Source organism: Cupriavidus lacunae (assembly GCF_003353055.1).
Classification (GTDB): domain Bacteria; phylum Pseudomonadota; class Gammaproteobacteria; order Burkholderiales; family Burkholderiaceae; genus Cupriavidus; species Cupriavidus lacunae.
Genome location: NZ_QKWJ01000020.1, coordinates 1 through 54,524 on the forward strand (window position 1 = coordinate 1; position 54,524 = coordinate 54,524).

The 54,524-nt window shown below is 65.6% G+C and carries 63 protein-coding genes (1 of these 63 running past the window's edge); 56 read left to right on the forward strand and 7 right to left on the reverse strand.

Annotation, left to right across the window (positions count from 1 at the left end):
• The 35 genes from DN412_RS17230 to dsbD form a co-directional block, all read left to right on the forward strand.
• The coding region (locus tag DN412_RS17230) for an EF-Tu C-terminal domain-related protein (RefSeq protein WP_076607016.1) at positions 1–122 on the forward strand (122 nt) is incomplete at its 5' end.
• Between the two features lie 77 nt (positions 123–199).
• On the forward strand, positions 200–508 hold the full coding sequence (gene rpsJ, locus DN412_RS17235; RefSeq protein WP_006160488.1) for a 30S ribosomal protein S10: 309 nt from the start codon (positions 200–202) through the stop codon (positions 506–508).
• A gap of 515 nt (positions 509–1,023) precedes the next feature.
• Positions 1,024–2,253, forward strand: a complete 1,230-nt coding sequence (locus DN412_RS17240; protein ID WP_115212743.1) for a dienelactone hydrolase family protein — start codon at positions 1,024–1,026, stop codon at positions 2,251–2,253.
• Positions 2,254–2,358: 105 nt separating this feature from the next.
• Positions 2,359–3,075: an SDR family oxidoreductase gene (locus tag DN412_RS17245; RefSeq protein ID WP_425267425.1), complete on the forward strand. Its 717-nt coding sequence runs from the start codon at positions 2,359–2,361 to the stop codon at positions 3,073–3,075.
• Positions 3,027–3,449 (forward strand): flavin reductase family protein, encoded by a 423-nt coding sequence (locus tag DN412_RS17250; RefSeq protein WP_244222679.1) that lies wholly within the window; start codon positions 3,027–3,029, stop codon positions 3,447–3,449. Before DN412_RS17245 ends, DN412_RS17250 begins: the two co-directional genes overlap by 49 nt.
• Before the next feature lie 297 nt (positions 3,450–3,746).
• Complete coding sequence (gene rplC, locus DN412_RS17255; protein WP_078198156.1) at positions 3,747–4,397, forward strand: 50S ribosomal protein L3; 651 nt, start codon at positions 3,747–3,749, stop codon at positions 4,395–4,397.
• 12 nt (positions 4,398–4,409) lie between these two features.
• Positions 4,410–5,030, forward strand: coding sequence for a 50S ribosomal protein L4 (gene rplD, locus DN412_RS17260; protein WP_010812396.1), 621 nt, complete (start codon positions 4,410–4,412; stop codon positions 5,028–5,030).
• Positions 5,027–5,341: a 50S ribosomal protein L23 gene (gene rplW / locus DN412_RS17265; RefSeq protein ID WP_006576245.1), complete on the forward strand. Its 315-nt coding sequence runs from the start codon at positions 5,027–5,029 to the stop codon at positions 5,339–5,341. Before rplD ends, rplW begins: the two co-directional genes overlap by 4 nt.
• Positions 5,342–5,343: 2 nt before the next feature.
• Positions 5,344–6,174: a 50S ribosomal protein L2 gene (rplB, locus tag DN412_RS17270; protein WP_035817808.1), complete on the forward strand. Its 831-nt coding sequence runs from the start codon at positions 5,344–5,346 to the stop codon at positions 6,172–6,174.
• Positions 6,175–6,196: 22 nt separating this feature from the next.
• Complete coding sequence (gene rpsS, locus DN412_RS17275) at positions 6,197–6,472, forward strand: 30S ribosomal protein S19 (RefSeq protein ID WP_078198154.1); 276 nt, start codon at positions 6,197–6,199, stop codon at positions 6,470–6,472.
• Between the two features lie 9 nt (positions 6,473–6,481).
• The gene (rplV, locus tag DN412_RS17280; RefSeq protein WP_010812393.1) at positions 6,482–6,811 is read left to right on the forward strand and encodes a 50S ribosomal protein L22; all 330 of its coding nucleotides are present in this window, start codon (positions 6,482–6,484) and stop codon (positions 6,809–6,811) included.
• A gap of 9 nt (positions 6,812–6,820) precedes the next feature.
• Positions 6,821–7,624 carry a 30S ribosomal protein S3 gene (gene rpsC / locus DN412_RS17285; protein WP_078198153.1) on the forward strand — a complete coding sequence of 268 codons (804 nt, stop codon included), beginning with the start codon at positions 6,821–6,823 and terminating at the stop codon, positions 7,622–7,624.
• 2 nt (positions 7,625–7,626) lie between these two features.
• Positions 7,627–8,043, forward strand: coding sequence for a 50S ribosomal protein L16 (rplP, locus tag DN412_RS17290; protein ID WP_010812391.1), 417 nt, complete (start codon positions 7,627–7,629; stop codon positions 8,041–8,043).
• An 11-nt stretch (positions 8,044–8,054) separates the two neighbouring features.
• Positions 8,055–8,249 (forward strand): 50S ribosomal protein L29, encoded by a 195-nt coding sequence (gene rpmC / locus DN412_RS17295; protein WP_010812390.1) that lies wholly within the window; start codon positions 8,055–8,057, stop codon positions 8,247–8,249.
• The gene (rpsQ, locus tag DN412_RS17300; protein ID WP_010812389.1) at positions 8,246–8,524 is read left to right on the forward strand and encodes a 30S ribosomal protein S17; all 279 of its coding nucleotides are present in this window, start codon (positions 8,246–8,248) and stop codon (positions 8,522–8,524) included. The genes rpmC and rpsQ overlap by 4 nt, the downstream gene beginning before the upstream one ends.
• Positions 8,525–8,803: 279 nt before the next feature.
• Positions 8,804–9,172, forward strand: a complete 369-nt coding sequence (gene rplN, locus DN412_RS17305) for a 50S ribosomal protein L14 (protein WP_010812388.1) — start codon at positions 8,804–8,806, stop codon at positions 9,170–9,172.
• Between the two features lie 9 nt (positions 9,173–9,181).
• Positions 9,182–9,490, forward strand: a complete 309-nt coding sequence (rplX, locus tag DN412_RS17310; RefSeq protein WP_010812387.1) for a 50S ribosomal protein L24 — start codon at positions 9,182–9,184, stop codon at positions 9,488–9,490.
• Positions 9,491–9,515: 25 nt separating this feature from the next.
• Entirely contained in the window at positions 9,516–10,058 is a 543-nt protein-coding gene (gene rplE / locus DN412_RS17315) for a 50S ribosomal protein L5 (RefSeq protein WP_010812386.1), read from the forward strand.
• A gap of 9 nt (positions 10,059–10,067) precedes the next feature.
• Entirely contained in the window at positions 10,068–10,373 is a 306-nt protein-coding gene (gene rpsN, locus DN412_RS17320) for a 30S ribosomal protein S14 (RefSeq protein ID WP_010812385.1), read from the forward strand.
• A 27-nt stretch (positions 10,374–10,400) separates the two neighbouring features.
• Positions 10,401–10,796, forward strand: a complete 396-nt coding sequence (gene rpsH / locus DN412_RS17325; RefSeq protein WP_010812384.1) for a 30S ribosomal protein S8 — start codon at positions 10,401–10,403, stop codon at positions 10,794–10,796.
• Positions 10,797–10,805: 9 nt separating this feature from the next.
• Positions 10,806–11,339: a 50S ribosomal protein L6 gene (rplF, locus tag DN412_RS17330; RefSeq protein ID WP_115212745.1), complete on the forward strand. Its 534-nt coding sequence runs from the start codon at positions 10,806–10,808 to the stop codon at positions 11,337–11,339.
• An 11-nt stretch (positions 11,340–11,350) separates the two neighbouring features.
• The gene (gene rplR, locus DN412_RS17335; RefSeq protein WP_115212821.1) at positions 11,351–11,707 is read left to right on the forward strand and encodes a 50S ribosomal protein L18; all 357 of its coding nucleotides are present in this window, start codon (positions 11,351–11,353) and stop codon (positions 11,705–11,707) included.
• A 21-nt stretch (positions 11,708–11,728) separates the two neighbouring features.
• Positions 11,729–12,247 (forward strand): 30S ribosomal protein S5, encoded by a 519-nt coding sequence (gene rpsE, locus DN412_RS17340; protein WP_006160449.1) that lies wholly within the window; start codon positions 11,729–11,731, stop codon positions 12,245–12,247.
• A 10-nt stretch (positions 12,248–12,257) separates the two neighbouring features.
• Positions 12,258–12,440 (forward strand): 50S ribosomal protein L30, encoded by a 183-nt coding sequence (gene rpmD / locus DN412_RS17345; RefSeq protein ID WP_010812381.1) that lies wholly within the window; start codon positions 12,258–12,260, stop codon positions 12,438–12,440.
• A gap of 22 nt (positions 12,441–12,462) precedes the next feature.
• The gene (gene rplO, locus DN412_RS17350; protein WP_078198151.1) at positions 12,463–12,897 is read left to right on the forward strand and encodes a 50S ribosomal protein L15; all 435 of its coding nucleotides are present in this window, start codon (positions 12,463–12,465) and stop codon (positions 12,895–12,897) included.
• 44 nt (positions 12,898–12,941) lie between these two features.
• The gene (gene secY, locus DN412_RS17355) at positions 12,942–14,285 is read left to right on the forward strand and encodes a preprotein translocase subunit SecY (RefSeq protein WP_115212746.1); all 1,344 of its coding nucleotides are present in this window, start codon (positions 12,942–12,944) and stop codon (positions 14,283–14,285) included.
• A 23-nt stretch (positions 14,286–14,308) separates the two neighbouring features.
• Positions 14,309–14,527, forward strand: coding sequence for a translation initiation factor IF-1 (infA, locus tag DN412_RS17360; RefSeq protein WP_010812378.1), 219 nt, complete (start codon positions 14,309–14,311; stop codon positions 14,525–14,527).
• 30 nt (positions 14,528–14,557) lie between these two features.
• Positions 14,558–14,674, forward strand: a complete 117-nt coding sequence (rpmJ, locus tag DN412_RS17365) for a 50S ribosomal protein L36 (protein ID WP_008642959.1) — start codon at positions 14,558–14,560, stop codon at positions 14,672–14,674.
• A 19-nt stretch (positions 14,675–14,693) separates the two neighbouring features.
• A complete protein-coding gene (gene rpsM / locus DN412_RS17370; protein ID WP_010812377.1) occupies positions 14,694–15,059 on the forward strand; it encodes a 30S ribosomal protein S13 in 366 nt (121 codons plus the stop codon).
• A gap of 24 nt (positions 15,060–15,083) precedes the next feature.
• The gene (rpsK, locus tag DN412_RS17375; RefSeq protein WP_010812376.1) at positions 15,084–15,482 is read left to right on the forward strand and encodes a 30S ribosomal protein S11; all 399 of its coding nucleotides are present in this window, start codon (positions 15,084–15,086) and stop codon (positions 15,480–15,482) included.
• A gap of 313 nt (positions 15,483–15,795) precedes the next feature.
• Positions 15,796–16,419, forward strand: coding sequence for a 30S ribosomal protein S4 (gene rpsD / locus DN412_RS17380; RefSeq protein ID WP_115212747.1), 624 nt, complete (start codon positions 15,796–15,798; stop codon positions 16,417–16,419).
• Between the two features lie 166 nt (positions 16,420–16,585).
• Positions 16,586–17,566 carry a DNA-directed RNA polymerase subunit alpha gene (locus DN412_RS17385; protein WP_010812374.1) on the forward strand — a complete coding sequence of 327 codons (981 nt, stop codon included), beginning with the start codon at positions 16,586–16,588 and terminating at the stop codon, positions 17,564–17,566.
• Between the two features lie 135 nt (positions 17,567–17,701).
• Positions 17,702–18,097: a 50S ribosomal protein L17 gene (gene rplQ, locus DN412_RS17390; protein WP_010812373.1), complete on the forward strand. Its 396-nt coding sequence runs from the start codon at positions 17,702–17,704 to the stop codon at positions 18,095–18,097.
• 123 nt (positions 18,098–18,220) lie between these two features.
• The gene (gene cutA, locus DN412_RS17395; RefSeq protein WP_115212748.1) at positions 18,221–18,577 is read left to right on the forward strand and encodes a divalent-cation tolerance protein CutA; all 357 of its coding nucleotides are present in this window, start codon (positions 18,221–18,223) and stop codon (positions 18,575–18,577) included.
• A gap of 71 nt (positions 18,578–18,648) precedes the next feature.
• Positions 18,649–20,556 (forward strand): protein-disulfide reductase DsbD, encoded by a 1,908-nt coding sequence (gene dsbD / locus DN412_RS17400; RefSeq protein ID WP_115212749.1) that lies wholly within the window; start codon positions 18,649–18,651, stop codon positions 20,554–20,556.
• 18 nt (positions 20,557–20,574) lie between these two features.
• On the opposite strand, the gene DN412_RS17405 is transcribed toward dsbD, so the two are convergent.
• The 3 genes from DN412_RS17405 to yihA form a co-directional block, all read right to left on the reverse strand.
• Complete coding sequence (locus tag DN412_RS17405) at positions 20,575–21,789, reverse strand: magnesium transporter CorA family protein (protein WP_115212750.1); 1,215 nt, start codon at positions 21,787–21,789, stop codon at positions 20,575–20,577.
• Between the two features lie 22 nt (positions 21,790–21,811).
• Entirely contained in the window at positions 21,812–22,804 is a 993-nt protein-coding gene (gene hemB, locus DN412_RS17410) for a porphobilinogen synthase (protein WP_115212751.1), read from the reverse strand.
• A gap of 252 nt (positions 22,805–23,056) precedes the next feature.
• A complete protein-coding gene (yihA, locus tag DN412_RS17415; RefSeq protein ID WP_115212752.1) occupies positions 23,057–23,758 on the reverse strand; it encodes a ribosome biogenesis GTP-binding protein YihA/YsxC in 702 nt (233 codons plus the stop codon).
• A gap of 503 nt (positions 23,759–24,261) precedes the next feature.
• On the opposite strand from yihA, the gene DN412_RS17420 reads away from it, so the two are divergent.
• From DN412_RS17420 to msrQ, 8 genes are all read left to right on the forward strand, one after another.
• A complete protein-coding gene (locus tag DN412_RS17420; RefSeq protein WP_078198143.1) occupies positions 24,262–24,921 on the forward strand; it encodes a c-type cytochrome in 660 nt (219 codons plus the stop codon).
• 193 nt (positions 24,922–25,114) lie between these two features.
• Positions 25,115–27,319, forward strand: a complete 2,205-nt coding sequence (locus DN412_RS17425; RefSeq protein WP_115212753.1) for a cytochrome c biogenesis protein ResB — start codon at positions 25,115–25,117, stop codon at positions 27,317–27,319.
• Between the two features lie 49 nt (positions 27,320–27,368).
• Positions 27,369–28,538 (forward strand): c-type cytochrome biogenesis protein CcsB, encoded by a 1,170-nt coding sequence (gene ccsB, locus DN412_RS17430; protein WP_208647615.1) that lies wholly within the window; start codon positions 27,369–27,371, stop codon positions 28,536–28,538.
• Positions 28,539–28,685: 147 nt separating this feature from the next.
• Complete coding sequence (locus DN412_RS17435) at positions 28,686–29,117, forward strand: COG4315 family predicted lipoprotein (RefSeq protein ID WP_115212822.1); 432 nt, start codon at positions 28,686–28,688, stop codon at positions 29,115–29,117.
• Between the two features lie 29 nt (positions 29,118–29,146).
• On the forward strand, positions 29,147–29,683 hold the full coding sequence (locus DN412_RS17440) for an RNA polymerase sigma factor (RefSeq protein WP_115212755.1): 537 nt from the start codon (positions 29,147–29,149) through the stop codon (positions 29,681–29,683).
• Positions 29,680–30,519 (forward strand): anti-sigma factor family protein, encoded by an 840-nt coding sequence (locus DN412_RS17445; RefSeq protein WP_115212756.1) that lies wholly within the window; start codon positions 29,680–29,682, stop codon positions 30,517–30,519. Before DN412_RS17440 ends, DN412_RS17445 begins: the two co-directional genes overlap by 4 nt.
• Before the next feature lie 193 nt (positions 30,520–30,712).
• Positions 30,713–31,714 (forward strand): protein-methionine-sulfoxide reductase catalytic subunit MsrP, encoded by a 1,002-nt coding sequence (gene msrP / locus DN412_RS17450; protein ID WP_115212757.1) that lies wholly within the window; start codon positions 30,713–30,715, stop codon positions 31,712–31,714.
• Positions 31,714–32,421: a protein-methionine-sulfoxide reductase heme-binding subunit MsrQ gene (msrQ, locus tag DN412_RS17455; RefSeq protein WP_115212758.1), complete on the forward strand. Its 708-nt coding sequence runs from the start codon at positions 31,714–31,716 to the stop codon at positions 32,419–32,421. Before msrP ends, msrQ begins: the two co-directional genes overlap by 1 nt.
• A 19-nt stretch (positions 32,422–32,440) precedes the next feature.
• Here the strand turns inward: msrQ and lysA are convergent, their stop codons facing one another.
• Positions 32,441–33,700, reverse strand: coding sequence for a diaminopimelate decarboxylase (gene lysA / locus DN412_RS17460; protein ID WP_115212759.1), 1,260 nt, complete (start codon positions 33,698–33,700; stop codon positions 32,441–32,443).
• A 2-nt stretch (positions 33,701–33,702) separates the two neighbouring features.
• Positions 33,703–33,942: a hypothetical protein gene (locus tag DN412_RS17465; RefSeq protein WP_115212760.1), complete on the reverse strand. Its 240-nt coding sequence runs from the start codon at positions 33,940–33,942 to the stop codon at positions 33,703–33,705.
• A gap of 145 nt (positions 33,943–34,087) precedes the next feature.
• On the opposite strand from DN412_RS17465, the gene cyaY reads away from it, so the two are divergent.
• On the forward strand, positions 34,088–34,423 hold the full coding sequence (gene cyaY / locus DN412_RS17470; RefSeq protein ID WP_115212761.1) for an iron donor protein CyaY: 336 nt from the start codon (positions 34,088–34,090) through the stop codon (positions 34,421–34,423).
• Positions 34,424–34,517: 94 nt separating this feature from the next.
• Here the strand turns inward: cyaY and DN412_RS17475 are convergent, their stop codons facing one another.
• Positions 34,518–36,893, reverse strand: a complete 2,376-nt coding sequence (locus DN412_RS17475; protein ID WP_115212762.1) for a penicillin-binding protein 1A — start codon at positions 36,891–36,893, stop codon at positions 34,518–34,520.
• A 399-nt stretch (positions 36,894–37,292) separates the two neighbouring features.
• Between DN412_RS17475 and pilM the strand changes: the two genes are divergently transcribed.
• From pilM to DN412_RS17530, 11 genes are all read left to right on the forward strand, one after another.
• Positions 37,293–38,363, forward strand: coding sequence for a type IV pilus assembly protein PilM (gene pilM / locus DN412_RS17480; protein ID WP_078198132.1), 1,071 nt, complete (start codon positions 37,293–37,295; stop codon positions 38,361–38,363).
• Positions 38,364–38,380: 17 nt separating this feature from the next.
• Positions 38,381–39,046 (forward strand): PilN domain-containing protein, encoded by a 666-nt coding sequence (locus DN412_RS17485; protein WP_115212763.1) that lies wholly within the window; start codon positions 38,381–38,383, stop codon positions 39,044–39,046.
• Between the two features lie 2 nt (positions 39,047–39,048).
• Positions 39,049–39,720, forward strand: a complete 672-nt coding sequence (locus DN412_RS17490) for a type IV pilus inner membrane component PilO (RefSeq protein ID WP_115212764.1) — start codon at positions 39,049–39,051, stop codon at positions 39,718–39,720.
• Positions 39,717–40,268, forward strand: a complete 552-nt coding sequence (locus tag DN412_RS17495; RefSeq protein ID WP_115212765.1) for a pilus assembly protein PilP — start codon at positions 39,717–39,719, stop codon at positions 40,266–40,268. Before DN412_RS17490 ends, DN412_RS17495 begins: the two co-directional genes overlap by 4 nt.
• On the forward strand, positions 40,265–42,406 hold the full coding sequence (locus DN412_RS17500; protein WP_115212766.1) for a type IV pilus secretin PilQ: 2,142 nt from the start codon (positions 40,265–40,267) through the stop codon (positions 42,404–42,406). The genes DN412_RS17495 and DN412_RS17500 overlap by 4 nt, the downstream gene beginning before the upstream one ends.
• A 363-nt stretch (positions 42,407–42,769) precedes the next feature.
• Positions 42,770–43,330 carry a shikimate kinase gene (locus tag DN412_RS17505; protein ID WP_078198127.1) on the forward strand — a complete coding sequence of 187 codons (561 nt, stop codon included), beginning with the start codon at positions 42,770–42,772 and terminating at the stop codon, positions 43,328–43,330.
• On the forward strand, positions 43,327–44,433 hold the full coding sequence (aroB, locus tag DN412_RS17510) for a 3-dehydroquinate synthase (RefSeq protein WP_115212767.1): 1,107 nt from the start codon (positions 43,327–43,329) through the stop codon (positions 44,431–44,433). Before DN412_RS17505 ends, aroB begins: the two co-directional genes overlap by 4 nt.
• A 48-nt stretch (positions 44,434–44,481) precedes the next feature.
• Entirely contained in the window at positions 44,482–45,618 is a 1,137-nt protein-coding gene (locus DN412_RS17515; protein ID WP_115212768.1) for a deoxyguanosinetriphosphate triphosphohydrolase, read from the forward strand.
• 85 nt (positions 45,619–45,703) lie between these two features.
• Entirely contained in the window at positions 45,704–46,423 is a 720-nt protein-coding gene (locus DN412_RS17520) for a transposase (RefSeq protein WP_115212769.1), read from the forward strand.
• Positions 46,424–46,798: 375 nt separating this feature from the next.
• Positions 46,799–51,508 carry a glutamate synthase-related protein gene (locus DN412_RS17525; protein WP_423748790.1) on the forward strand — a complete coding sequence of 1,570 codons (4,710 nt, stop codon included), beginning with the start codon at positions 46,799–46,801 and terminating at the stop codon, positions 51,506–51,508.
• Between the two features lie 128 nt (positions 51,509–51,636).
• Positions 51,637–53,100, forward strand: coding sequence for a glutamate synthase subunit beta (locus DN412_RS17530; protein WP_115212770.1), 1,464 nt, complete (start codon positions 51,637–51,639; stop codon positions 53,098–53,100).
• An 84-nt stretch (positions 53,101–53,184) separates the two neighbouring features.
• Here DN412_RS17530 and DN412_RS17535 read toward each other — a convergent pair whose 3' ends face one another.
• The gene (locus tag DN412_RS17535; protein WP_115212824.1) at positions 53,185–53,724 is read right to left on the reverse strand and encodes a GNAT family N-acetyltransferase; all 540 of its coding nucleotides are present in this window, start codon (positions 53,722–53,724) and stop codon (positions 53,185–53,187) included.
• Between the two features lie 222 nt (positions 53,725–53,946).
• Between DN412_RS17535 and DN412_RS17540 the strand changes: the two genes are divergently transcribed.
• Positions 53,947–54,524, forward strand: partial view of a Bug family tripartite tricarboxylate transporter substrate binding protein gene (locus DN412_RS17540; protein WP_115212771.1) — the 5' portion only. 511 nt of this gene lie beyond the right edge of the window; only the first 578 of its 1,089 coding nucleotides appear in the window; it begins with the start codon at positions 53,947–53,949; its stop codon lies off the right edge, out of view.

Here is a 54,524-nt window from a genome sequence, read left to right on the forward strand (position 1 = left end):
ACAACGTGTCGATCACCGTCAAGCTGATCGCCCCGATCGCCATGGAAGAAGGCCTGCGCTTCGCTATCCGCGAAGGTGGCCGTACCGTCGGCGCCGGCGTCGTGGCAAAGATCCTCGACTAAGCACTTCCTGGGACATGCCCGCGAGCATGTCCCCATTCAACGGGCACGTTGCCCAATCGCTCTTTTAAGGAAATATCATGCAGAACCAGAAGATCCGTATCCGCCTGAAGGCTTTCGACTACCGCCTGATCGACCAGTCGGCCGCCGAAATCGTGGATACCGCCAAGCGTACCGGCGCGATCGTCAAGGGCCCGGTGCCCCTGCCGACCCGCATCCAGCGCTTCGACATCCTGCGTTCGCCGCACGTCAACAAGACCAGCCGCGATCAGTTCGAGATCCGCACGCACCAGCGCCTGATGGACATCGTCGACCCGACCGACAAGACGGTTGACGCGCTGATGAAGCTCGACCTGCCGGCAGGCGTGGACGTCGAGATCAAGGTGTAAATATGCTTTGGGCCGCGTATGCGGCCTGCTGCAGCAAAACGGCGAACCTCATGGTTCGCCGTTTTTGTTTTCTGGCGGCGACTCGCGGGCCGCTGGTTTGCTCCCCTCTCCCGCCTGCGGGAGAGGGGAGCGTTCACCACCGGCGGCGCCTTGCATTCATCTCGGTGGTGCGCATGGCGCAACCACCTATCCTTGGCCGCGCCGCCGCAGCGTCTGCTTCGGGGGCAGCTGCAGCATTGTCTCGCTCCTCGGGCGTGGCCGCGGCGCTGGCCGGCGTCCGCGGCACTGGTGCCGGGGCGCCATGCACGCAGCATGGTCCATGGGGCAACTATAGCGGATCGGCCCCCCGGCCCAGGCGCCGGATTGACCGAAGCCACACTTTCCTGCCCTAATCGGATAGCCGCTGCACCCAGCGGCTAGTTTGCTGCGGTGCGCAGCCACCATGATAGAGGCCAGCACCGCAGCCCCCCGACACCAGGCAGTCAGCAAACTGAGAACGACAAGGAGCGCAGGCCATGGGCCAGACCATCCAGATCCAGACCCCAGAAGGGAGTTTCAGCGGCTATCTCGCCACCCCGGCGGCAGGCAAGGGCCCGGGCATCGTGCTGTGCCAGGAGATCTTCGGCGTCAACGCGACCATGCGGCAGGTGGCCGATTACTACGCCGAGGAAGGCTATACGGTGCTGGTGCCCGACCTGTTCTGGCGCATCGCGCCCGGGATCGAGCTGACCGACCGTGGCGAGGACTTCCAGCGGGCGCTGGGCCTGTACCAGCAGTTCGATGAAGCCAGGGGCGTGCAGGATGTGGGCGCCGCGCTGGAGGCGCTGCGGGTGCGGCCGGAATGCGTCGGCCAGACCGGCGTGCTGGGCTTCTGCCTGGGCGGCAAGCTGGCCTACCTGGCGGCCTGCCGGCTGCCCGACGTGGCCTGCGCGGTGGCGTACTACGGCGTGGGCATCGAGCACGCGCTGGGCGAGGCCGCCAACGTGCGCGGCCGCCTGGTGCTGCATATCGCGGAGAAGGACGGGTTCTGCCCGCCGCAGGCCCAGGCCGCGATCCGCGAGGCGCTGGCCGGCCGGGACAATATCGAGGTGTACGTCTACGCCGGCGTCGACCATGCCTTTGCGCGCTTGGGGGGTGAGCACTTCGACAAGCCCTCGGCGCTGATGGCGCACCAGCGCTCGATCGCCGCGCTGCGCGGCGAGATGGGCCCGCACTATGACTTCTCGGCGCTGTGGGACAAGCATTGCGAATATGAATTTGCCACCCGCGATGTCGACGCGACCATGGCCACGATGGTGCCGCAGCCCTATGTGAACCATATCCCGACCATGACAGGCGGCGTCGGCCACGCGCAACTGCGGCGCTTCTACCAGCACCACTTCGTGCACAGCAATCCGCCCGACACGACGCTGATCCCGCTTTCGCGCACCGTGGGCGCCACGCAGATCGTCGACGAGATGCTGTTCTGCTTCACCCATACCTGCGAGATCGACTGGATGCTGCCCGGCGTGCCGCCCACCGGCCAGCGCGTGGAGATCCCGCTGATCGCCATCGTCAAGTTCCGCGGCGACAAGCTGTACCACGAGCATATCTACTGGGACCAGGCCAGCGTGCTGGTGCAGATCGGCAAGCTGGACCCGGCGGGTTTGCCGGTGGCGGGCGTGGAGACCGCGCGCAAGCTGCTGGACGAGACCCTGCCGTCGAACACGCTGATGGCGCGCTGGCAGGAGAGCGAAGGCAAGTAGGCCGCGCCGCGGCATTGATCCGGAACGGGCCCGCAGAGGCCCGCCCGCAAGCATTGCCGGCTATGCCCGGCACAGGAGACCAGCATGAAAGGACTGTAGGGCAAGGTGGTCATCGTCACCGGAGGCGCGACGCTGATCGGCGCCGGCGTGGCGCGGGCCTTTGTCGAGGCCGGCGCGCGCGTGGCGATCTTCGATATCGATGCCGCCAACGGCGAGCGCGTGGCCGCGCAACTGGGGGCGAACGCGCTCTTCATCGCCACCGACATCACCCGCGACGAGCAGGTTCGCGACGCCGTGGCGCAGGTGGAGCAGCGCTTTGGCGGTGTGGACTGCCTGGTCAACCTAGCCTGCACCTATCTCGATGATGGCTTCCGCTCGAACCGTGCCGACTGGCTGGCGGCGCTCGACGTCAACGTGGTGTCGGGCGTGATGCTGGCGCAGGCGGTGCATCCGCATATGCGGGCGCGCGGCGGCGGGGCCATCGTCAACTTCACCAGCATCTCGGCCAATGTGGCGCAGACCGGGCGCTGGCTCTACCCGGTGTCGAAAGCCGCCATCGCGCAGCTGACGCGCAGCATGGCGATGGACCTGGCGCCGGACCGCATTCGCGTGAATGCAGTGTCGCCGGGCTGGACCTGGTGCCGGCTGATGGATGAAGTCAGGGGCGGCAACCGCGCCCGCACCGACGCCGTGGCCGCGCCGACGCCACCCTCGCCACCTCCGTCCATGATCCGCGCGAGCTGCGCCGGGTTTGCGGCCGCTATGCCACCGGCGTGGCGGTCATCGGCACCTGCGGGGACCAGGGCCGCCCGGTCGGCCTGACGGTGAACTCCTTCGCCTCGCTGTCGCTGGCGCCGCCGCTGATCCTGTGGAGCCTGGCGCTGCATTCGCCGAATGCCGGGTTGTTCGCGCCCGGCGCGCATTTCGGCGTCAGCATCCTGCGCGCGGGGTATGGCGAACTGGCGCGCCGCTTCGCCACGCCGGCGGCCGACAAGTTCGCCGGTGTCGCTCACCGGCGTTGCGAGCGCGGCGTGCCCTACATGGACGCGGCGCTGGCGACGCTGGCCTTCAGCGTGGAACGTGCTGATCCGGTTGGCGATCACCTGCTGATTGTTGGCGCGGTCGAGGGGTTCGAGGCGGGGGAGGGCGAACCGCTGGTATTCTTTGGCGGCGATTTCGTGCGCATCGCCGCCTGAGCAAGCGTCATTTGTGTGTTGTACGCCGCTTCGTTTCGCTGCCGTCGTCTCCGCGCCACACCCCAAGCCACGCAAGCGCCACTACCGCGGCCTCCCTGCCTACAACATTGCAGGGAAATCCGCAATTCATATTGCCCTTCCCAAGCTGCTGCGATATAGTGTAAGGCTACCCGTTTCCTCGGGTAGTGGGCTGGCCATTTTGGCCGTGCGCAGTCTTCTTTAGCGCAGGTCCACAGCAAACACAGTTTTCGTGTATCAATCAGCCCCGGCCAATCGCAGCTGGGAATGGAGCAAACCATGAGCCTTGGCCTTGTAGGTCGCAAGGTTGGCATGACCCGTATTTTCACGGACGACGGTGATTCGATTCCCGTTACCGTGGTCGAGGTCGGCGACAACCGCGTGACGCAAATCAAGACGGACGAGACCGACGGTTACACCGCCGTTCAAGTCACCTTCGGCGCACGACGCGCAAGCCGCGTTACCAAGCCGCTGGCGGGTCACCTCGCCAAAGCCGGCGTGGAAGCCGGCGAAATCATCCGCGAATTCCGTATCGATGCAGCCAAGGCTGCCGAACTGCAAGCTGGCGGTTCGCTGTCGGTCGACCTGTTCGAAGTCGGTCAGAAGATCGACGTGCAGGGCGTGAGCATCGGTAAGGGCTACGCCGGTACCATCAAGCGCTATCACTTCGCCTCCGGCCGTGCCAGCCACGGTAACTCGCGCTCGCACAACGTGCCGGGCTCGATCGGTATGGCGCAGGATCCGGGCCGTGTGTTCCCGGGCAAGCGCATGACCGGTCACCTGGGCGATGTCACCCGCACCGTGCAGAACCTGGAGATCGCCAAGATCGACGCAGAGCGCAAGCTGCTGCTGGTCAAGGGCGCCATCCCCGGCTCCAAGGGCGGCAAGGTCATCGTCACCCCGGCCGTCAAGGCCAAAGCCAAAGCTTAAGGAGCGCATGTAATGGAACTCAAGCTCCTCCAGGACAATGGCCAGATCGGCGCAGGCGTTGACGCTTCGCCTGAAGTCTTCGGCCGTGACTACAACGAAGCCCTCGTTCACCAGATCGTCGTCGCTTACCAGGCCAACGCTCGCAGCGGTAACCGTAAGCAGAAGGATCGTGAAGAGGTCAAGCACACGACCAAGAAGCCGTGGCGCCAGAAGGGTACGGGTCGCGCCCGTGCCGGTATGTCCTCGTCGCCGCTGTGGCGCGGGGGTGGCCGTATCTTCCCGAATTCGCCGGAAGAGAACTTCACCCAGAAGGTCAACAAGAAGATGTTCCGTGCCGGCATGCGCTCGATTTACTCGCAGCTCGCACGTGAAGGCCGTATCAACGTGGTGGACGGTTTCACTGTCGACGCGCCCAAGACCAAGCTCTTGGCCGACAAGTTCAAGGCCATGGGCCTGGACTCGGTGCTGATCATCACCGACAGCCTCGACGAAAACCTCTACCTGGCTTCGCGCAACCTGCCGCACGTGGCAGTCGTGGAGCCGCGCCAGGCTGATCCGCTGTCGCTCGTGCACTACAAGAAGGTGCTGGTGACCAAGGCAGCCGTCGCGCAGATCGAGGAGTTGCTGAAATGACGCAAGTAGCCAAGAACGATCATCGTTTGATGCAGGTGCTGCTCGCGCCGGTGGTTTCCGAAAAGGCAACCCTGGTCGCCGACAAGAACGAACAAGTCGTGTTCGAAGTGGCCCGCGATGCCAACAAGGCAGAAGTGAAGGCCGCCGTCGAGCTGCTGTTCAAGGTCGAGGTGCAGTCCGTTCAGATCCTGAACCAGAAGGGCAAGCAGAAGCGTTTTGGCCGTTTCATGGGGCGTCGCAACCACGTGAAGAAGGCCTACGTTTCGCTGAAGCCGGGTCAGGAAATCAATTTTGAAGCGGAGGCCAAGTAATCATGGCACTCGTCAAGACCAAGCCGACTTCCCCGGGTCGTCGCTCGATGGTGAAGGTGGTCAACAAGGACCTTCACAAGGGCGCCCCGCACGCTCCGCTGCTGGAAAAGCAATTCCAGAAGTCGGGCCGTAACAACAATGGTCATATCACCACCCGCCACAAGGGCGGTGGTCATAAGCACCACTACCGCGTGGTCGACTTCAAGCGCAACGACAAGGACGGCATCCCCGCCAAGGTCGAGCGCCTGGAATACGATCCGAACCGCAGCGCAAACATCGCGCTGGTGCTGTTCGCCGACGGCGAGCGCCGCTACATCATCGCCACCAAGGGGATGGTTGCCGGCCAGCCGCTGATGAACGGCTCGGAAGCGCCGATCAAGGCCGGTAACAACCTGCCGATCCGCAACATTCCGGTCGGTACCACGATCAACAACGTGGAAATGCTGCCGGGCAAGGGTTCGCAGATCGCACGTGCCGCTGGCGGTTCCGCCGTGCTGCTGGCTCGTGAAGGCCTGTACGCCCAGGTTCGCCTGCGCTCCGGTGAAGTGCGCCGCGTGCACATCGAGTGCCGCGCCACCATCGGTGAAGTGGGCAACGAAGAGCACAGCCTGCGCGTCATCGGCAAGGCCGGTGCGACCCGCTGGCGCGGTATCCGCCCGACGGTCCGTGGTGTCGTGATGAACCCGGTCGACCACCCGCACGGTGGTGGTGAAGGCAAGACCGCTGCTGGTCGCGATCCGGTTTCGCCGTGGGGTACCCCGGCCAAGGGTTACCGTACCCGCAGCAACAAGCGCACGGACAGCATGATCGTCCAGAAGCGCCACAAGCGTTAATCGGTAGGTAGGAGCTAAAGATATGACTCGTTCCGCTAAAAAGGGTCCGTTCTGCGACGCCCACCTGCTGAAGAAGGTGGAAGTTGCAACGAGCGGCAAGGACAAGAAGCCCATCAAGACATGGTCGCGCCGCTCGACCATTCTGCCGGAGTTCATTGGCCTGACGATCGCCGTCCACAACGGCCGTCAACACGTGCCGGTGTACGTTACGGAAAACATGGTTGGCCACAAGCTCGGCGAATTTGCGATGACCCGCACGTTCAAGGGCCACGCGGCTGACAAGAAAGCGAAGAGGTAAGGTGCCATCATGGAAGTGAAAGCGATTCATCGCGGTGCCCGCATCTCCGCCCAGAAGACGCGCCTGGTCGCTGACCAGATCCGTGGTCTGCCGATCGAGCGCGCGCTCAACGTCCTGACGTTCAGCCCGAAAAAGGCTGCCGGGATCGTGAAGAAGGTGGTCGAATCGGCCATCGCCAACGCTGAGCACAACGAAGGTGCCGACATCGACGAACTCAAGGTCAAATCGATCTTCGTCGACAAGGCAACCTCGCTCAAGCGCTTCACGGCACGGGCAAAGGGCCGCGGCAACCGCATCGAGAAACAAACCTGTCACATCACTGTGACGCTCGGCAACTAAGGAGTCACGATGGGACAGAAGATTCATCCGACTGGCTTCCGCCTGGCTGTCAGCCGTAACTGGGCTTCGCGCTGGTACGCCAGCAACACGAAGTTCGCCGGCATGCTGAAGGAAGACATCGAAGTTCGCGACTTCCTGAAGAAGAAGCTCAAGAACGCATCGGTTGGCCGCGTCGTGATCGAGCGCCCCGCCCGCAATGCACGCATCACCATTTACAGCTCGCGTCCGGGCGTGGTGATCGGCAAGAAGGGTGAGGACATCGAACTGCTCAAGGCTGAACTGCAGCGTCGCATGGGCGTGCCCGTGCACGTGAACATCGAGGAAATCCGCAAGCCGGAAACCGATGCTCAGCTGATCGCCGATTCGATCACCCAGCAGCTCGAACGCCGCATCATGTTCCGCCGCGCCATGAAGCGCGCCATGCAGAACGCGATGCGCCTGGGCGCCCAGGGTATCAAGATCATGAGCGCCGGTCGTCTGAACGGTATCGAAATCGCACGTACCGAGTGGTACCGCGAAGGCCGTGTGCCCCTGCACACCCTGCGCGCCGACATCGACTACGGCTTCTCCGAAGCAGAAACCACCTACGGCATCATCGGTGTCAAGGTGTGGGTCTACAAGGGTGATCACCTCGGCCGCAACGACGCGCCGGTGGTGGAAGAGCCGCAGGACGACCGTCGTCGTCGCCCGGGTCGTCCGGAAGGCCGCCGCCGTGAAGGCGAAGGCCGTCCGGGTGGCAACCGTCGCGGTGGCGCCGGTGCAGGTGCCGGTCGCCGCGCTGCGCCTGGCGCAGATGCGAAGAGTGGAGAATAACGATGCTGCAACCTAAGCGCAGAAAATACCGCAAGGAGCAGAAAGGCCGCAACACGGGTAAGGCTACCCGTGGTAACGCCGTGTCTTTCGGCGAATTCGGCCTGAAGGCCATGGGCCGTGGCCGCCTGACGGCTCGTCAGATCGAGTCGGCACGTCGTGCGATGACCCGCCACATCAAGCGTGGCGGCCGCATCTGGATCCGGATTTTCCCGGACAAGCCGATCTCGAAGAAGCCTGCCGAAGTCCGTATGGGTAACGGCAAGGGCAATCCGGAGTACTACGTGGCTGAAATCCAGCCGGGCAAGATGCTGTACGAAATGGATGGCGTGAGCGAAGACCTGGCACGTGAGGCGTTCCGCCTCGCGGCCGCCAAGCTGCCGATCGCCACCAATTTCGTGGTGCGCCAGGTCGGGACGTAAGGAGAGCAGGGATGAAAGCATCCGAACTTCGCGGCAAGGACGCCGCCGGGCTGAACCAGGAGCTCTCCGAGCTGCTGAAGGCCCAATTTAGCCTGCGCATGCAAAAGGCGACCCAACAGCTGCAGAACACCAGCCAGCTGAAGAAGGTTCGCAAGGACATCGCGCGTGTGCAAACCGTGCTGACTCAAAAGGCAAACGCGAAATGACTGAAGCTGCACAAACGGAAAAGTCGCTTCGCCGCACCCTGGTCGGCCGTGTCGTGAGCGACAAGATGGACAAGACCGTTACGGTCTTGGTGGAAAACCGCGTCAAGCATCCTCTGTACGGCAAGTACGTGCTGCGTTCGAAGAAGTACCACGCACACGACGAAGCCAACCAGTACAAGGAAGGCGACAAGGTCGAGATCCAGGAAGGCCGTCCGCTGTCGCGGACCAAGTCCTGGGTGGTTTCCCGGCTGGTAGAGGCTGCACGCGTCATCTAAGAACAACACGTTCTTAGCTTGACTTGCAAGTCCAGGATTATGTAGCTATAATCCTGGACTTCCGCTTTGTTGCGTTCGCCTTTGCAGTACCACCCGGGCGGGCCTGTGAAGCGAGCCAGGGTCAAGTGGTCTCAGTAAATTGTTGAGATCGCCTGGTCCCTACCGACTTCAAAGTTGATCAACCCATACGGAGCTGGCGCAATGCCGGAACCGACGGGACCAAGACTGACCGATGGGCGCTTTTTGCACCTGACGGATTAAGTTGGGAAGACAAACACCATGATTCAGACAGAAAGCCGGCTCGAAGTGGCCGATAACACTGGTGCGCGCGAAGTGCTGTGCATCAAGGTGCTGGGTGGCTCCAAGCGCCGCTACGCAAGCGTTGGCGACATCATCAAGGTGACCGTCAAGGACGCAGCGCCGCGCGGTCGCGTGAAGAAGGGCGACATCTACAACGCCGTCGTCGTGCGTACCGCCAAGGGCGTGCGCCGCGCTGACGGTTCGCTGATCAAGTTCGACGGCAACGCCGCCGTCCTGCTGAACAACAAGCTCGAGCCGATCGGCACCCGTATCTTCGGGCCGGTGACTCGTGAACTCCGTACCGAGCGCTTCATGAAGATCGTGTCGCTCGCTCCGGAAGTGCTGTAAGGAGCCGCCATGAACAAGATTCGCAAAGGCGACGAAGTCATTGTGCTGACCGGCAAGGACAAGGGCAAGCGCGGTACCGTGCAAGCCGTCCTGGGCGACAAGGTTGCGGTGCAAGGCGTGAACATCGCCAAGAAGCATGCCCGCCCGAACCCGATGCTGGGCACTACCGGTGGTGTGGTCGACAAGGTCATGCCGCTGCATATTTCCAACGTTGCGCTCGTGGATGCCAATGGCAAGCCGTCGCGCGTCGGCATCAAGGTGGAAGACGGCAAGCGCGTGCGCGTGCTGAAGACCACCGGTGCCGTCGTGGCAGCTTGATTCTGGGCACGTATAGGAGTTGAGCATGGCAGCACGTCTGCAAGAGTTTTACAAAGAACAGGTTGTGCCGAAGCTGATCGAACAGTTCGGCTACAAGTCGGTCATGGAAGTGCCGCGCATCACCAAGATCACCCTGAACATGGGTCTTGGCGAAGCCATCAATGACAAGAAGATCATTGAAAACGCCGTGGGCGACCTGACCAAGATCGCCGGTCAGAAGCCGGTCGTGACGAAGGCCAAGAAGGCTATCGCCGGCTTCAAGATCCGTCAGGGCTACCCCATCGGTGCGATGGTGACCCTGCGCGGCGAGCGCATGTTCGAATTCCTCGATCGTTTCGTTACCGTGGCCCTGCCGCGCGTGCGTGACTTCCGTGGTGTGTCGGGCCGGTCGTTCGACGGTCGTGGCAACTACAACATCGGTGTGAAAGAGCAGATCATTTTCCCCGAAATCGAGTACGACAAGATCGACGCACTGCGTGGTCTGAACATCAGCATCACGACGACGGCAAAGAACGACGAGGAAGCCAAGGCTCTTCTCGGTGCGTTCAAGTTCCCGTTCCGCAATTAAGGGGTAACCGTGGCTAAACTGGCTCTGATTGAACGTGAGAAGAAGCGCGCCAAGCTGGTGGCGAAGTATGCCGCCAAGCGCGCCAACCTCAAGGCCATTATCGACGACCAAGAGAAGTCGGAAGAAGAGCGTTACAGCGCGCGTCTCGAGCTGCAACAGCTCCCGCGCAACGCGAACCCGACTCGCCAGCGTAACCGCTGCGCGATCACCGGTCGTCCCCGCGGTACCTTCCGCAAGTTTGGCCTGGCGCGTAACAAGATCCGCGAAATCGCCTTCAAGGGCGAAATCCCGGGTCTGACGAAAGCCAGCTGGTAATTACGCACAGGCTACAGGAGAAACAGTATGAGCATGAGCGATCCTATCGCCGATATGCTGACGCGCATCCGCAACGCCCAGGGCGTGCAGAAAGCGTCGGTTGTCATGCCGTCGTCGAAGCTGAAAGTGGCAATCGCCAAGGTCCTGAAGGACGAAGGCTACATCGACGACTACGCCGTCCAGGAAGATGGCGGCAAGGCACAACTGAGCATCGGTCTCAAGTACTACGCCGGCCGTCCGGTCATCGAGCGCATTGAGCGCGTCTCGAAGCCCGGCCTGCGCGTGTACAAGGGCCGCAGCGACATCCCCCAAGTGATGAACGGCCTCGGTGTGGCGATCATCTCGACCCCGCAGGGTCTGATGACCGACCGCAAGGCACGCGCCACCGGCGTGGGCGGCGAAGTTCTTTGCTACGTCGCTTAAGGAGTAACCATGTCCCGTGTAGGTAAGGCTCCCATCGCGCTGCCCAAAGGCGCGGAAGTGAACGTGGCGGCTGGCGTGCTCTCCGTGAAGGGCCCGCTCGGTACGCTGACGCAGCCGATTCACAGCCTGGTCAAGGTCAATGTCGAAAACGACACGCTGACCTTCAGCCCGGCTGACGAATCGCGTGAAGCAAACGCTCTGCAGGGCACCATGCGTGCTCTGGTGGCCAACATGGTCAAGGGCGTGACCACCGGTTTCGAGCGCAAGCTGAACCTCGTCGGCGTGGGCTATCGTGCCCAGCTGCAAGGCGCTGCGCTGAAGCTCCAGCTTGGTTTCTCGCACGACGTGATCCATGAGATGCCGGAAGGCGTGAAGGCGGAAACGCCGACGCAGACCGAGATCATCATCAAGGGTGCGGACAAGCAGAAAGTCGGTCAGGTTGCCGCGGAAGTCCGCGCGTACCGCCCGCCTGAGCCCTATAAGGGCAAGGGTGTGCGTTACTCGGACGAGCGCGTCATCCTGAAGGAAACCAAGAAGAAGTAAGGGGTGCAATGATGAACAAGAAAGACGCTCGTTTGCGCCGTGCACGTCAGACCCGCGCCAAGATCGCGGAGATGAAAGTCAGCCGTCTGACCGTGTTCCGTACGAATTCGCATATTTACGCCCAGGTCTTCTCGGAGTGCGGCACCAAGGTGCTGGCTTCGGCTTCGACCGCAGAGGCAGAAGTCCGCAAGGAACTGACCGGCAATGGTGCTACCACCGCTGCCGCGACCGCGGTCGGCAAGCGCATCGCCGAAAAGGCGAAGGCTGCCGGCGTGGAAACCGTCGCGTTCGATCGCGCCGGCTTCCGCTTCCACGGTCGCGTGAAGGCACTGGCTGACGCTGCCCGCGAAGCCGGCCTCAAGTTCTAAGCGCACAAAGAGAGATACGTCATGGCAAAGATGCAAGCAAAAGTCCAGCAGGACGAACGCGACGACGGCCTCCGCGAGAAGATGATCTCGGTCAACCGCGTCACCAAGGTGGTGAAGGGCGGCCGGATTCTCGGTTTCGCTGCGCTGACCGTGGTTGGTGACGGCGATGGCCGCATCGGCATGGGCAAGGGCAAGGCCAAGGAAGTGCCCGTCGCCGTTCAGAAGGCAATGGACGAAGCCCGTCGCAAGATGGTCAAGGTCTCGCTGAAGAACGGCACGCTGCAACACGAAGTCGTTGGCAAGCACGGCGCCGCCAAGGTGCTGATGATGCCCGCCAAGGAAGGTACCGGCGTGATCGCCGGCGGCCCGATGCGCGCGATCTTCGAAGTGATGGGCGTCACCAACGTGGTGACCAAGTCGCACGGCTCCACCAACCCGTACAACATGGTTCGCGCCACGCTGGACGGCCTTCAGAAGATGAGCACGCCGGGCGAAATCGCCGCCAAGCGTGGCAAGTCGGTCGAAGACATCCTGGGTTAAGGTGAACGCAATGTCGCAGAAAACCGTAAAAGTGCAACTCGTGCGCAGCCTGATCGGCACGCGCGAGGATCATCGCGCCACTGTTCGTGGCCTGGGCCTGCGCCGCATCAACTCGGTGTCGGAGCTGCAGGACACGCCCGCCGTGCGCGGCATGATCAACAAGGTCTCGTACCTGGTCAAGGTTCTGGCCTGATACCGGGAACTCGGAGAGCAAGATGCAACTGAACAACCTGAAACCGGCCGCCGGTTCGAAGCACGCCAAGCGTCGCGTCGGCCGCGGTATCGGCTCCGGCCTGGGCAAGACTGCCGGTCGCGGTCACAAGGGTCAGAAGTCGCGTTCGGGCGGCTTCCACAAGGTGGGCTTCGAAGGCGGTCAAATGCCGCTGTATCGTCGCCTGCCCAAGCGCGGCTTCACGTCGCTGACCAAGGCGTTCAACGCCGAAGTCACGCTGCGTGATATCGAGCGCCTGGAAGCGGCCGAAGTCGACCTGCTGGTCCTGAAGCAGGCTGGCCTGGTCGGCGACCTGGTCAAGAGCGCCAAGGTCATCAAGGCCGGCGAGCTGACCCGCAAGGTGACGATCAAGGGTCTGGGCGCCACCGCTGGCGCCAAGGCCGCGATCGAAGCCGCTGGCGGCCAGATCGCAGCCTGATACGGCATTTATCGCAGCATAGGCAGTCATAGTCGGAGCATCGTTTGGCCACGGCGAAACCCAATGCAAGCGCGCAAGCCAGGAACACGGCGAAGTACGGCGACCTCAAGCGCCGGCTGATGTTCCTGGTGCTGGCCCTGATCGTGTACCGCATCGGCGCTCATATTCCGGTGCCCGGTATCGATCCGGAGCAGCTTGCGAAGCTTTTCCAGAGTCAGTCGGGTGGCATCCTCGGGATGTTCAACCTGTTCTCGGGCGGGGCGCTGTCGCGCTTTACCGTCTTCGCGCTCGGCATCATGCCGTACATCTCGGCGTCGATCATCATGCAACTGCTGACGATCGTGCTGCCGCAGCTGGAGTCGCTGAAGAAGGAAGGGCAGGCAGGGCAACGCAAGATCACGCAGTACACGCGCTACGGCACCGTGGTCCTGGCCACCTTCCAGGCGCTGTCGATTGCGGTGGCGCTCGAGTCGCAGCCTGGGCTGGTGCTGGATCCGGGCCTGATGTTCCGGGCCACGGCGGTGATTACGCTGGTGACCGGCACGATGTTCCTGATGTGGCTGGGTGAGCAGATCACCGAGCGTGGTCTGGGCAACGGCATCTCGATCATCATCTTTGGCGGTATCGCGGCGGGCCTGCCCAACGCGATCGGCGGACTGTTCGAACTGGTCCGCACGGGTTCCATGAGCATCATCGCGGCGATCTTCATCGTGGCGATCGTTGCCGGTGTGACCTTCGCCGTGGTGTTTGTCGAGCGGGGCCAGCGCAAGATCCTGGTGAACTATGCGAAGCGTCAGGTCGGCAACAAGGTGTACGGCGGCCAGTCGTCGCACCTGCCGCTGAAGCTGAACATGGCAGGGGTGATTCCGCCGATCTTCGCATCGTCGATCATCCTGTTCCCGGCGACGATCGCGGGCTGGTTCACGTCCCAGTCGACGGGCGCGGTTGGCAGGTTCGTCAAGGACCTGGCTGCCACGCTGTCGCCGGGCCAGCCGGTCTACATCCTGCTGTACGCTGCTGCGATTGTATTTTTCTGCTTCTTCTATACGGCCCTGGTGTACAACAGCCGTGAAGTGGCAGACAACCTGAAGAAAAGCGGTGCCTTCATTCCGGGCATTCGTCCGGGCGAGCAGACGACGCGCTATATCGACAAGATTCTGGTGCGCCTGACGCTGGCTGGTGCGATCTACATCACACTGGTCTGCCTGTTGCCGGAATTCCTGGTGCTGCGGTGGAACGTTCCGTTCTACTTTGGCGGAACCTCGCTGCTGATCATCGTGGTCGTCACGATGGACTTCATGGCTCAGGTTCAGTCTTACGTGATGTCGCAGCAATATGAGTCGCTGCTGAAGAAGGCGAATTTCAAGGGCAATCTGACCTTGCGCTGACTTCGGATCGGTACAGGCTAGGTATGGCAAAAGACGACGTCATCCAGATGCAGGGGGAGGTCCTGGAAAACCTGCCCAATGCGACGTTCCGGGTCAAGCTGGAAAATGGCCATGTAGTACTGGGCCATATCTCCGGCAAGATGCGAATGAACTACATCCGGATTCTTCCGGGTGACAAGGTGACGGTCGAGCTGACCCCATATGATCTGTCGCGCGCACGAATCGTCTTCCGGACGAAGTGAGCGAACAGGAATTGAAGGAAGAGGAAAATTATGAAAGTGCTGGCTTCTGTTAAGCGCATTTGCCGCAACTGCAAAATCATCAAGCGCAACGGTGTCGTGCGCGTGATCTGCTCGTCGGATCCCCGCCACAAGCAACGCCAAGGCTAATCGGAAAGAGGATTGACGAATGGCACGTATCGCAGGGGTTAACATCCCGAACCACAAGCACACCGAAATCGGTCTGACCGCCATTTACGGTGTTGGCCGCTCGCGCGCTCGCAAGATTTGCGAGGCCACCGGTGTACCGTTTGACAAGAAGGTCAAGGATCTGACCGACGCCGACCTGGAAAAGCTTCGTGACGAAGTGGGCAAGGTCACGGTCGAGGGTGACCTGCGTCGTGAAACCACGATGAACATCAAGCGTCTGATGGACCTTGGTTGCTATCGTGGCATGCGTCACCGCAAGGGCCTGCCGATGCGCGGCCAGCGTACGCGCACCAATGCCCGTACCCGCAAGGGTCCGCGCAAGGCCGGCGTGGCTCTGAAGAAGTAAAGCCGAAGGCAGAGGAAGAAACTAATGGCAAAAGGTCCGAATAACGCCGCTCGCGCGCGTAAAAAGGTCAAGAAGAACGTTGCCGACGGCATTGCGCACGTCCACGCCTCGTTCAACAACACCATCATCACGATCACCGACCGCCAGGGCAACGCCCTGTCGTGGGCGACCGCCGGTGGCCAGGGCTTCAAGGGTTCGCGCAAGTCGACCCCGTTCGCTGCCCAGGTTGCTGCCGAGAACGCCGGCCGCGTGGCGCAAGACCAGGGTATCAAGAACCTGGAAGTGCGCATCAAGGGCCCCGGCCCGGGTCGTGAATCGGCTGTCCGCGCGCTGAACGCGCTGGGCATCAAGATCGCGATCATCGAAGACGTCACGCCGATTCCGCACAACGGCTGCCGTCCGCCGAAGCGCCGCCGCATCTGAGCGTTGGTGTGTCCGGACCCGGCGGGTTTACCTGCCGGTTTCGGGTATGGTAGTATGTCGCGTTGACCTGCTGCATTTTAATGCGGCAGGTTTTCGTTTTGCGTCGAGGGAATGTCTCTTAGGGCACATTCCCATGCCGGCGCACTGGTAAATGCTTGCAGCGTCGTACTCGGCCATACGTGGCAAGGGGGCGCGCTTTATAAGCCCACCGTCCGTCACGGTCTCCCGGGTGCAAAGTCGCACCGCGGAAGTACTGCGTTGACGGACTCGCGGCGCGTCCTGAAGGCGCCGTGATCGATCAAAGGAAGACAACGTGGCACGTTATACCGGCCCGAAGGCCAAACTTTCCCGCCGTGAAGGCACCGACCTGTTCCTGAAGAGCGCCCGCCGCTCGCTGGCTGACAAGTGCAAGCTGGACAGCAAGCCCGGCCAGCACGGCCGCACCTCGGGTGCCCGCACCTCCGACTACGGCAACCAGCTGCGCGAGAAGCAGAAGGTCAAGCGCATCTACGGCGTGCTCGAGCGCCAGTTCCGCCGCTACTTCGCCGAAGCCGACCGCCGCAAGGGCAACACCGGCGAAAACCTGCTGCAACTGCTGGAATCGCGCCTGGACAACGTCGTGTACCGGATGGGCTTTGGCTCGACCCGCGCTGAAGCGCGCCAGCTGGTGTCGCACAAGGCGATCCTGGTGAACGGCCAGACCCTGAACGTGCCGTCGGCCCAGATCAAGGCTGGCGACATCGTCACCATCCGCGAGCAGTCGAAGAAGCAAGTCCGTATCGCCGAATCGCTGTCGCTGGCCGAGCAGTCGGGCTTCCCGACCTGGGTGGCCGTGGACTCGAAGAAGTTCGAAGGCACCTTCAAGCAAGTGCCGGATCGCACCGATATCTCGGGTGACATCAACGAAAGCCTGATCGTCGAACTGTACTCGCGTTAATCACGCGAACGGAACGGCCAGAGCTTGCGTTCGCCGCAAAGCTTTTCTTTCAGCCCGACGCGCTGTATGCGCGGTCGGGCTTCGCCCATCTCACGATGGGATTTTCAGGTTCCAAACGTCAGCCTTATCGGTGTAACGAGCCGAGGGTATTGAAAAGGACAACCTAATGCAAACAGCACTCCTCAAGCCAAAAATCATCGCCGTCGAGCCTCTGGGCGACCATCACGCCAAAGTCGTGATGGAGCCGTTCGAGCGCGGCTACGGCCATACGCTCGGTAACGCCCTGCGTCGCGTGCTGCTGTCGTCGATGGTCGGTTATGCACCGACCGAAGTCACGATCGCTGGGGTGGTCCACGAGTATTCCACCATCGACGGCGTGCAGGAAGACGTCGTCAACCTGCTGCTCAACCTGAAGGGCGTCGTGTTCAAGCTGCACAACCGCGACGAAGTCACGGTGTCGCTGCGCAAGGATGGCGAAGGCGTGGTCACGGCTGCCGATATCGAGCTGCCGCACGACGTCGAGATCATCAACCCGAACCACGTGATCGCCCACCTGTCTGCCGGCGGCAAGCTGGACATGCAGATCAAGGTCGAGCAAGGCCGCGGCTATGTGCCGGGCAACGTGCGCAAGTTCGGCGACGAGTCGGGCAAGGTCATCGGCCGCATCGTGCTGGACGCTTCGTTCTCGCCGGTGCGCCGCGTGTCGTACGCGGTTGAGTCCGCTCGCGTGGAACAGCGTACCGACCTGGACAAGCTGGTGATGAACATCGAAACCGACGGCGTGATCTCGCCCGAGGAAGCGATTCGCCAGTCGGCCCGCATCCTGGTCGACCAGCTGTCCGTGTTCGCCGCCCTGGAAGGCACCGAGTCCGCAGCGGAAGCTGCATCGAGCCGCACGCCGCAGATCGACCCGATCCTGCTGCGCCCGGTCGACGACCTGGAGCTGACGGTGCGTTCGGCCAACTGCCTGAAGGCCGAAAACATCTACTACATCGGCGACCTGATCCAGCGTACCGAGAACGAACTGCTCAAGACCCCGAACCTGGGTCGCAAGTCGCTCAACGAGATCAAGGAAGTCCTCGCCTCGCGTGGCCTGACCCTCGGCATGAAGCTCGAGAACTGGCCGCCCGCAGGTCTGGAGAAGTAATTGTGGCGCGGGACATCCGTCCCGCGCCGCGGTAACCGCCCTGGCTTCGGCCGGGGCATGTATGACTACCGGCCCGCGTCCAGCCGCATCGGACGATAGAAGAGCTGGTCAAACACTTAACTGAAAGGAATCATCATGCGTCACCGTCATGGTCTGCGGAAACTGAACCGCACCTCGTCGCACCGTCTCGCGATGCTGCGCAACATGTCCAACTCGCTGTTCCAGCACGAGCTGATCAAGACCACCGTGCCCAAGGCCAAGGAACTGCGCAAGGTTGTCGAGCCGCTGATTACGCTGGCCAAGAAGGACACCGTTGCCAACCGCCGCCTGGCTTTCGCCCGCCTGCGCGACCGCGACATGGTCACCAAGCTGTTCACCGAACTGGGCCCGCGCTACGCCACCCGTCCGGGCGGCTACACCCGCATCCTGAAGTTCGGTTTCCGTCAGGGCGACAATGCGCCGATGGCGCTGGTCGAACTGGTGGATCGTCCGGAAATCACCGAAGCCCCGGCCGAAGAAGCCGCGGAATAAGGTAGTTTCCCGCCCGCCGCCGCGGCGACGGGTCCGGGCACACCGCTTACAATCGAGCCAGGCATCTGCCTGGCTCTTTTGTTTTTGCGGCCACGGTCGCTGCCTGGCGCAAGGAGAGTGTCGATGCAAAGTCATACAGACCCGGACGAGGTGATCGTCGTCATCACCAATACGCCCGATGCCGAGACCGCGGCGCACCTGTCGCAGGCGGTGCTGCAGGCGCGCGCCGCCGCTTGCGTGAACCGTTTGGCGCCGGTCGAATCCGAGTACTGGTGGCAGGGCAATCTCGAACGGGCGCAGGAGTGGCCGCTGCTGATCAAGACCACGCGCGCACGCTACGCTGCGCTGGAGGCCGTGATCCGGCAACATCACCCCTACGACGTGCCGGAGCTGATCGCCTGGCCCGTGACAGCGGGCTACGCGCCCTACCTGGCGTGGGTCCGCGGCGAGACCGGAAGCCCCTCGGTGCCGGAAAAATAGGGCAGCGGCGCCTGCAGCGCAGCAGCAGGTACGGCGGCACCCCCAATTCAAGACAGACAGGAATCAGCTTCATGAACATCGGTTTGGCACTTCTGGAGCGCGCGCGCGGGCAGGTTTGGGCGCGGCATATTGCCGCAGCGCTGCTGGCGGCACTGGCCTGGCTGTGCCTGGCGGGCGGCGCGCATGCCGCCACCGAGGACGACTTCCTGCCGCCGGAGCAGGCCTACCGCTTTGCCGCCAGCCAGCTCGACGACAAGACCATCGAGGTGCGCTTCGAGGTCGCCCCCGGTTACTACATGTACCGCGAGCGCTTCCACTTTGCCGCACAGCCCGCTGACGTGAAGCTGGGCATGCCGGTCTATCCGCACGGCAAGGTCAAGTTCGACGAGACCTTCGGCAAGGAGATGGAGACCTACCGCGACAGCGTGGTCATCCGTGTGCCGGTCGAGGCGGCGCCGGCCGACGGCAAGTGGTCGCTGACGGTCACTTCGCAAGGCTGCGCCGACAAGGGCCTGTGCTATCCGCCGATGGAGAGCGTGTACAAGGTCGGCGGCGGCGGCCTGGCCGACCTGTTTGGCAAGCGCGCTCGCTCGGATGCGCCCGCGGCGGCGCCGGCGCCGGTGCCGGCCACGCCTGCCCCGGCGGCGGTGCTGCGCGCCGACGACAGCGACCGCATCGCCGGCGCGCTGGCCAGCCGCAACCTGGGCCTGATCGCCGCGCTGTTCTTCGGCCTGGGCCTGCTGCTGACCTTCACGCCCTGCGTGCTGCCGATGGTGCCGATCCTGTCGTCGATCGTGGTGGGCGAGCACGTCACCCGCGGCCGCGCGCTGGTGGTGTCGCTGGCCTATGTGGCGGGCATGGCGGTGGTGTACACCGCGGTCGGGGTGGCCGCGGGGCTGCTGGGCGAGGGCCTGTCGGCCGCGTTGCAGACGCCGTGGGTGCTGGGCGCGTTCGCGGCGCTGATGGTGGCGCTGGCGCTGTCGATGTTCGGGCTGTACGAGCTGCAGCTGCCGCAGCGCTGGCAGACCCGCCTGACCGAGTCGTCCAACCGCCGCCAGGGCGGCCAGGTGGCGGGCGCGGCGGCGATGGGCGCGATCTCGGCGCTGATCGTCGGGCCTTGCGTCACGGCGCCGCTGGCCGGTGCGCTGGCCTATATCGCGCAGTCCCGCGATGCCGTGACCGGCGGCGCGGCGCTGTTCGCGATGGCGCTCGGCATGGGCGTGCCGCTGGTGCTGGTGGGCGTGGGCGCGGGCAACCTGCTGCCGCGCGCCGGGCGCTGGATGGAGGTCACCAAGCGCTTCTTCGGCTTCCTGCTGCTGGGCGTGGCGCTGTGGATGCTGGCGCCGGTGCTGCCGGCCTGGGCCACGATGCTGGCGCTGGCGGCGCTGCTGCTGGTAGCGGCGGTGTTCCTGGGCGCCTTCGACGGGCTGGGCCCCGATCCGCGCAACCTGGCGCGTGTCGGCAAGGGCATGGGCGTGCTGTTTGCGATCGCCGCGGCGATCGTGCTGATCGGCGTGGCCTCGGGCGGGCGTGATCCGCTGCAGCCGCTGTCGCACCTGAGCGTGGCACGCACCGGTGGCGAAGCGGCGGGTGGGGCGCAGGCGTTGCGCTTCGAGCGCGTGCGCAGCGTGGCGGAGCTCGATGCCCGCGTGGCGCAGGCCGAGGCCGCGGGCAAGCCCGTGCTGCTGGATTTCTATGCCGACTGGTGCGTCAGCTGCAAGGAGATGGAGCACATGACCTTCGTCGATCCGCGCGTGCGCGCGCGGCTGTCGGAGATCGTGCTGCTGCAGGCGGACGTGACCGCCAACAATGCCGACGACAAGGTGCTGCTCAAGCGCTTCGGCCTGTTCGGGCCGCCCGGCATCATCCTGTTCGGTGCCGACGGGCGCGAGCGCCCGGTGCGCGTGATCGGCTACCAGTCCGCCAATCGCTTCCTGGAAAGCCTGGAGCGTGCTTTCGGCACGCGCACGCGCACCTGAGGCGTACCCAGTCCTGCGCTAGCGCTCCAGCTGCCGCGCCAGCCCCCATAGCGCCGCCAATACCACCACCACGGCACCCATCAGGCCGATCGACCACCAGAACCCCTGCGGCTCGCGCAGCCAGGGCATGCGGTCGAAGTTCATGCCGAACACGCCGGTGATCAGCGTCAGCGGCATGAACAGCGCCGTGATCAGCGTCAGGGCGCGCATGGTGCGGTTGGTCCGGTGCGCCACTGCCGAGAAGTGGATCTGCACCGCCGACTCGATCGAATCCTCCAGCCGGCGCGCATGCGCCAGCACGCGCTGGATATGCTCCATCACATCGTTGATGCGCACCAGCAGCACCTCGTCGCGGCCCGGTGCATCGGCCGGGCCGCCGGGCTGGTCGTTGCTGTAGCGGTTGTCGAGCAGGCTGTCGCGGAACTCCTGCAGCGCGTCGCGTTGTTCCTCGCTCAGGTGTTCCAGCTTGCGCAGCTGGATGCGTGCATCCAGCAGGCCCTCCCAGCTTGAGAAGCTGCGGCGCGAATTGAGCAGCGCGCGCTGCCAGCGGTCGAGCTGGCGCGTCAGCGGCGCACGCAGTTCCAGGTAGCGGTCGACCATGGCATTGAGCAGGCGCAGCATCAGGTCCTCGGGCCGGCTTGGCGGGCGCACGCCGTGCAGCAGCGGCTGGCTGTTGCCGCGCGTGGGCGTGGCCTGCGGGCGCGGCGCCTGGCACAGCTCCAGCAGGCGCTGGCGTACCTGGTCGACCGTGCGCGACTGGCCGGAGCGCACCGTGACCAGCACGGTATCGAAGACGAAGAACGTGACCGGCTGGGTGTCGATCTTGGCCAGCGCCGGCAGGAAGCCGGGGGGATGGCGCTTGGGTCGGGCAGCGGTGTCGGCAGCAGGTGCTTTCACCGTGCCTGCCGTGGCCTCCTGCGGCTCGGCCTCGGCGATGGCGCGGCTGGTCTCGAAGGCCAGCTTGCGGAAAATCACCATGTCGTACGCATTGGTCGTATCGAAATACGACGGATGCGTAGCATTGGTGGCGTCGGTCAGGTGCAGGTCCAGGATCGGCGCGCCGGCAAGCTGGCGCACGCTCTCGCGCCAGGCATCCGGCGCGGCGGTGACTTCCTCGGTGGAAAAGTCCGCCCAGACGAAGAGCGCGGCGGCATTGCCGCTGAGGAAGCTGCCCGCCTCGGTGAGTGAGGCGAGCGGGTGTACCTGGCTGGCCGAGAAGCCGAGCAGTTCCATAGGCGCTCTGTCCGTTGGCCGCTCAGGCCGTCAGCAGCCGCGCGGCGTCGCGCGCGAAATAGGTCAGGATGCCGTCGGCGCCGGCGCGGCGGAAGGCCAGCAGCGATTCCATCATCACCTTGTCGTGGTCCAGCCAGCCGTTCTGCGCGGCGGCCTTGAGCATCGCGTACTCGCCGCTGACCTGGTAGACGTAGGTCGGGAAGCGGAACTCGTCCTTGACGCGGCGCACGATGTCCAGGTACGGCATGCCGGGCTTGACCATCACCATGTCGGCACCCTCCAGGATGTCCTGCGCCACTTCGCGCAGGGCCTCGTCGGTATTGGCCGGGTCCATCTGGTAGGTCATCTTGTTGCCCTTGCCCAGGTTGGCGGCCGAGCCCACCGCGTCGCGGAACGGGCCGTAGAACGCCGACGCATACTTGGCCGAGTACGCCATGATGCGAGTATGGATATGCCCGTTGTCTTCCAGCGCGGTGCGCACCGCGCCGATGCGGCCATCCATCATGTCGGACGGGGCGACGATGTCGACGCCGGCTTCGGCCTGTGCCAGTGCCTGGCGCACCAGGATTTCCACCGTCACATCGTTGATGACGTAGCCGTTGTCGTCGAGCACGCCGTCCTGGCCGTGGCTGGTGTAGGGGTCGAGCGCCACGTCGCACAGCACGCCAAGCTCGGGGAAGCGATCCTTGAGCGCGCGCACGGCGCGCGGCACCAGGCCTTCGGGATTGATGGCCTCGATGCCGTCCGGCGTCTTCAGCGACGGGTCGATCACCGGGAACAGCGCGAGCACGGGGATGCCCAGCCTGACGCAGTCTTCGGCCACCGGCATCAGCAGGTCGACCGACACGCGCTCGACGCCCGGCATCGACGCCACCGCCTGGCGCTGGTTCTGGCCGTCGAGGATGAAGACGGGGTAGATCAGGTTGTCCGGGGACAGGCGATGCTCGCGCATCATGCGGCGGGAGAAATCATCGCGGCGCATGCGGCGCGGGCGGTATTCGGGGAAGGTGGACATGGCGGGCTTCTTGATTGAAGTGCTGGACAGGAAAGCGGGCCGGCAAGCACGGCGCGCAGCGTCATGCGGCTGGCCGAAGAAAAACTAAACTTTTGAGCGTGCCCGCTATCATACTCGCGGACACTTTGCGTTGCGCCCTGCGTGGCGCGGTGTCCCCCGCTACTCCTCCCTGAGCGGGTACCCGCCCCAGCGGCGGGAAAGTTTGTCCCCGTTGCTTGCAACGGGGCTTTTTTTTGCGCGCTGGGCGCAGGCCTATGCAGCCGGATCGGCCGCGGGCGGCTCCGCTTTTTCAGGGGCGGCCTTCGGTTCGGCCTTCTGCGCTTCCGGCAGGTTCAGCCAGCCGGCGATGACGCCCTGCGCCTCTTCGATGCCGCGGCGCTTCAGGCTGGAGAATAGCTGTGCCGTCATCGGTACCGGCGTTTCCATCTGCTCGGCGTAGCCCTGCAGCATCTTGCGGGTCTCGCGCAGTGCCTTGGCGTTGTCGCTGTTGGTGAGCTTGTCGGCCTTGGTCAGCAGCACGTGGATGGGCCGGCCCGTGGGCAGGAACCACTCCACCATCTGGCAATCGAGATCCGTGAACGGGCGGCGCGCATCCATCATCAGGATCAGGCCGGAAAGTTGCTGGCGCGTCTGCACATAGTCGCTCAGCAGGCCCTGCCAGTGGTACTTGGCCGAGCCCGAGACCTCGGCATAGCCGTAGCCGGGCAGGTCGACCAGGAAGGCGAGCGGGTCGGGCGCCTTGACCGGCGCCACCGAGAAATAGTTGATGTGCTGCGTGCGCCCGGGGGTGCGCGACGAGAACGCCAGCCGCTTCTGGTTGCACAGGATGTTGATGGCCGTGGACTTGCCGGCGTTGGAGCGGCCGGCGAATGCCACCTCCGGCACGGCCGTGGCGGGCAGGTCGCGCAGGTGGTTCACGGTGATTAAGAAGCGGGCCTGGTGAAGAAGGGACATGCGCTAGAGCGGTGGGGCGGGCCGCGGGGGCAGCGCGCAGTGCGCGTGCCGGGGCCGGGGTCTCGCCAGGGTGGGATGGCTGGCGGCATGGGCCGCCCGCCGGGGTTGACCTGGCGCAGCCCGAAGGGGCATGACAAGGCGCAAGGCATCAATCCGGCACATAACTTATTGTACAATACGCCGGTTTACGGTCTCCTGAACGGGTGACGCGTGGCATCCATGGCCGCGTGCCTCGGCTGCCGTCGTCCGGGCGGGAAGCCTAGTGTGTCGTTCCATCGTGGGCAAGGCCTTGCCCCGCATTGCGTGTTGCACCGGAGGGTGCGGCAGCAGCAGCGGGAGCGGGCTGGCGGGGTCTGCCGCCACGGCCAGTGTCATGCGGATCGGTCAGCCGCACGCGGGTCGCCACGATACCAGCCTTTTGCACCGGCGCGTCCTCACCGCCGGCAAAGCGCCGGGCCGGCACGCATCACGGTATCCAAAAACAATTCAGAGAAGGTGTGCGAATGAACCGCATTGCGAAGATTCTGGGTGTCCTGGCTCTGGCCGTTCCTGCCGCCGCCCTTTCCGGACTGGCATCTGCCGCAGAGCAGGCCGCCGCAAAGGCTGACCCGGCCAAGGGTGAAACGCTGTACACGCAAGGTGCCCCCGATCGCAATGTGCCCGCCTGCCTGAGCTGCCATGGCGCCGCCGGCAACAGTGCCGCCGCCGCCAACCCGAAGCTGGCCGCGCAGCATCCTGAATACGTCCACAAGCAGCTGGCCGACTTCAAGGCCAAGGCACGCAACAACGCGATCATGATGCCGATGGCGTCAGTGCTGACCGACGAGGAAATGCGCAACGTCGGCGCCTACCTGGCCAAGCAGTCGCTCAAGCCGGCCACCGCCAAGAACAAGGACACCATCGAAGCCGGCCAGAAGATCTACCGCGGCGGCATCGCGGCCAAGGGCGTGCCGGCCTGCGCCGCCTGCCACGGTCCGACCGGCGCCGGCATCCCGGCCCAGTACCCGCGTATCGGCGGGCAGTGGGCGGACTATACCGAGGCACAACTGGTGGCATTCCGCCAGGGCACCCGCAAGAACAACCCGGTCATGACGACCATCGCCGCCAAGATGTCGGATGCCGAGATCAAGGCGGTGGCGGATTACGTCGCCGGGGTTCGCTGACGATCCGGGATTCCGCGACACCGCTGGCGCCGTCAGGCGCCGGCGCATCGGTTAGGCGGCCTCCGCCCCAGCGGGCGTGCCGCGGCATGCAACCGAACGCGCTTGTCACAATCGAAAAGGGTGGCCTGCTTGCCAAAGCATGTCCACCCTTTATTCATTTCTAAGCCGCACGTTGTTTTAGGTTTCACTGCACATGTCGACCGCTTCCACTTCAGGGCTGCACCTGAAGACCTCTCACCGCGTGCTGCGCGACGCGGTCGAATTGTTGTCCTCGATGCGCTTCGCGATTACGCTGCTGACGGTGATCTCCATCGCCAGCGTGATCGGCACCGTGCTCAAGCAGAACGAGCCGTATCCCAACTACGTCAACCAGTTCGGGCCGTTCTGGGCCGATGTGTTCCACACGCTGTCGCTGCAGAAGGTCTACGGTTCCTGGTGGTTCCTGCTGATCCTGGCCTTCCTGGTGGTGTCGACCAGCCTGTGCCTGGTGCGCAACGCGCCCAAGATGGTGGCGGACATGCGCTCGTGGAAGGACCATGTGCGCGAACGCAGCCTGCGCGCCTTCCATCACCGCGGGGAGTTCGACGGCGCGCGCCCGCGTACCGAGGCGGTGAGCCGCCTGTCGGCGCTGCTGCGCAACCGCGGCTACCGGCTCAAGGCGGTCGAGCATGAGGGCGCCACGCTGCTGGCCGCCAAGGCCGGCGCTGCCAACAAGGCCGGCTATATCCTGGCGCACACCGCCATCGTGGTGATCTGCATCGGCGGCCTGCTCGACGGCGACCTGCTGATCCGCGCGCAGATGTGGCTGGGCGGCAAGACCCCGATCAGCGGCAACGCGGTCATCAGCGAAATCCCGCCGCAGCACCGGCTGTCGACGAGCAACCCGGGCTTCCGCGGTAACGCCTACGTGCCCGAGGGCTCCACCGTCTCCACCGCCATCCTGAATATCTCGGACGGCGCGCTGGTGCAGGACCTGCCGTTCGCGATCACGCTCAAGAAGTTCAAGGTCGATTTCTACGAGACCGGCATGCCCAAGCTGTTTGCCTCGGATGTGATCGTGACCGATCGCGCCACCGGCAAGCAGACCGAGGCCACCATCAAGGTGAACGAGCCACTGATCGTCGACGGCATCGCCATCTACCAGTCCAGCTTCGAGGACGGGGGCTCGCGCCTGAAGTTCGTCGGCTACCCGATGCAGGGCAGCGGCCACGGCACCTTCACCATCGACGGCGCGGTGGGCGGCAACAAGCCGCTGGCGGACACCGGCACCAGCGCGGACGGCGAAGGCCTGACGGTCGAGTTCAGCGACTTCCGGCTGATGAATATCGAGAACGTCACCGATGCCTCGGGCAAGCCCGATGCACGCGGCGTGGCGCGCAAGTCCTTCAACGAGACGCTGGAAAAGCACCTCGGCGCCGCTGCCAGCACCGATCGCGCCAAGACGCTGCGCAACGTCGGTCCGTCGGTGCAGTACAAGCTGCGCGACCGCACCGGCCAGGCGCGCGAGTACAACAACTACATGGTCCCGGTGCAGATGGATGGCCAGTCGGTGTTCCTGGCCGGCATGCGCGAGTCGCCCAGCGAGCCGTTCCGCTACCTGCGCATTCCCGCCGACGACCAGGGCAGCGTGGCCGACTGGATGCGCCTGCGCGCCGCGCTGCAGGACCGCACCCTGCGCGGCGAGGCCGCGCGCCGCTTTGCGCTGGCATCGATGCCCGGCGATGACAAGGCCGACCTGCGCCGCCAGCTGGCGGAAAGCTCGCTGCGCGCGCTCGACCTGTTCGCCGGCGCCACGCGGCCCACGCCGAATTCTCCGCCGGGCGGCTTCACCGCGATCGCGGCCTTCCTGGAAAAGTCCGTGCCCCCTGCCGAGCAGCAGAAGGCGGCCGACGTGCTGCTGAAGATCCTGAACGGCTCGATGTGGGAGCTGTGGCAACTGGCGCGCGCGCAGGACAAGCTGCCGGTGGTGGCCAACAGTGCGCAGAGCGGCACCTTCCTGCAGCAAGCCATCAACGCGCTGTCGGATAGTTTCTTCTACGGCGCGCCGGTGTTCCTGCAGCTCGACGACTTCAAGGAAATCAAGGCCAGTGTGTTCCAGCTGACCCGTGCGCCGGGCAAGAACATCGTGTATCTTGGCTGTCTGCTGCTGGTGCTGGGCGTGTTCTCGATGTTCTATATCCGCGAGCGCCGGGTCTGGATCTGGGTGAAAGACAAGCCCGTCGAGGGCGACACCGGTCCAGGCAGCCATGTGCTGATGGCGATGTCGACCCAGCGTCGCACCATGGATTTCGAAAAGGAATTCACGGCGCTGCGCGACGATATCGGCCGCGCCGCAGGGGGCCGCGCCGAAGTGCCCGAATCCTCCGGTTCCTCCGGTCCCGCCGGCACCACACACTGAATTGAGCAGGTACGCTATGTCCTCAAATGTGAACCAGGCCAACCCCGCCATGCGCGGCACCACGCGCGCCAACACCGGTGCCGCTGACGAGGCCTATCTCGAACCCTCCTTCCTGCGCCGCCTGACCTGGCTGGACTGGCTGTTCGCACTGGCGCTGGCCGTCGGCGCGGGCGTGGCGCTGTCGCAATACGGGCAGTGGATGAACGGCTACGACAAGGCTGTGCTGATCGCTGCCGTGCCCACCTTTGCCCTGCTTGGCTGGCACTGGAAGTCGGTGCGCCTCCTGATGCCGGCGCTGGCGATGCTGTCGCTGTTCGCGATCCAGCTTTACCACGGGCAACTGGCGCGCGCGGACCAGGCCTTCTTCCTCAAGTATTTCCTGTCGAGCCAGTCGGCCATCCTGTGGATGAGCGCGCTGGTGTTCCTGTCCACGCTGTTCTACGGGGTCGGGCTGGCAACGCGCTCGGGCACGGGCTACAGCATCGGCAGCAAGCTGTGCTGGGCCGCAGTGGTGCTGGGCTTCACCGGCCTGCTGGTGCGCTGGTACGAGTCGTACCTGATCGGGACCGACATCGGCCATATCCCCATCTCGAACCTGTATGAAGTGTTCGTGCTGTTCACGCTGATCACTTCGCTGTTCTACCTGTACTACGAAGGCCGCTACGCCACGCGCGCGCTGGGCCCGTTCGTGATGCTGGTGGTGTCGGCCGCGGTGGGCTTCCTGCTGTGGTACACGGTCAGCCGCAATGCGCAGGAGATCCAGCCGCTGGTGCCGGCGCTGCAAAGCTGGTGGATGAAGATCCACGTGCCGGCCAACTTTATCGGCTACGGTACTTTCGCGCTGGCGGCGATGGTGTCGGTGGCCTACCTGCTCAAGCAGCACGGCATCCTGGCCGAGCGCCTGCCGTCGCTGGAGCTGCTCGACGACGTGATGTACAAGGCGATCGCGGTCGGCTTCGCCTTCTTCACCATTGCCACCATCCTGGGCGCGCTGTGGGCGGCCGAGGCCTGGGGCGGCTACTGGAGCTGGGACCCCAAGGAAACCTGGGCGCTGATCGTCTGGCTGAACTACGCGGCCTGGCTGCATATGCGCCTGATGAAGGGCCTGCGTGGCACGGTGGCGGCGTGGTGGGCGCTGGTCGGCCTGCTGGTGACGACCTTCGCGTTCCTGGGCGTCAACATGTTCCTGTCGGGCCTGCACAGCTACGGCGAACTCTGACTGTCCCTATGCTGCGATGCAAAAAACCTGCCTTCGGGCAGGTTTTTTTATCTTTTTTGCAACGTGATGGAATATAGGCATCACATTCGGTGTTTACTGGAGGAGCGGTGCCGGCTGGCGGCACCGGTTCGCATGGAGAAAAAGATCATGGCACGTCTGCGTCCTACCACTGCTGCATCCCTCGTTCGTCCCGCCGCGCTTGCGCTCGGCTGTGCGGCGGTCCTGCTCGCCGGCTGCGCCGGCATGAGCGGCGGCACTGCCGGCAACATGCCGCCCACGGTGAAGGTGGCCGATGGCGTGCTGACCGATCCGCAGGGCCTGACGCTGTACACCTTCGACCGCGACACCGCCGGCAGCGGCAAGAGCGCCTGCAACGGCCCCTGCGCCACCAACTGGCCGCCGCTGATGGCCGCGCCGGGCACCAGTGCCTCGGGCCAGTACACCATCATCACCCGTGAAGACGGCGGCAAGCAGTGGGCGTACCGCGGCATGCCGCTGTACCGCTTCTCCAAGGACGCCAAGGCGGGCGACCGTGGCGGCGACAACATCAACAACGTCTGGCACGCCGCCAAGCCCTGACGCGCCCATAGCACCACTGCGGCCACGGCATGGAAGGGTTTGACGGCCAGCTCGTCGCACTGGCGCCGCGGCTGCGGCGCCATGCGCGCGGCCTCACCGGCGACGCGGCACTGGCCGACGACCTGGTGCAGGACACGCTCGAGCGCGCGCTGCGCTACCGCTGGCGCTTCCGCCTGCGCCCCGGCGCGTGGTGGGGCGATGGCGCCGATGGCCTGCTGCCGTGGCTGCTGACGGTGATGCACCGCCTGCGCCTGAATACCCTGCGCAGGAAGGAACTGGTGGTCACCACCGATACGCTGCCCGAGGTCAGCGGCCCCGCCGATGACCCGGGCCTGCGCCGCGACCTGGTGCAGGCGCTGGCGCAGTTGCCCGAGCCGCAGCGCGCGGTGTTGCTGCTGGTCAGCCTGGAACAACTGACCTATGCCGAGGCCGCGCGCGTGCTCGATATTCCGCAAGGCACCGTGATGTCGCGCCTGGCGCGGGCGCGCGAACAGATGCGGCGCCTGCTCGATGGCGCCGCCGTGGCCCGGCCAGCCGCCGCCAATCCCCTGCAGCGGGTGAAATGATGTCCGCCATCCACGAAGCCGATCTCCACGCCTACGCCGACGGCCAGCTGTCTGGCGCGCGCCGCGCGGCCGTGGAGGCCTACCTGGCGCAGCACCCGGACGCGGCGGCGCAGGTCGCAGCCTGGCGCCGGCAAGCCGATGCCCTGCACGGCATGCTGGATCCCGTACTGAACGAACCGGTGCCGCTTGTGGCGCTGCCGCCCGGGCTGCACGGCGACGGCAGGCGCAATGCCGCGCGGCCCAGGCCGCGCTGGGCCATGGCATTGGCGGCCACCTGCGCATCGGTCGCGCTGCTGGCCGTGGGCGGCGCGCTTGGCTGGCTGGCGCATGGCCGGCTTGGCAGCAGCACGCTGGTGCTGGCCCCGGGCGAGCGCTTTGCGCGCGAGGCGCTGGCCACGCACGCGGTCTACGCCCCGGAGATGCGCCACCCGGTGGAAGTCGCGGCGACCGAAGAGGCCCACCTGATCGCCTGGCTGTCCAAGCGCCTGGGCACGGCACTGCAGGTGCCGGACCTGCGCCCGCAGGGCTTTCACCTGATCGGCGGCAGGCTGGGCGTGGCCGAAGGCGGTCCGTCGGCCATCCTGATGTATGAAGCGGACGACGGCACGCGCCTGTCGCTGCAGCTGCGGCGCATGGCGCAGGGCACGCCCGATACGGGCTTCCGCGTCGAGCGCATGTCGGGTGAGGGCGCCAGGCGGCCAGCGCCGGGCCGCGACCCGATGATGGCCTTCTACTGGATCGACCGCGACCTGGGCTTTGCGCTGGCGGGGCCGCTGGAACGCGCGCGGCTGCTGACGCTGGCGCAGGTGGTGTACCAGCAATACCAAGGCGGATAGCCGGGCGGATAAGCGTCCGCACGCAGCGCTTGCCGCACATGGCACGCGCTTGGCGGGTCATGAGCTGCGTCGTTTCGATGCATCCACAAAAAACTGTCAGGACTGGCCCGCACGCCGCGACCAAGCCCCGAGTCCAATCCTGCAAGCGTGCAGGCGCAACCGGCGCCGGCACGGCCAGGCAACAAGGAAAACCATGCTGATTCCTTCCCCCAAATGGCTGCGCGGCGGCGATATCGCCGCCGGCGAGGTCACGCCCCGTCACGTCTTCGAAGGCCGCCGCCGCGTGCTGGCATTGGCCGCCGCGGGGGCGGCGGGCAGCGCGCTGTCGCCGTGGTTTGCGCGCCAGGCGTTGGCGCAGGGCCAGCACGGCGCGAAGCTGGCCGCCACGCCCAACAATGCCTATGTCGTCACCGAGAAGCGCACGCCCTACGAGGACGTGACTTCCTACAACAACTTCTACGAGTTCGGCACCGACAAGTCCGACCCGGCGCGCAACGCCGGCACGCTGCGTCCGCGTCCGTGGCAGGTGGCGGTGGAAGGGCTGGTGAAGAAGCCCAGGGTCTATGACCTGGACGAGCTGCTGAAACTGGCGCCGATGGAAGAGCGCATCTATCGCCTGCGCTGCGTGGAGGGCTGGTCGATGGTGATCCCGTGGATCGGCTATCCGCTGGCTGAACTGATCCGCCGCGTCGAGCCGCAGCCCGGCGCGAAGTACGTCCAGTTCATCACGCTGGCCGACAAGAAGCAGATGCCCGGCGTCAGCAGCGGCGTGCTCGACTGGCCGTACAGCGAGGGCCTGCGCATGGATGAGGCCATGCACCCGCTGGCGCTGCTGACCTTCGGCCTGTACGGCGAGGTCCTGCCCAACCAGAACGGCGCGCCGGTGCGCATGGTGCTGCCGTGGAAGTACGGCTTCAAGAGCGCCAAGTCGATCGTGAAGATTCGCTTTGTCGACAAGCAGCCGCCCACCAGCTGGAACCTGGCCGCGCCGCAGGAGTACGGCTTCTATTCGAACGTGAACCCGGATGTGGACCACCCGCGCTGGAGCCAGGCCACCGAGCGCCGCATCGGCGAGGAGCGCGGCAGCGGCTTTGGCGCGCTGTTCGCGCCCAAGCGCAAGACCCTGCCGTTCAATGGCTATGGCCAGCAGGTGGCGTCGCTGTACCAGGGCATGGACCTGAAGAAGTTCTTCTGATGCAAGGCGAGCGCATGGCTACCTCTACCACCAGCGCCGCCGCCGCGGTGCGCAAGCCGGCCGGCCTGACCACGCTGTCGCCGCAGCGCGTGCGCGCGCTCAAGATCGCGCTCTGGCTGCTGGCGCTGCTGCCATTCATGCGGCTGCTGTACCTGGGCGCCACCGAACAGTTCGGCGCCAACCCGCTTGAGTTCGTCACGCGCTCCACCGGCACCTGGACGCTGGTGATGCTGTGCCTGACGCTGACCATCACCCCGCTGCGCCGCCTCACCGGCTGGAACTGGCTGATCAAGCTGCGGCGCATGGTGGGCCTGTTCGCCTTCTTCTACGGCGTGCAGCACTTTTTGCTGTGGATTGGCGTGGACCGCGGGTTTGACTTCGCCTACATGATCAAGGACGTGTACAAGCGGCCCTTTATCACGGTGGGTTTCACCGCCTTCATGCTGATGATCCCGCTGGCGCTGACCTCGACCAATGGCATGGTGCGCCGCCTGGGCGGCAAGCGCTGGCAGGCGCTGCACAAGCTGGTCTACGCCATCGCCGTGCTGGCGATCCTGCACTACTGGTGGCACAAGGCGGGCAAGAACGACTTCAGCGAAGTGTCGATCTATGCGGCGGTGGTGTTCGTGCTGCTGGGGAGGCGGCTGTGGTGGCGGCTGCGCCAGCCCGCCATGGGGGCGCGCCAGCCCGCTGCGCAGGACGCATAGGCGGGCCGGGCTGTGGGATTTAGTCTTGCAGCAGGCGCTCGTCGCGGAACAGGTCTTCAACCAGCTCGCGCTCGCGCACCAGGTGCACCCTGGCGCCGTCGACCATCACTTCGGCGGCGCGCGGGCGGGTGTTGTAGTTGGAGCTCATGGTGAAGCCGTAGGCGCCGGCCGACATCACTGCCAGCAGGTCGCCCGGCTGCACCGCCAGCGCGCGGTCGCGGCCCAGCCAGTCGCCCGATTCGCACACCGGGCCGACGATGTCGTAGGTCACGGCCTGCGCGTCGCCCAGCACCACCGGCTCGATGCGGTGGTAGGCCTCGTACATGGCCGGACGTGCCAGATCGTTCATGGCGGCATCGACGATGCAGAAATTCTTGGCCGCGCCGGGCTTCAGGAACTCCACCTGCGTCAGCAGCACGCCGGCATTGCCCACCAGCGAGCGGCCCGGCTCGAACAGCACCTCGCGGTGGCCGTGGCCGCGCGCGGCCACGCGTTCCAGCAGCGTGGTGGCAAAGCCGGTGATGTCCGGCGGGGTCTCGTCGGTGTAGGTGATGCCCAGTCCGCCGCCCACGTCGATATGCGCCAGGCTGATGCCCTCGCGCTCAAGCGCCTCGACCACGTCCAGCACCTTGTCCAGCGCTTCCAGGTAGGGCTCGACCTCGGTGATCTGCGAACCGATATGGCAGTCGATGCCGGTCACTTCCAGGTGCGGCAGCGCGGCCGCGGCGCGGTAGGTCGGCAGCACGTCCTCGAAGGCGATGCCGAACTTGTTGCCCTTCAGGCCGGTGGAGATATAAGGGTGAGTCTTGGCATCGACGTCGGGGTTGATGCGCAGCGACACGCGCGCACGCTTGCCCACGCGACCGGCCACTTCATTCAGGCGGTCCAGCTCGGGAATCGACTCGACGTTGAAGCAGCGCACGTCATGCGCAAGCGCCAGTTCCATTTCGGCCGCGCTCTTGCCCACGCCCGAGAACACCACCTTGCGCGGGTCGCCGCCGGCGGCCAGCACGCGCTTGAGTTCGCCGCCCGAGACGATGTCGAAGCCGGCACCGAGCTTGGCAAACACCTGCAGCACCGCCAGGTTGGAGTTTGCCTTCATGGCGTACTGGACCTGCGCCTTGCGGCCCTGGCAGGCGGCGGCGTAGGCCTGGTAGGCAGCGGTCAGCGCCGCGCGCGAGTACACGTAGGTGGGCGTGCCGAATTCGGCGGCGATGCGCGCCAGCGGCACCTGCTCGACGGCAAGCGCGCCGTCCTGGCGATGGAAAAATGCGGTCATGGTTATCGGGTGGTGGGGGCGGCGGGGGACGATGCGGGCGCGCTTGCCGGTGCGGTGGCCGGTGCCGCAGGAGTGGCCGGCATGGCATCGGCACGGCCCAGGCCCGGATCCGGCACGGTCGGCGGCGTCGGCTCGGCCGGCACCCTGGGCATGGTCAGCGGCCCGCGGATACCGCATCCGCCCAGCAGGGGCATCGCAAGGGCGGCGGCAAACGCCGATACAATCGCAACACGACGCAGCATCGGGTCGTCCTTTAGGCTGTTGGCAAGGCGTTGGATGGCCCGACGCGCAACGGCCGGGCATCCGAAGGATTCTTAACAAAAAAGCCGTTCGCGCCACGTACGCCCGGTCCGGGCAGCGGCGGCAACGGCGGTCTCGGAGTTTAGCATGCCCCCCTTGAGCGAAAGCGAGTTCCTGGCCCTGGCCACGCAGGAGCTGGACCGCATCGAAGCCGCGGTCGAGGCGGCCGCCGACGCGGCCGACGCCGACATTGAAATCAGCCGCACCGGCAACGTGATGGAGCTGGAGTTCGAGAACGGCTCCAAGATCATCATCAACAGCCAGGCGCCGATGCAGGAGCTGTGGGTGGCCGCGCGCTCCGGCGGCTTCCACTTCCGCCGCGACGGCGAGCGCTGGATCGACACCCGCAACGGCGGCGAGCTGTATGCGGCACTGTCGGGGTATGTCAGCGAGCAGGCGGGCGCGGCGCTCAAGCTGGGCTGACAAATAGCTCGCTTCGAGCCAGCTTCGAGCCTGCTTCGCGGGCCAAAGAAAAAGCCGGCCTCGCGGCCGGCTTTCTGCTGTCTGGCGAGCGCGCTCAGGCGCCGCCGAACATCTCAAGGATCTTCTTCTTCTCGGCCTCAGTATCGGCCGGCGGGGTCGCCGATTCCTCCGGCTTGCCCGGCCACGGGTCGCCCAGGCCCACCGAAGCCACGCCGGCGCCGCCGGCGTTCTCTTCGAAGGTCCAGTCGCCGCCCACCATCAGCACGCCTTCCGGCACCGGCCGCTCGGGCGCTTCCGGCACGCCCTTGAGCGCCTTGCTCATGTAGCCCACCCAGATCGGCAGCGCCAGGCCACCACCGGTTTCGCGCACACCCAGGCTCTTGGGCTGGTCGTAGCCCATCCAGGCGATCGCCACCAGGTTGGGCGTGTAGCCGGCGAACCAGGCATCGACCGCGTCGTTGGTGGTGCCGGTCTTGCCGGCCAGGTCGTTGCGGCCCAGGCGCTGCTTGGCGCTGGCGGCGGTGCCCATGCGCACCACGTCGCGCAGCATGGTGTCGGCGATAAAGGCGGTGCGCGCGTCAAGCACGCGCACGGCGTCGGTGCCGGCGCGCTGCGGATGGGTTTCGGAGATCACGTTGCCGCGCGCGTCCACCACCTTCTGGATCAGGTACGGGTTGACGCGGTAGCCGCCGTTGGCGAACACCGAGTACGCGCCCGCCATCTGCAGCGGGGTCACCGCGCCCGAGCCCAGCGCCATCGGCAGGTAGGCGGGGTGCTTGTCGGCCTCGAAGCCGAAGCGCGTGATGTAGTCCTGCGCATACTGCGTGCCGATCGCCCGCAGGATCCGCACCGAGACCAGGTTCTTGGACTTGGCCAGCGCGCGGCGCATGGTCATCGGGCCCTCGAAGCGGCCGTCATAGTTCTTCGGCTCCCACACCTGCCCGCCGGTATCCGGGCCGATCGTCAGCGGCGCGTCATTGATCACCGTGGCCGGCGAAAAGCCCTTTTCCAGCGCGGCCGAGTAGATGAACGGCTTGAAGCTGGAACCCGGCTGGCGCCAGGCCTGGGTCACGTGGTTGAACTTGTTGCGGTTGAAGTCGAAGCCGCCCACCATCGAACGGATCTCGCCGTCCTGCGGGTTGATGGACACGAATGCCGCGGCCACTTCCGGCAGCTGCGTCACCGACCAGTTGTCTTTCTCGTCCTGCGTCACGCGGATGATCGCGCCCGGGCGCATCTTCATCTTGGGCTGGGCACTGGACGACAGCGACGGCGAGATAAAGCGCAGCGCCGCGCCTTCGATGGTCGCTACTTCGCCGGACAAGAGTGTCGCTTTCACCTGTTTTGACGACACACTGGTGACCACGGCCGAGCGCAGGTCGCCGCTGCCGGGGTGCTCGACCAGGGCATCGTCGATGGCCTGCTCGCGCTCCGACGAGTCGGAGGGCAGGTCGATAAAGGCCTCGGGACCGCGGTAGCCGTGCTTGCGCTCGTAGTTCATGATGCCCGCGCGCACGGACTCATAGGCGGAGTCCTGGTCCGGCTTGGTCAGCGTGGTGTAGACCGTCAGGCCGCGCGTGTAGGTCTCTTCACGGTATTGGGCATACATCAGCTGGCGCACGATCTCGGCGACATACTCGGCGTGCGTGGAGAACTCGTTGCCTTCGGTGCGCACCTTCAGTTCGGCATGCACGGCCTGGTCGTACTGCTCGGGCGTGATGTAGCGCAGGTCGCGCATGCGCTGCAGGATGTACTCCTGGCGCACCTTGGCGCGGCGCGGGTTGACCACCGGGTTGTACGCCGATGGCGCCTTGGGCAGGCCGGCCAGCATGGCGGCCTCGGCCGGCGTCACGTCGCGCACCGACTTGCCGAAGTACACGCGCGCGGCGCTGTCGAAGCCGTAGGCGCGCTGCCCCAGGTAGATCTGGTTCATGTACAGCTCGAGGATCTGGTCCTTGGTCAGGTTGGCCTCGATCTTGTACGCGAGCAGCATCTCGTAGATCTTGCGGGTGTAGGTCTTCTCGCTGGACAGGAAGAAGTTGCGCGCCACCTGCATGGTGATGGTGGAGGCGCCCTGCGACAGCCCGCCGCGCAGGTTGGCCAGCCCGGCACGCAACACGCCGACGAAGTCGACGCCGCCGTGCTCGTAGAAGCGGTCGTCCTCGATCGCCAGGACCGCCTTTTTCATCACGTCCGGGATCTCGGCGATGGGCACGAAGTTGCGCCGCTCCTCGCCGAATTCGCCAATCAGCACATTGTCCGCCGTGTAGATGCGAAGCGGAATCTTGGGCCGGTAGTCGGTGATGGTGTCCAGCGACGGCAGGTTGGGCGCGGCCACCAGCAGCGCGTAGCCGAGCAGCAGCGCAATCACGACGGCACCGGCGACAACCAGTCCGACCGCCCAGAACATGAGCCGCGTCCAGATCGAACGGCGGGCAGGGTGGGACGGCTTCTGTTGTGCTGTGGCCATAAGGGAAATACCTAGTCAGGGGTGCCCGGGATTATATCTTCCGGCATCGGCCGGCCCGGGCGCACAGTGGCGGGGGCGCCGCTATCGCGCTGTTACAAGATGTAAGGCGGCGAATGCCGGCGTGCAAGCGACGTTGGCGGCTACTACGGGGGCATGGGCGGGCGCACAAGCCCGCACGGAAGGGAACCCGACGACCGTGGGGTTTTGGCAACGGATTGGCGAGGGCGTTCTGAAAAAGAAGTTCGGGCCAGTTCGGCACATTGCCACCGATGCTGTATTTTGTGAGAATCGACCAACATAAAAAGAGCACACGTTTCATTCAAGAAACTAGGCTCGCCCGATTAGAGCGTTCAAGCCAGGGGCGAGTTCAAAAGTCAGGGGGTCACCTTGCGTGGCATTTTGTCGGGGATTCTGCGCCGGACTACGGTCGGCGTGGATATCGGTTCGTCCAGTATCAAGGTAGTCGAGCTGTCCGTTGGGGGCAGCAGGCAAGACTATCGGCTGGAAAAATGCGCCAGCGAACTGCTGGACCGCAACGCCGTTGCCGATGGCAACGTCATCAATATCGAGGCAGTCGGCATCGCGCTAAGGCGTGCGCTTGGCAAGGCCGGCATCCGCTCCAAGGACGTGGTGCTGGGCGTGCCATCCATGCTGACTGAGTCGCAGACCGTCAGCCTGCCGGACAACCTGTCCGAAGACGAACTCTATTCCCAGGTCGAATCCGAGGCGCACCGGCTCTATCCGCCGTCGCAGGCGGTCAATTTCGACTTCGCCGTGATCGGCCCCAGCGAGACCGAGGGCGGTATCGGCGTGCGCGTCACCGCGGCCAACAGCGACCGCGTGCAGGAGCGCGTGACTGCCGCCGAAATGGCCGGGCTCAAGCCGCAGGTCATGGACGTCGAGGAATACGCGGTGCAGCGCTCGATCGTGCAGATGCTGGGCGTGCCGCAGGAGATGTCCGAGGCCGACGCCCGCGCGCTGCCGGTGGTGGCGGTGGTCCACCTGGGCGGCAGCCGTTCCAAGGCCATCTTCTACCAGGGCTGGAAAGAGCTGTACGAGCAGCCGCTGAACAGCTACGGCGACCAGCTCACGCAGAGCGCGGCGCGCATGTTCACGCTCGACGCGCTCAAGGCCGAGATCAAGAAGCGCAAGAACACGCTGCCTGAAGCCTGGCGCGCGCAGCTGCTCAAGCCGTCGCTGGATGCGCTGGCGATGGAAGTGCAGTCGGCGATCGGCAACTTCATTGCCAGCTCCAGCCTGGGTCGGGTCGACGAGATCCTGCTCTCGGGCGGGCATGCGTCGTTGTTCGGCGTGCAGGCGGCGATCCAGCACCAGACCAAGATCACCACCACGCTGGCGAACCCGTTTGCCAACATGGCGACCAACGCCAAGGTCAATGAGCGCTACCTGCAGCGCGACCTGCCGGCGTATATCGTCAGCGTCGGCCTGGCCCTGCGCGGGCTGCAATAACGCACCGGAGGCACCAGATGTCTACGAACACACTGCCTTCGGTCAACCTGCTGCCCTACCATGAAGCCCGCAAGGCAGCACGGCGCAAGAAGGTCTATGCGATGCTGGCCGCCGCGGCGGCCAGCGGCGCGGCCGTGGTGCTGCTGGGTGGCGTCTATATCGGCGGGCGCATCGATTCGGTGGTCGCGCTCAACCAGGTATTGAGCGCGGAAAATGCCAAGCTCGACGGGCAGATCCGCGAAGTCAACAACCTCAAGAAAGACATCGATGCGCTGCTGCAGCGCCAGAAAGCGGTCGAAAGCCTGCAGACCGAGCGCAACCGCCCGGTGCAACTGCTTGAGGAGCTGGTGCGGCAGGTGCCCGAGGGCGTCTACCTGACCAGCCTGAAGCAGGCCGGCGAGGCCTTCACCATCTCCGGCGTGGCGCAGTCCAACGAGCGCATTTCCGAGCTGCTGCGCAACCTGGGCGGCGTGGCCTGGCTGGACAAGGCCGAGCTGGTCGAGTCCAAGGCGGTCACCATGACCAACAACCTGCGCGAGCAGCGCCGGCTGTTCGACTTCTCGATGCGCTTTGCGTACCGCGCGCCGGAGGCGCCGGCCGACGGCAAGAAGACCGCGCCGGGCGCTTCCGCGCCAGCCGCCGCACCTGTTCCCGCACCTGCCCCAGCAGCCGGAAAGGCCTGACCATGGCGCTCAATACCGAAATCAACCTCGCCGACCTGACCAGTCAGTTCCGCGGGCTCAACCTGAACGAGCCGGAGACCTGGCCGGCCGCGCCGCGCGCGCTATTCGCGGTCCTGGCCGCGGCGGTGGTGTTGCTGCTGGGCTGGCAGTTCTACTGGAGCGCGAAGTTCGACGAGCTTGACCGCCAGCGCCAGGAACAGGAAAGCCTGAAGCAGGCGTACCAGTCCAAGGTGGCGCAGGTGGCCAACCTGGAGGCGCTGCGCGAGCAGAAGAAGCAGGTGGAGCAGCGCGTGGCGTTGCTGGAGCGGCAACTGCCCAACAAGACCGAGATGGATGCGCTGCTGGCCGACGTCAATCACGCCGGCGTGGCGCGCGGGCTGCAGTTCGAACTGTTCAAGCCGCAGGCTGCGGTGATCAAGCCCTACTTTGCCGAGATCCCGGTGAACCTGCGCGTGACCGGCCGCTACCACGAGGTGGCGCAGTTCAATGCCGACGTGGCGGCGCTGTCGCGGATCGTGTCGATGCAGAACCTGCAGCTGGCCAATACCAAGGACGGCGGGCTGTCGATGGAGGCGGTGGCGATGGCCTACCGCGCGCTCGATCCCGACGAGCAGGCGGCGCAGCGCAAGGCCGCCGCAGCCGCTGTGGCAGCCAAGGCGGGAGGTGCCAAATGAGCCGCACCATTCGTACCCGCAACCTGGCATGGACCGCATCGCCGCGCGCGCTGGCGGTGGCGGCGCTGGCCGTCGGCCTGCTGGGCGCCTGCGGCGCCAGCGACGAAGACGCGCTGCGCCAGTGGATGGACGCCACCCGCAGCGCGCGCGCCAAGCCGCCTGAGCCGGTGCCCGATGCCCGGCCCTACGTGCCGCGCGAGTACGCCGCGGCCAATGCGCCTGAGCCGTTCGCGCAGGAAAAGATCGGCGAGCTGAACAGGACGCTGGCGGATTCGCCCGAGGCCGGGCGGCGTCGCGAGCCGCTGGAGGACTACCCGCTCGAGAACTTCAAGATGCTTGGCATGATGAAGAAGAACGGGGAAACCTACGGCATCGTGCGGGTAGATAACAAGATCCACCATGTCAAGGTGGGTCAGTATCTCGGCCAGAGCTACGGCCGGGTGGTCCGCATCACGGATCAGGAGATCGTGTTGCGCGAATTGGTCCGGGAGGGGGTATCAGAGTGGAAAGAGAAAATGACCAGCCTGAAGCTGGAGGTGGCGGCATGACCCCCGTGCGCTGGTATCGTGCGCTCGCGGGCGCCGCAAGAACGGTGATGGCGCTGTTGCTGGTGATTGCCGCTCCGGCCGCGCTGGCACAAAGTAACCGCATCAAGGCGGTTGACGTCAGTACGGTCGGGGAGCAGACCGTGTTCACGATCGAGCTCGAACGGCCGCTGGCGCAGAAGCCGGCGGACTTCACCACGCAGAACCCGGCACGGCTTGCGATCGATTTCTTCGATACCGGCTTTGACAAGCGGCGCGCGCAGTATGACTACGGTGGCAAGCTGCTCAAGGCCGCCAACGTGGTGCAGATTGGCGATCGTACCCGCGTGATCCTCGACCTCACGCGCAACGCCACCTATCGCACCGACCAGCGCGGCAACTACTTCGTGGTGGCGCTGGATAATGTGGCGCCGGCGCTCAAGAGTGCCGCGCCCACGTTCGCGCCCGCACAGTCGGCGATGCCGGCGGGCGCAGCCGGGCGGACCTCGGTGCGCAATATCGACTTCCGGCGCGGCGCCGACGGTGCCGGCCGCGTGGTGGTGGACCTGTCCTCGCGCGACTCGGGCATCAACATCGCGCAGCAGGGCCAGAACGTGGTGGTCGACTTCCTCGCCACCACGCTGCCCGATAACCTGCGCCGGCGCTTTGACGTGAGCGACTTCGGCTCGCCGGTGCAGGCCATGCGCGCCTCGGATGCCAACGGCAATGCGCGCCTGACCATTGAGCCGCGCGGCCACTGGGAGTACAGCTCGTACCAGACCGACACCCAGTTCGTGGTCGAGGTGCGACCGGTCAAGGAAGACCCGACCAAGCTCATCAGCGGCCCGGGCTACCGCGGCGAGCGCCTGTCGCTGAACTTCCAGAACATCGACATCCGCTCGCTGCTGCAGGTGTTTGCCGATTTCACCAACCTGAACATCATCACCAGCGAAAGCGTGCAGGGCAACCTTACGCTGCGCCTGAAGGACGTGCCGTGGGACCAGGCGCTGCAGATCGTGATGGATGCCAAGGGGCTGGCCTCGCGCCGCAACGGCAATGTGCTGTGGGTGGCGCCCAAGGCCGAGCTGCAGACCAAGGAAAAGCTGGAGCTTGAGTCGCAGCAGCAGATCAACGACCTCGAGCCGATCCGCAGCCAGGTGTTCCAGCTCAACTACCAGCGCGCCGAGGACGTGCGCAAGATGCTGCTGGGCTTGAGTGCCGGCGGCGGCGGCGCCGCCGCCGCGGTACCTGTGCCCATCGGGGTGCCGGGGGCGGCGGGCGTGAGCACGCGCATGCTGTCCAAGCGCGGTTCGCTGACGGCGGATGCGCGCACCAACCAGCTCTTTGTCTCGGATATCGCCACCAAGCTGGAAGAGGTGCAGAACTTCATCGGCAAGATCGACATCCCGGTGCGCCAGGTGATCATCGAGGCGCGCATCGTCGAGGCGACCGATACCTTCAGCCGCAACCTGGGCGTGAAGCTGGGCTTTGCCGGGCAGTACAACAATGCCAAGGTCGGCAACACCTACAGCAACGTGCTGCCGGGCTCGACCTCCGACAACGGCCCGTTCCTGAGCCTGCCGGCCGGCGCCATCAACGGCACCAACCCGGCCAATATCGCGGTGAGCCTGTTCAACAGCGCCGCCACGCGCTTCCTGGCGCTGGAGCTGTCGGCGCTGGAAGCGGACGGCAAGGGCAAGATCATCTCCAGCCCGCGCGTGGTCACGGCCAACAACATCAAGGCGCTGATCGAGCAGGGCACCGAGCTGCCGTACCAGGCCGCCACCTCCAGCGGCGCCACCTCGGTGCAGTTCCGCAAGGCCAACCTGAAGCTGGAAGTGACCCCGCAGATCACGCCGGAAGGCAATGTGCTGCTGGACGTGGATGTGAACAAGGACAGCGTGGGCATCCAGACCACCTCGGGCTTTGCCATCGACACCAAGCACGTGCAGACCCAGGTGCTGGTGGAGAACGGCGGCACGGTGGTGATCGGCGGTATCTACACCCAGACCGAGTCCAACGACGTGGACAAGGTGCCGCTGCTGGGCGATATCCCGGTGCTTGGCAACCTGTTCAAGAACAACGCCAAGGTGCGCAACCGCACCGAACTGCTGGTGTTCCTGACCCCGCGCATCCTGAACGAGAGCGTGTCGCTCAAATAAGGAGATGGCGCCCGTAGGCGCCGGATACAGTAGACTGGCAGGCCGCATCGAGGGATGCGGCCTTTTTTTGCGCGCCGCGCGCCGCGGAGCCCGGCGACAGCCCCCGGAGTGGACCCGGAGTGGACCCGGAAATGCGGTCTATGTCGCATTCGCCACTTGCCGGCCGCGCCACAACATAAGAAGATGATGCAGTTCCCAACCGGGGAGGGTGGCCCGCATGCCGCGCTCCCGAACGACAGTCCAGTGACAGCCTCAGCGACAGGGCCGGCGGCACAGCGCCAGGCCCAGGATCGGCGCGATGCCGATCGATCCGACTCCGAGCGACCGGAATCCGATCGACCCAACCTCTTTTTCGTCGGCCTGATGGGCGCCGGCAAGACCACCGTGGGCCGCACGGTGGCGCGGCGCCTGCACTATCCGTTCTTCGATTCCGACCATGAGCTGGAGGCACACTGCGGCGTGCGCATCCCGGTGATCTTCGAGGTCGAGGGCGAAGCCGGCTTCCGCGACCGCGAGGCCGCGATGATCCGCGAACTGGCCGCGCGCCAGGGCATCGTGCTGGCCACCGGCGGCGGCGCCGTGCTGCGCGCCGAGAACCGCGAGGTGCTGAAGGCCCGCGGCACGGTGGTGTACCTGCGCGCCAGCCCGCACGACCTGTGGCTGCGTACCCGTCATGACCGCAACCGCCCGCTGCTGCAGACCGAGGACCCCAAGGGCAAGCTCGAGGCCCTGTACGCTGAGCGCGACCCGCTCTACCGCGAAGTCGCCGACTTCATCATCGAAACCGGCAAGCCCTCGGTGGCGCAGCTTGCTAATATGGTGTTGATGCAACTTGAAATGGCCGGTTTCCCGATCGATCCCCCGCAGCCGGCGTCCACGCCCGCGGGCGAGTCCGAGCCGCCGGCGCAGGACCCCAATCCATGATTACGCTTGAAGTCGACCTGGGCGAGCGCAGCTACCCCATCCATATCGGTACCGGCCTGCTGGACAATGCCGAACTGCTGCGCCCCCACGTGCGCGGGCAGCACGCCGTCATCGTCACCAATGAAACCGTCGGCCCGCTCTACGCGGCGCGCGTCGAGGCCGCCCTGGCCGCGCTCGGCAAGACCGTGCGCACGGTCACGCTGCCCGACGGCGAGGCCTTCAAGCACTGGGAAACGCTGAACCAGATCTTCGACGCGCTGCTGCAGGCCGGCGCCGACCGCAAGACCACGCTGGTGGCGCTGGGCGGCGGCGTGGTGGGCGACATGACCGGGTTTGCCGCCGCCTGCTACATGCGCGGCGTGCCCTTTGTCCAGATGCCGACCACGCTGCTGGCGCAGGTGGATTCGTCGGTGGGCGGCAAGACCGGGATCAATCACCCGCTGGGCAAGAACATGATCGGCGCGTTCCACCAGCCCAATGCGGTGATCGCCGATATCGACACGCTGCGCACGCTGCCCCCGCGCGAACTGGCCGCCGGCATGGCCGAGGTCATCAAGCACGGCGCCATTGCCGACGCCAAGTACTTCGGCTGGATCGAACGCAATATCAAGGCGCTGAACGACTGCGACCCCGATTTGATGGCGCTCGCCGTGCAGCGCTCGTGCGAGATCAAGGCCGGCGTGGTGGCGCAGGACGAACGCGAGGGCGGCTTGCGCGCCATCCTCAATTTCGGCCACACCTTCGGCCATGCGATCGAGGCCGGCATGGGCTACGGCGCCTGGCTGCACGGCGAGGCCGTCGGCTGCGGCATGGTGATGGCCGCCGACCTGTCGCACCGCCTTGGCTTTATCGATATCGAGACGCTGGCCCGCATCCGCACGCTGACGCAGGCGGCAATGCTGCCGGTGGTGGCCCCGGAACTGGGCGCCGAACGCTATATCGAACTGATGAAGGTCGACAAGAAGGCCGAGGCGGGCAGCGTCAAGTTCATCCTGCTGAAGAAGCTCGGCGAAGCGTTCATCACCACCGTGCCGGACGCCGACCTGCGCGCGACACTGGCGCACGCCGTCTTGAAACCTCCCACCGAGGCCCCGGTCGCCTGACCGATCGGTTATGCCTCGCCAACCCGCCCCAGCCACCGGACGCGCCGCATGACCGACTTTGAAAGCCATCTCGCCCCTTACGCCGCCCGCTCCGCGCAGACGCGCGGGCGGGTGCATGCCGAACCCGCATCGCTGTCGCGCAGCGAATTCCAGCGCGACCGCGACCGGGTCATCCACAGCACGGCGTTCCGGCGGCTCGAGTACAAGACCCAGGTCTTCGTCAACCATGAGGGCGACCTGTTCCGCACTCGACTTACCCACAGCCTGGAGGTGGCGCAGATCGCGCGTTCGATCGCGCGCAACCTGCGCCTCAATGAGGACCTGGTCGAAGCCATCTCGCTGGCGCACGACCTGGGCCACACGCCGTTCGGCCACGCCGGGCAGGACGCGTTGAACAACTGCATGAAGAACCACGGCGGCTTCGAGCACAACCTGCAGAGTCTGCTGGTGGTGGACGAGCTCGAAGAGCGCTATGGCGGCTTCAACGGCCTGAACCTGACCTTCGAGACGCGCGAGGGCATCCTCAAGCATTGCTCGCGGGTCAATGCCTCGGCGCTGGGCGAACTGGGCCGGCGCTTCCTGGAGGGCACGCAGCCGTCGCTGGAGGCACAGCTGGCCAACCTGGCCGACGAGATCGCCTACAACAACCACGATATCGACGACGGCCTGCGCTCGGGGCTGCTGACGCTGGAGCAGCTCGACGAGGTGCCGATGTGGGCCCGCCACCGCGCCGAAGTGGCCGATGCCTTCCCCGGCATCAACGGCCGCCGTGCCATCAACGAGACGGTTCGGCGCATGATCAATACGCTCATCGTCGACCTGATCGAGACCACCAGCCGCAATATCGCCACGGCCAACCCGCGCAGTATCGACGCGGTGCGCGCCGCCGGCCCGCTGGTCGGCTTCAGCCCGCAGATCCATGAGGAAGCCGCGGCGCTCAAGCGCTTCCTGTTCCGGCACCTGTACCGGCACTACCTGGTGATGCGCATGTCGGCCAAGGCGCAGCGCATTGTCGGCGACCTGTTCCAGGCCTTCATGTCCGATCCGCGCCTGCTGCCGCCGCAGTACCAGGCCGGCCACGGCGGCGACCAGTCGCGGCTGATCGCCCATTACATCGCGGGCATGACCGACCGCTACGCGATCCGCGAGCACCGCCGCATCTTCGCGGTCAGCGAAGGCAACTGAACGCTGCCGGGGGCGCGCAACGCGCCTCACATAAATGGGGACGGATCAGGCTATCATGCGGGCTTCGATGCTCGCATGACCTGCCATGGCACGCCTTCCCCGCTTCTCTCCCGCCGGCCTTCCCGCACTGGTGTTGCAGCGCGGCAACAACCGCCAGGATGTTTTCCTGGGGCCGGACGACTACCTGCACTACCTCGACTGCCTGCGCATGGCCGCGCGCGAGCATGATCTCGCCATCCATGCCTACACGCTGCGGCCCAACCACGTGCACCTGGTGGCGACGCCCAAGGGTACAGACTCGCTGAGCCTGACCATGCAGGCGGTCGGACGCCGTTATGCGCGCTACTTCAACCGCGTGGCAGACCGCACCGGCACCCTGTGGGAGGGGCGCTTCCGCTCCGCGGTGTTCGATCCGGTCCAATGGATGCTGCCGGCAATGCTCTATGTCGAAGGCAACGCACTGCGTGCCGGCGAGGTGAGCACCCCCGAGGCCGACCGCTGGAGCAGCTACCGTCATCACGCTGGCATTGAGGCCAGCCCGTTTGTAAGTGATCACTCTGCCTACTGGGAGCTCGGCAATACGCCGTTCGAGCGCCAGTCGAACTACCGCATGCTGACTGCCGAGGGCCTCTCCGGCAGGACCCTGCAAACGCTGCGCGGCCATGCGCACAGCGGCTGGCCGCTTGGTGGCGAAGCATTCCTCGCGCAACTGGAGCGGCACGCCACGCGGCGCGTACAGCCGCTGCCGAAAGGTCGCCCCAAAAAGGTGCAAACGGTTGCGGATCAGGGGCCTGAAGCGACATAAAGTTTATGTGTCCCTATTTAATCAAATCACAGAAACGATGCTTTGGTTAATGTGTTCTGACCCCATTTAAAAATTTTGCGAGGTCGGCACGATTCCCATATAGTTGCTCCACCCACAGTCATTGTGCGGCGCGTCACGCTCGTGTACGCCGCTGCGGCCCGCAGACAGCTCCGTCCCCGATTCCCCACCCGCCGACCGCGGCAGGGTGATTAAAGAGAGCGCGCGGTCTCCGTTCCGGTACGTCCAGCCATGCGCGCAGCCTTCACCGGAATTCAGCCCGTGGACCAAACGAAAAATCTTTCGGCCCAAGCTCAGGCACAAGCGCAAACCAGCGCGTCTTCCCACGCCACCGACCTGCGTCCGCAGGCGCAGGGCATGTACGACCCCAGCAACGAGCATGACGCCTGCGGCGTCGGCATGGTCGCGCATATCAAGGGCAAGAAGTCGCACGAGATCATCAGCCAGGGCCTGAAGATCCTGGAGAACCTGGACCACCGCGGCGCGGTCGGCGCCGATGCGCTGATGGGCGACGGCGCCGGTATCCTGATCCAGATCCCGGACCAGTTCTACCGCGAGGAAATGGCCGCGCAGGGCGTGAGCCTGCCGCCCGCCGGCGAATACGGCGTGGGCATGATCTTCCTGCCCAAGGAACACGCTTCGCGCCTGGCCTGCGAACAGGAGTTGGAGCGCACGGTCCGCCTGGAAGGCCAGGTCGTGCTGGGCTGGCGCGACGTGCCGGTCGATGCCGCCATGCCGATGTCGCCGACAGTGCGTACCACCGAGCCGGTGATCCGCCAGATCTTCATCGGTCGCGGCCGCGACATCATGACCACGGATGCGCTGGAACGTAAGCTCTACGTCATCCGCAAGACCGCCAGCCACGCCATCCAGGCGCTCAAGCTCAAGCACGGCAAGGAATACTTCGTGCCGTCGATGTCGGCCCGTACCGTGGTGTACAAGGGCCTGCTGCTGGCCACCCAGGTCGGCGAGTACTACCTGGACCTGCAGGACCCGCGCGCGGTGTCGGCCCTGGCCCTGGTGCACCAGCGCTTCTCGACCAACACCTTCCCGGCCTGGGAACTGGCCCACCCGTACCGCATGGTCGCCCACAACGGCGAAATCAACACGGTCAAGGGCAACGTCAACTGGGTCAACGCGCGGACCGGCGCAATCTCGTCGCCGGTGCTGGGCGACGACCTGCCCAAGCTGTGGCCGCTGATCTACCCCGGCCAGTCCGACACCGCATCGTTCGACAACTGCCTCGAACTGCTGACGATGGCCGGCTACCCGCTCGTCCACGCGATGATGATGATGATCCCGGAAGCCTGGGAACAGCACACGCTGATGGACGACAACCGTCGCGCCTTCTACGAATACCACGCCGCCATGATGGAGCCGTGGGACGGCCCGGCCGCGATCTGCTTCACCGACGGCCGCCAGATCGGCGCCACGCTGGACCGCAACGGCCTGCGCCCGGCACGTTTCTACGTGACCGAGGACGACGTCGTGGTGCTGGCTTCGGAAGCCGGCGTGCTGCCGTTCCCCGAGTCGCGCATCGTGCAGAAGTGGCGCCTGCAGCCCGGCAAGATGTTCCTGATCGACATGGAGCAGGGCCGCATCATCGACGACAAGGAACTCAAGGACAACCTGGCCAACGCCAAGCCGTACAAGAGCTGGATCGACGCCGTGCGCATCAAGCTCGACGAGCTCGACGCCAAGCCCGAAGACGTTGCCGCGGAGAAGAAGCCCGTGGCCAAGCTGCTGGACCGCCAGCAGGCCTTCGGCTACACCCAGGAAGACGTCAAGTTCCTGATGGCGCCGATGGCGCTGGCCGGCGAGGAAGCCACCGGCTCGATGGGCAATGACTCGCCTCTGGCCGTGCTGTCGTCCAAGAACAAGACGCTGTACCACTACTTCAAGCAGCTGTTCGCCCAGGTGACCAACCCGCCGATCGACCCGATCCGCGAGAACATGGTGATGTCGCTGGTGTCGTTCATCGGCCCGAAGCCGAACCTGCTGGAGCTGAACAACATCAACCCGCCGATGCGCCTCGAAGTGTCCCAGCCGGTGCTGGACTTCAAGGACATCGCCAAGATCCGCAACATCGAGCACTACACCGGCGGCAAGTTCCGTTCGTACGAACTGAACATCTGCTACCCGACCGCGTGGGGCAAGGAAGGCATCGAAGCGCGCCTGGCCTCGCTGTGCGCCGAAGCCGTGGATGCGGTGCGTTCGGGCTACAACATCCTGATCGTGTCGGACCGCCGCGTGGACGCCGACCATGTCGCGATCCCCGCGCTGCTGGCCACGTCCGCCATCCACCACCACCTGGTGGAGAAGGGCCTGCGCACGTCCGCCGGCCTGGTGGTCGAGACCGGCACCGCGCGTGAAGTGCACCACTTCGCGCTGCTGGCCGGCTACGGCGCGGAAGCCGTGCACCCGTACCTGGCGATGGAAACGCTGTCCGACATGGCCAGCGGCCTGTCGGGCGACCTGTCGCCCGAGAAGGCGGTCAAGAACTTCGTCAAGGCGGTCGGCAAGGGCCTGCACAAGGTGATGTCCAAGATGGGCATCTCCACGTACATGTCGTACACCGGCGCGCAGATCTTCGAAGCCATCGGCCTGTCGCGCGAGCTGGTGCAGAAGTACTTCCACGGCACGCCGTCGAACGTCGAGGGCATCGGCATCTTCGAAGTCGCCGAGGAAGCGCTGCGCCTGCACAACGACGCCTTCGGCGCCAGCCCGGTGCTGGAAAACATGCTCGACGCCGGCGGCGAATACGCCTTCCGCATCCGCGGCGAAGAGCATATGTGGACCCCGGACTCGGTCGCCAAGCTGCAGCACTCGGTGCGCGCCGACGACGGCAAGGGCGCCTACCAGACGTACAAGGAATACGCCAACATCATCAACGACCAGAGCAAGCGCCACATGACGCTGCGTGGTCTGTTCGAGTTCAAGGTCGATCCGGCCCGCGCGATTCCGCTGGAAGAAGTGGAGTCGGCCAAGGACATCGTCAAGCGCTTCGCCACCGGTGCGATGTCGCTCGGCTCGATCTCGACCGAAGCCCACACCACGCTGGCGCTGGCGATGAACCGCATCGGCGGCAAGTCCAACACCGGCGAAGGCGGCGAGGACGAGAAGCGCTACCGCAACGAGCTGCGCGGCATCCCCATCAAGCAGGGCGATACCCTCAAGGGTCTGCTCGGCGATAACGTGATCGAACGCGACCTGGAACTGCAGGCCGGCGATTCGCTGCGCTCGAAGATCAAGCAGGTGGCGTCGGGCCGTTTCGGCGTGACCGCCGAGTACCTGGCTTCCGCCGACCAGATCCAGATCAAGATGGCGCAGGGCGCCAAGCCCGGCGAAGGCGGCCAGCTGCCCGGCCACAAGGTGTCGGACTACATCGGCAAGCTGCGTTACTCGGTGCCGGGCGTGGGCCTGATCTCGCCGCCCCCGCACCACGATATCTACTCGATCGAGGATCTGGCACAGCTGATCCACGACCTGAAGAACGTCAACCCGGTGTCCGACATCTCGGTCAAGCTGGTGTCCGAAGTGGGCGTCGGCACGGTGGCCGCGGGCGTGGCCAAGGCCAAGGCCGACCACGTGGTGATCGCCGGCCATGACGGCGGCACCGGCGCTTCGCCGTGGTCGTCGATCAAGCACGCCGGCACGCCGTGGGAGCTGGGCCTGGCCGAAACGCAGCAGACCCTGTTGCTCAATGGCCTGCGCAACCGCATCCGCGTGCAGGCCGACGGCCAGATGAAGACCGGCCGCGACGTCGTCATCGGCGCGCTGCTGGGCGCCGATGAGTTCGGCTTCGCCACCGCGCCGCTGGTGGCCGAAGGCTGCATCATGATGCGCAAGTGCCACCTGAACACCTGCCCGGTGGGCGTGGCCACGCAGGATCCGCAGCTGCGCAAGAAATTCCAGGGCAAGCCCGAGCACGTGGTCAACTTCTTCTTCTTCGTTGCGGAAGAAGCCCGCGAGATCATGGCCCAGCTGGGCATCCGCAAGTTCGACGAGCTGATCGGCCGCGCCGACCTGCTCGACACCAAGCCCGGCATCGAGCACTGGAAGGCGCGTGGCCTGGACTTTGGCCGCATCTTCCACCAGGTGTCGCTGGGCGCGGAAGTGCCGCTGTTCCACACCGACGTGCAGGACCACGGCCTGTCGGCCGAGGCCGGCAAGGCGCTGGACCACGTGCTGATCGCCAAGGCCCGTCCGGCCATCGAGAAGGGCGAGCGGGTCTCGTTCATCCAGCCGGTGAAGAACGTCAACCGTACCGTCGGCGCGATGCTGTCGGGCGTGGTGGCGCGCCAGCATGGCCACGAAGGCCTGCCTGACGACACCATCCACATCCAGCTGCAAGGCACCGCCGGCCAGTCGTTCGGCGCGTTCCTGGCGCACGGCATCACGCTGGACCTGGTGGGCGACGGCAATGACTACGTCGGCAAGGGCCTGTCGGGCGGCCGCGTGATCGTGCGCGCCCCGCACGAGTTCCGTGGCGACCCGACCCGCAACATCATCGTCGGCAACACCGTGCTGTACGGTGCCATCGCCGGTGAAGCGTTCTTCAATGGCGTGGCCGGCGAGCGCTTCGCGGTGCGCAACTCCGGCGCGGTTGCCGTGGTGGAAGGCACCGGCGACCACGGTTGCGAGTACATGACCGGCGGCACGGTGGTGGTGCTGGGCGGCACGGGCCGTAACTTCGCGGCCGGCATGTCGGGCGGCGTGGCCTACGTCTATGACGAGGACGGCCTGTTCGACAAGCGCTGCAACACCTCGATGGTGGCACTGGAGGCCGTGCTGGCCGCCGCCGACCAGGAGAAGGGCCAGGGCCCGGCTTCGTGGCACAAGGTCGACGGCAAGCGCGTGCTGGACGAAGTCATCCTGCGCAACCTGATCGAGCAGCACTTCCGCTACACCGGCTCCGAGCGCGCCAAGGCGCTGCTGGCTGACTGGACCACGGCACGCCGCAAGTTCGTCAAGGTCTTCCCGACCGAGTACAAGCGCGCGCTGGGCGAGATGTACGCCAAGGAACAGGCCGCCCGCGACAGCGATCGCGAAGCCATCGCGGCCTGAGCACAGGCAACGGCACAGCAACCAAGCAGCGATGGGCCGCGGCAGCCGCCGCGGCCCTGACAAGATACTGACCCCACCGCGGGGCCGGCGACGCCGCCGGTCCCGCGCAGCATGACCAAGGACGCAACATGGGTAAGGCGACTGGCTTTCTCGAATTTCCGCGCCAGAACGAAGGCTACGAAGCGGTAGTCAAGCGCGTGAAGCACTACAAGGAATTCGTGTTCGCGCTGTCCGACAGCGAAGCGAAGATCCAGGGTGCGCGCTGCATGGACTGCGGCATCCCGTTCTGCAACAACGGCTGCCCGGTCAACAACATCATTCCCGACTTCAACGACCTGGTGTACCGCCAGGACTGGAAGTCGGCGATCGAGGTGCTGCACCAGACCAACAACTTCCCCGAGTTCACCGGCCGCATCTGCCCCGCACCATGCGAGGCCGCCTGCACGCTGGGCATCAATGAGCTGCCGGTCGGCATCAAGTCGATCGAGCACGCCATCATCGACAAGGCCTGGGAAGAGGGCTGGGTTGCGCCGCAGGCGCCGCGCCACAAGACCGGCAAGACCGTGGCCGTGGTCGGTTCCGGCCCCGCCGGTATGGCCGCCGCGCAGCAGCTGGCACGCGCCGGCCACGATGTGACGGTGTTCGAGAAGAACGACCGCATCGGCGGCCTGCTGCGCTACGGCATCCCCGACTTCAAGATGGAGAAGACGCTGATCGACCGCCGCATGGAACAGATGCAGGCCGAAGGCGTGACCTTCCGCGCCGGCGTGATGGTGACCGACGGCGAACTGCCGGCCGGCATCAAGAACTACGCGCGTGAAACCATCTCGGCCCAGGCCCTGATGGAGCAGTTCGACGCCGTGGTGCTGGCGGGCGGCTCGGAAGTGCCGCGCGACCTGCCGGTGCCGGGCCGCGACCTGGCCGGCATCCACTTCGCGCTGGAATTCCTGATTCCGCAGAACAAGGAAGTGGCCGGCGATGGCGCCAACGAGATCCGCGCCGAAGGCAAGAACGTGATCGTGATCGGCGGCGGCGATACCGGCTCCGACTGCGTGGGCACGTCCAACCGCCACGGCGCCACCTCGGTGACGCAGTTCGAACTGCTGCCGCAGCCGCCGGAAGAAGAGCACAAGCCGCTGGTGTGGCCGTACTGGCCGATCAAGCTGCGCACCTCGTCGTCCCATGACGAAGGCTGCGAGCGCGACTGGTCGGTCGCCACCAAGGAATTCATCGGCGAGAACGGCAAGGTCACGGCCCTGAAGGCCTGCCGCGTCGAATGGAAGGATGGCCGCATGCAGGAAGTCGAGGGCAGCGAGTTCATCCTGCCGGCCGACCTGGTGCTGCTGGCGATGGGCTTCACCAACCCGGTGGGTTCGATGCTGGAAGCGTTTGGCGTGGACACCGATGCGCGCAAGAACGCCAAGGCCTCGACCGAGGGCGAGCGCGCCTACCACACCAACGTGCCCAAGGTGTTCGCCGCCGGCGACGTGCGCCGTGGCCAGTCGCTGGTGGTGTGGGCGATCCGCGAAGGCCGCCAGGCCGCGCGCTCGGTCGACGCCTTCCTGATGGGTCACACCGACCTGCCGCGCTGATCCGCTCCGGCCACAACAAAAAGCCCGCCTGGCGCAAGCCGGCGGGCTTTTTGGTTTTGGCGGCCGGGGCACTCAGTCGTGCGCTCAGGCGGCCAGCGTTCGCTCCATCAGCACCGCGCTGGCGCCGTAGCCGGCCAGCTTGGCCGCGTGCGTGGCGGCCGTTTCCGCCGCCACCGGCGCGTACCCGAGCCTGCGCCACCAGGAGGCGGCCGACTGCACCGCGATCAGCCGCGAGCGCCGCAGCCCGGCCGCGCGCGCGGCCGCCTGCGCCGCCGCGTACAGGCGCGGGGCCAGCCCGGCGCCGCGCCCGGCGGGCGCCACGGCCATGTCGTGCACGAACCAGGTGAGGGTGTCAGGCGGGGCGGCATGGCGCCAGCCATCGTCGAGCAGGCCGTCCAGCGGCGGCAGGCTGGCTTCGGGCCAGGCGTGGGTGAAGAGGTAGGCGGCGAGGGCGCCGCGCTGTCCTGGGTCATCGGCGACCCAGCAGGTGGCCGGGGACAGCGCCAGCCGGCTGGCCAGCGCGGCCTGGCTTTCCAGCAGTACCTCGGTATAGCAACTGGCTTGCGCCGCCAGCACGGCCGGCAGGTCGGCGGGGACCATGGGCCGCACGGTGAAAATCGTCATCGGCGGATTATAGCCGGCGCGGTCCGCGCGTCCCCGCCGATGGCGCATTTGGCCAGGCGTGGCAAGGCCTTCAGGGTTCTCCCGGCTATGGTTTACGTGTCTGTGGTGGCCTGGGCATTGTCCTTACAATTTTCAAAAAACAACGAACGGAAACCGCCTCGCAAATCCTTTTTCCCCAGAACCAGTTTGCCGCCTCCTCAGGAGACCGGCCGGAGGAAATTGATGTCCGAAGTGCGCAATTTGACGCGGCTTTGGCGAGGTAAAGCGAAGTTTGCGCCGTGCCCGTCAGTGGGCGCTGCCCGGCGCTGGCTCCAGCCTTTCCTGTGCCTGTATGCCCTGGGGTGTGCCACGCTGGCGCTTGCGGTGCCAGCCATGCCGGCGCTTGCCGGGACCCAGCAGCTTGCGCGCAGCATGTCGTTCCCCGACCATCCGATGCGCCTGATCGTGCCGTTCCCGGCCGGCGGCGTGGCCGATGCCGTGGCGCGCCTGCTGGCCGAGCGGCTGTCCGTCCGCCTGGGCGTGCCGGTGGAGGTCGACAACCGCCCCGGCGGCGCGGGCACCATCGCCGGCGACGTAGTCGCCAAGGCCAGTTCCGACGGCCACACGCTGCTGCTGCACCAGGCCAATATGCTGATCCAGCCCGGACTGGAGCCGGTGCCATACGACGTCGTGCGCGACTTTACGCCGGTGGCGCGCGTGGCCACCACGCCGCTGTTCCTGGTGATCGACGCGCGCCTGCCGATGCGCACGCCCGAGCAATGGATGATCGCGGTGAAGTCGAATCCCGGCTCCTACAGCTA

Excerpts from the sequence above, each read along its gene's own strand:
- DN412_RS17435 (WP_115212822.1), top strand. The coding sequence starts at position 28,686 with ATGGCACGTCTGCGTCCTACCACTGCTGCATCCCTCGTTCGTCCCGCC.
- cyaY (WP_115212761.1), top strand. The coding sequence starts at position 34,088 with ATGCCCCCCTTGAGCGAAAGCGAGTTCCTGGCCCTGGCCACGCAGGAG.
- DN412_RS17520 (WP_115212769.1), top strand. The coding sequence starts at position 45,704 with ATGGCACGCCTTCCCCGCTTCTCTCCCGCCGGCCTTCCCGCACTGGTG.
- DN412_RS17525 (WP_423748790.1), top strand. The coding sequence starts at position 46,799 with ATGTACGACCCCAGCAACGAGCATGACGCCTGCGGCGTCGGCATGGTC.
- infA (WP_010812378.1), top strand. The coding sequence starts at position 14,309 with ATGGCAAAAGACGACGTCATCCAGATGCAGGGGGAGGTCCTGGAAAAC.
- rplW (WP_006576245.1), top strand. The coding sequence starts at position 5,027 with ATGACGCAAGTAGCCAAGAACGATCATCGTTTGATGCAGGTGCTGCTC.
- rplR (WP_115212821.1), top strand. The coding sequence starts at position 11,351 with ATGAACAAGAAAGACGCTCGTTTGCGCCGTGCACGTCAGACCCGCGCC.
- rpsH (WP_010812384.1), top strand. The coding sequence starts at position 10,401 with ATGAGCATGAGCGATCCTATCGCCGATATGCTGACGCGCATCCGCAAC.
- rpmC (WP_010812390.1), top strand. The coding sequence starts at position 8,055 with ATGAAAGCATCCGAACTTCGCGGCAAGGACGCCGCCGGGCTGAACCAG.
- DN412_RS17500 (WP_115212766.1), top strand. The coding sequence starts at position 40,265 with ATGACCCCCGTGCGCTGGTATCGTGCGCTCGCGGGCGCCGCAAGAACG.
- rpsM (WP_010812377.1), top strand. The coding sequence starts at position 14,694 with ATGGCACGTATCGCAGGGGTTAACATCCCGAACCACAAGCACACCGAA.
- rpsS (WP_078198154.1), top strand. The coding sequence starts at position 6,197 with ATGACTCGTTCCGCTAAAAAGGGTCCGTTCTGCGACGCCCACCTGCTG.
- hemB (WP_115212751.1), bottom strand. The coding sequence starts at position 22,804 with ATGTCCACCTTCCCCGAATACCGCCCGCGCCGCATGCGCCGCGATGAT.
- DN412_RS17440 (WP_115212755.1), top strand. The coding sequence starts at position 29,147 with ATGGAAGGGTTTGACGGCCAGCTCGTCGCACTGGCGCCGCGGCTGCGG.
- rpmJ (WP_008642959.1), top strand. The coding sequence starts at position 14,558 with ATGAAAGTGCTGGCTTCTGTTAAGCGCATTTGCCGCAACTGCAAAATC.
- rpsQ (WP_010812389.1), top strand. The coding sequence starts at position 8,246 with ATGACTGAAGCTGCACAAACGGAAAAGTCGCTTCGCCGCACCCTGGTC.
- rplP (WP_010812391.1), top strand. The coding sequence starts at position 7,627 with ATGCTGCAACCTAAGCGCAGAAAATACCGCAAGGAGCAGAAAGGCCGC.
- rplN (WP_010812388.1), top strand. The coding sequence starts at position 8,804 with ATGATTCAGACAGAAAGCCGGCTCGAAGTGGCCGATAACACTGGTGCG.
- msrP (WP_115212757.1), top strand. The coding sequence starts at position 30,713 with ATGCTGATTCCTTCCCCCAAATGGCTGCGCGGCGGCGATATCGCCGCC.
- rplX (WP_010812387.1), top strand. The coding sequence starts at position 9,182 with ATGAACAAGATTCGCAAAGGCGACGAAGTCATTGTGCTGACCGGCAAG.
- lysA (WP_115212759.1), bottom strand. The coding sequence starts at position 33,700 with ATGACCGCATTTTTCCATCGCCAGGACGGCGCGCTTGCCGTCGAGCAG.
- DN412_RS17425 (WP_115212753.1), top strand. The coding sequence starts at position 25,115 with ATGTCGACCGCTTCCACTTCAGGGCTGCACCTGAAGACCTCTCACCGC.
- rplQ (WP_010812373.1), top strand. The coding sequence starts at position 17,702 with ATGCGTCACCGTCATGGTCTGCGGAAACTGAACCGCACCTCGTCGCAC.
- rplO (WP_078198151.1), top strand. The coding sequence starts at position 12,463 with ATGCAACTGAACAACCTGAAACCGGCCGCCGGTTCGAAGCACGCCAAG.
- DN412_RS17515 (WP_115212768.1), top strand. The coding sequence starts at position 44,482 with ATGACCGACTTTGAAAGCCATCTCGCCCCTTACGCCGCCCGCTCCGCG.
- rplE (WP_010812386.1), top strand. The coding sequence starts at position 9,516 with ATGGCAGCACGTCTGCAAGAGTTTTACAAAGAACAGGTTGTGCCGAAG.
- rplD (WP_010812396.1), top strand. The coding sequence starts at position 4,410 with ATGGAACTCAAGCTCCTCCAGGACAATGGCCAGATCGGCGCAGGCGTT.
- aroB (WP_115212767.1), top strand. The coding sequence starts at position 43,327 with ATGATTACGCTTGAAGTCGACCTGGGCGAGCGCAGCTACCCCATCCAT.
- DN412_RS17385 (WP_010812374.1), top strand. The coding sequence starts at position 16,586 with ATGCAAACAGCACTCCTCAAGCCAAAAATCATCGCCGTCGAGCCTCTG.
- DN412_RS17475 (WP_115212762.1), bottom strand. The coding sequence starts at position 36,893 with ATGGCCACAGCACAACAGAAGCCGTCCCACCCTGCCCGCCGTTCGATC.
- msrQ (WP_115212758.1), top strand. The coding sequence starts at position 31,714 with ATGCAAGGCGAGCGCATGGCTACCTCTACCACCAGCGCCGCCGCCGCG.
- yihA (WP_115212752.1), bottom strand. The coding sequence starts at position 23,758 with ATGTCCCTTCTTCACCAGGCCCGCTTCTTAATCACCGTGAACCACCTG.
- rpsE (WP_006160449.1), top strand. The coding sequence starts at position 11,729 with ATGGCAAAGATGCAAGCAAAAGTCCAGCAGGACGAACGCGACGACGGC.
- rplF (WP_115212745.1), top strand. The coding sequence starts at position 10,806 with ATGTCCCGTGTAGGTAAGGCTCCCATCGCGCTGCCCAAAGGCGCGGAA.
- rplC (WP_078198156.1), top strand. The coding sequence starts at position 3,747 with ATGAGCCTTGGCCTTGTAGGTCGCAAGGTTGGCATGACCCGTATTTTC.
- DN412_RS17490 (WP_115212764.1), top strand. The coding sequence starts at position 39,049 with ATGGCGCTCAATACCGAAATCAACCTCGCCGACCTGACCAGTCAGTTC.
- rplV (WP_010812393.1), top strand. The coding sequence starts at position 6,482 with ATGGAAGTGAAAGCGATTCATCGCGGTGCCCGCATCTCCGCCCAGAAG.
- DN412_RS17240 (WP_115212743.1), top strand. The coding sequence starts at position 1,024 with ATGGGCCAGACCATCCAGATCCAGACCCCAGAAGGGAGTTTCAGCGGC.
- DN412_RS17465 (WP_115212760.1), bottom strand. The coding sequence starts at position 33,942 with ATGCTGCGTCGTGTTGCGATTGTATCGGCGTTTGCCGCCGCCCTTGCG.
- DN412_RS17535 (WP_115212824.1), bottom strand. The coding sequence starts at position 53,724 with ATGACGATTTTCACCGTGCGGCCCATGGTCCCCGCCGACCTGCCGGCC.
- DN412_RS17405 (WP_115212750.1), bottom strand. The coding sequence starts at position 21,789 with ATGGAACTGCTCGGCTTCTCGGCCAGCCAGGTACACCCGCTCGCCTCA.
- DN412_RS17485 (WP_115212763.1), top strand. The coding sequence starts at position 38,381 with ATGTCTACGAACACACTGCCTTCGGTCAACCTGCTGCCCTACCATGAA.
- cutA (WP_115212748.1), top strand. The coding sequence starts at position 18,221 with ATGCAAAGTCATACAGACCCGGACGAGGTGATCGTCGTCATCACCAAT.
- DN412_RS17445 (WP_115212756.1), top strand. The coding sequence starts at position 29,680 with ATGATGTCCGCCATCCACGAAGCCGATCTCCACGCCTACGCCGACGGC.
- dsbD (WP_115212749.1), top strand. The coding sequence starts at position 18,649 with ATGAACATCGGTTTGGCACTTCTGGAGCGCGCGCGCGGGCAGGTTTGG.
- DN412_RS17505 (WP_078198127.1), top strand. The coding sequence starts at position 42,770 with ATGGGCGCCGGCAAGACCACCGTGGGCCGCACGGTGGCGCGGCGCCTG.
- DN412_RS17495 (WP_115212765.1), top strand. The coding sequence starts at position 39,717 with ATGAGCCGCACCATTCGTACCCGCAACCTGGCATGGACCGCATCGCCG.
- rpsK (WP_010812376.1), top strand. The coding sequence starts at position 15,084 with ATGGCAAAAGGTCCGAATAACGCCGCTCGCGCGCGTAAAAAGGTCAAG.
- rpmD (WP_010812381.1), top strand. The coding sequence starts at position 12,258 with ATGTCGCAGAAAACCGTAAAAGTGCAACTCGTGCGCAGCCTGATCGGC.
- ccsB (WP_208647615.1), top strand. The coding sequence starts at position 27,369 with ATGCGCGGCACCACGCGCGCCAACACCGGTGCCGCTGACGAGGCCTAT.
- rpsC (WP_078198153.1), top strand. The coding sequence starts at position 6,821 with ATGGGACAGAAGATTCATCCGACTGGCTTCCGCCTGGCTGTCAGCCGT.
- DN412_RS17420 (WP_078198143.1), top strand. The coding sequence starts at position 24,262 with ATGAACCGCATTGCGAAGATTCTGGGTGTCCTGGCTCTGGCCGTTCCT.
- DN412_RS17530 (WP_115212770.1), top strand. The coding sequence starts at position 51,637 with ATGGGTAAGGCGACTGGCTTTCTCGAATTTCCGCGCCAGAACGAAGGC.
- rpsJ (WP_006160488.1), top strand. The coding sequence starts at position 200 with ATGCAGAACCAGAAGATCCGTATCCGCCTGAAGGCTTTCGACTACCGC.
- rplB (WP_035817808.1), top strand. The coding sequence starts at position 5,344 with ATGGCACTCGTCAAGACCAAGCCGACTTCCCCGGGTCGTCGCTCGATG.